Origin of the sequence: Brachyspira hampsonii (assembly GCF_001746205.1) — a bacterium.
Classification (GTDB): domain Bacteria; phylum Spirochaetota; class Brachyspiria; order Brachyspirales; family Brachyspiraceae; genus Brachyspira; species Brachyspira hampsonii_B.
Map to the genome: position 1 here is coordinate 288,356 of NZ_MDCO01000012.1, position 57,671 is coordinate 346,026.

The window sequence follows — 57,671 nt, forward strand, 5'->3', positions numbered from 1 at the left end:
ATAATTTTTAAGCACTAAAGAGCTAAATATAAAAATTATGAGCGTATAGCAATTCATTTACTATACATTTTTAGCGAACAATTTTTATTAGCAATAATAAAAAATAATAATTTTTAAGCACTAAAGAGCTAAATATAAAAATTATGAGCGTATAGCAATTCATTTACTATACATTTTTAGCGAACAATTTTTATTAGCAATAATAAATAATAATTGTTGCATAATATGAAAAAAAATAATATTATTAATATATGAAACATAATTTAAAATCTGATTTAGATAAATTAGCAAATAGAGGAATGGCATTAGAAGAAGATGTCGATGCTATTAAATATAAATCTTTGGAAGATATCATTGATTGTCTGAATAGTGATAATGCTGTAATAAGAACATCTGCTTCTATGAATTTGAAATATTATATATACGAAGATAATGTACAAAATAAATTATTATTGCAATTATCTAAAGAAAAAAGCCTTTATACTAAGATTGCAATATGTGAAACTTTGCAATGCGGAGATATTGATACTGCCCAAAAAATGAAGGAGTATCTTGGAGTCATAGGAAATAATCAATATAAGAAATTACCAAAAAAAGTATCATCAAAAAAGTCATATCCTTTGCCTAGAGATATAATAGCAAGAACTTTAGCAAAGATGAACGATGATATTTTTCCTGTATTAATAGAAGTTTTACAAAGCAATGATTTGATAAAAATTTATGAGGCACTAGATTCTTTTGGATATATTGTATTTCATAACAAAAGTCTTCAGAGTGAAAAAAATCTTGAGTATATAATTAATATAATGAACAAATATAAAGATGATAAACTTCTTATATGGAAATGCTTAACTTGTTTATCAGCATTTAATTTAGAAAAAAGCAGAGATATACTGAATACTTTTATAAATGAAGATGATGAAGATATTTTGTCATTAGAGGCTAAAAGGTCTTTATCCATATTAAATAAAAAATTATCTGATATATAAACACTTGATAGATTAATAATTTCAATGTATTATCTTATATTAAAAATCTTATTTTGTTATAAAAATAATTAATAAATTTTTAAGGAAAATATATGACTTATCCAGAATTTTTCACGCCTTATGTGTTTTCTCCTAATATACCAATACTAGGTGCAGTAAGATGGTACGGACTTATGTATATAGTAGGTATTTTAGTATCATGCATAATATTGTATTTTGTTCAAAAGAGAGGGTGGATAAAATTAAATCTTAATGAAAAAAACGGCGGTATATATGATATGGTATTTTATGCTGCTGTTGGTGCTATAGTTGGAGCTAGAATAGGTTATTTTCTTTTTTATTCCCCTCAGAGCTTTTTAACTCCTTGGGAAATAATAGGTATTAATCTTGATAACGGATTTAGTTTTACAGGTTTTGCAGGAATGTCATTTCATGGCGGACTTATAGGTATGTTTATTGCTGAATTCATATTTAGTAAAAGATATAAATATGATTTCTATACCATAGCAGATAATGCCACACTTCCTTCTAGTTTCTGTTTATTTTTCGGAAGGATTGGTAACTTCATGAATGCTGAGCTTTACGGACGAGTTACGGATTCTTTTATGGCAATGAAATTTCCTTTGTATGATGCAGTAGGCGGTTATGAGAGATGGGCTGCAATGTTTCCAGCGATAAGACCTTATACTGAACCTAGACACCCTTCTCAGTTATACGAATCATTTCTTGAAGGTATTGTTCTTGCATTTGTTTCTTTTTTAATAGGATATTTAAGCGAGAAAAATAAAAAGATAAGACCAGGTACAAGACTTTGGGTATGGATTTTACTTTACGGGCTTTTCAGAACTTTAATAGAACAGTTCGCAAGAGATATTACAGAATGGACTTTAGGACCAATTACTGCAGGAGCAATTTATTCTATGTTAATGTTTGTAATAGCTCTTATAATGCTTATATACACTTACACTAGAAAAGATAATACCTCACTTGAAGTTAATACAAAAGAAGCAAAAAAGAATAAAAAGAAATAAATTTATGATAGATTAAGAAAAATAATAAAGCCTAGTATGGTAAAACATATTAGGCTTTTATTATTTAAATACTATTTATATTTTCTCCTATTGTTTATACTTCCTATTCCATAATTCAAAAATGTATGCTGTTTCTACCTCTTTTCCTGATTCTATATCTTTTATGTTTTCTTTTGCTTCATTATTATCTTTATCTATTTCTAAAATCCTTTTATATGTTTTTAAAGCATTATCTTTTTGATTTAATTTTATATAAAGCTCTGCAATGGATTCTAAATAAATTATATTATCTTCTTTATCTGGCATATTTTCCTTATATATTTTTATAAGCTCTTCATAAATATGTATGCTTTTATCTGGTTTTGAAATTTTTTGATAGAAAAATGCTAAATATGATAAACCTTCCATATAAGAATCTCTTTTATTTTTATAATCATTATATGAAATCGATATTTTTTTATTTTCAAAACTTTTTATATTTTTAATGCATACTTCTATAGCTTTATTGTATGTTTCTAATGCCCTTTCTTTATCATCAATTTTCAAATATAAATCTGCCTGTATTTCCAAAAGCTCATAATCATTTTTATTTCTTGATATTTCTTTATTATACTTTTCTATTAAGTCATTATATATTTCAAATGCTTTTTCTTTATTTCCTATTTTTATATAAATATCTGCTATTTCTTTTAAATATTCTTTTTTGTTTTTCCTATATTCTTTTATAAGTTCTCTGCATTTTTTTATGGCTTTTTCATAATATAAATTTCTATTTTCTATATCATTAAGTTTATCATATAGATAAGCAATCTTTTTTAATGTATCAAGTTTACTGCCTATTATATATATGAATAGTTCATCATCAGCTATTTTAAAATATTCTTTATATGCTTCTATAGCATTATTGTATTTTCCAAGCTTTTCATAACATTCTGCTAATTTTTCATGATATTTGCATGGTTTATTTAAAATTTCTATAGCTTTATTATAATAATTAACAGCTCCTTCATAGTTTTCTAATTTTTCATAAATTTCAGCATTATTAACATAATAGTCTGAATTTCCGCTGTCAATTTCTATAGCTTTATTGTAATAATTAACAGCTCCTTCATAGTTTTCTAATTTTTTATATATTTCAGCAATATTAACATAATAGTCTGAATTTCCGCTGTCAATTTCTATAGCTTTATTGTAATAATCAATAGCCCCATTATAATTTTCTGCATTTTCAAAAGTATTGGCAATATCAATATAATAATTCAATTCATTATCAGGATGCATTTTTATAATCATTTTATATGTATCTATTGCATTTTTATAATTTTTAGCTTCTATATATGTTTCAGCTATATTTTTATAATTTTCTATAGATATTTGATTATATAATTCTATAGCTTTATCATATTCTCCATATCTTTTATAAAAATCTGCAAGCATTTCTCTGCATGCTGCAGCTGACTTACGATAATCCCAAATAATATAATTATATGCCTCAATTATATCATTATAAGTTTCGCTTCCTTTAAAATCCTTATCATCATTGGGTATAATCATAAATGGTGCTGATATATCTTTTTCTATACTATTTGTCAAAGTATATATAGCATCATCATTTTTACCGAGTTTTTTATATAAATCATACAATGATTTTAATGCCTTTAAACAATTATAAAAATTATCATCTAACTCGCTTCTTACATTTATATTTAATGCCATTTTATAACTTTTCAAAGCTTCATCATACTGTCCGTTTTTTTCATAGCTTAATCCTAAATAATGCCAATAATTAGACACTTCATAAAAATCATTAAAATAATCTATTGAATCTTTTATAGCTTTTTTAAAATTTTCTATAGCCTCTTGGCTTTTTCCTAAATATAAATTTATTTTCCCCAATGTATAATAATAATATTCTTTATTGTTACAAATTGTTTCTTTATAATTTATTTCAGCTGCTTTTTTATGAAACTCTATAGCTTTATCATAATCTTTTATAACAAAGAAATGTGCTGTTCCAAGTAAATACCAATATTCAGAATCTTTATTATTTAATTCAATAGCATTTTCTAATAATTCAATAATTTGTTTTTGTATTTTTTTATTATCATAATTTCTGTCATAATAATATGATACTGCTAAATAGTATAATACTTTATCTTTTTTATAATTAAGATTTAAAAGTTTTTTCAATGTTGCTATTACTTTTTTATATTCATCATCAATATATGAATTATCATACTGCACCAAAGCTAATAAAAATAATAATTCTTTATTATTAGGATCATTTTTTAAATGCTTCTTTAATATTTCTTGAGCTTCTTTATCGTAAAGTACATCATCATCTTCAAGTTTTTCATTATTTATGCTTTTATTTATTCTTTTATTTATTAATTCTTTTATTTCTTCTATTGTGTAATTTTTTTATTATCTTGCATTTTATTCTCCTATTTTTTCTAAAAAATTAATTTATAACTTTATTATTCATCAAAATTATTTGTATTAATTCCTATGTCTTTTGCTATGTTCAATATTTCTTTTGCCAAATCATCTTTATTTAATTTTTTATAACAGCTGTAAAGTCTATGATAAATGCCTATTTTTTCATTATAAGAATATTTATTTAGAACATCAAAATATATAAATAAAGCTTCTTCATACATTTCTAATTCTTCAAATATTTCTCCAATTTCAATAGAAGTTATCTTATCATTATTATAATGAAATTCATTCATATATATTTTCATATATTTACTTTCAAAAAAATATATATCTTTTTTATTATTATCTTTTTCTCTGTATATGTAATCATTAAAAACTTCTTTTATTTTTTGATATTCTTCTAAATCTTTATAGCTTAATAATGTGTATAATAATTCTTCTTTACTAAGTCTTTCATATTTCCAATCTGTATTATGAAAATTTTCTTTTTCTTCTTCTGTTTTACAGTACTTATACAGATTTTTATAATAAAAGTTTTTATATATTTCCGATCTGTTTTCAAAATTACTTATTAATTTATTGTATATTTTATAAGCCTTTTTATCTTTTCCCTGTTTTTTATAACTTGCTGCAAGATAATATAAAGGAACTCTATAGCCTTTATCTATTTCTAATGCTTCTTTTGCTGCTTCTATTGCTCTGTCATAATCATTAGATAAAAATCTGTATTTTGATAAATAAGACCAGTTTATTTCTTCATCAGGATCAATATTAGCCATTTTTTCTCTCATATATGCTCTTTGGAATATTTTTTAGAAGCCTCATAAATTTTAGCTAATCTTTCCATATAAGCTAGCATATAAAAATGTTTATCATTATCTTTAGCCAACTTCAGTATTTTTATTGCTTTTTTACTGTATCCTAGAAATAAATATATATCAGCTAATTTATATCCGTAATCGTAATAATCCATATATATATTTTTTCTGCAAATTTTTGCTGCTTCTATTAATTGATTTGTTGAGTATAGATATATATGTAAAAGTGATTTTTCATCATCTAATAATTTATATAACTCTAAAGCATTATCATAACTATGTACTGTTTCATAAATATATGCTAATTGTTCAGTTAAAGATTTTGAATAACAGTTTTTGTAAAAATTTTCAAGCAGATTAATAGCTTCATCATATTTGTTTATCAAACATAGAATATTTGATATTTCTATTGTCATTTTTTCATCGCTGCTTTTTAATTCAATAGCTTTTTGTATAGTTTTATAGGCATTATCTTTATCATCTAATTTAATATAAGTTCTTGCTAAATTAGCAAATACTCTTATATCTTTATCATTAATTTCAAGAGCCTTCAAATATGCTTTTTCAGCTTCTTTAAAATTATTATCATCATTATTCAAGTAATTACCTAATATTTTCCAAGCATTATAATCGTTTTTTTCTAGCTTTAAATATTTCTCTAAATATATTTTTGATTTTTTATAATCTTCAATTTGCATATATGATGTGTATAATGTTTTTAATGCTTCTTTATTTTCTGCTTCATTTGATAATATTTCTTTTGCTTCTTTAATTTTTTCTTTTATAGTTTTATACATTATCAGTCACTCCTATTAACGATTTATTAATAGTGTATAATAAGTATATGACAGAAAATGTCGCAAAAACTGCTTGTTTTTATATATCTAAAAAAATATAAATTTGTTAATAAGACTTTATCCAACGCACGGTAAACTAAATCTTTTATATAATCATTATGCTATTATTAATTGATTCATATTGATAAACTTTATTCTGCGTGCGGTGAATATGCACTACATTTAAAAAAATCTTGGGTGGGCAGTTAAAACAACAGATAAAACTAAAAAGAAAAACTATACAAAAATGACAGTGAGTTTAGAAAGCCTAGAGGGTGGGAACAAAAATAAAGCAAAAAATTTAATTTTCATTCCCCGCCCTTTATTTCTTATTGTATTACTTTTATATTTTAGTTTTAATTTATTTTATTGCTTAAATTAGAATTTTTAGTACCCGCCCAAGTTTTTATTAGGTTGAGAATGTTATTTAACGCACGGTTAATTTATTTTTGTTTATTAAAAAAATATGAATGTTAATTGACTAATATTTATTATTTTGCTCTGCGTGCGAATAATTTTATAATTTGAAAAAAATACCAAGTTATACTAAAATATAATAAATAAATTTTAGGAATCATTTTATGAAAGATATAAAAAAATTAACTGACATAAAAAAAAGAAGAGAAATATTAAAAGATAGATATTTTAAAGACAGCATATACTGTGTAACAGCAGAAGATTTTTCTAACGGAAGAAATAATGTTGAAGTTGTAAAATCTATGCTAGAAGCCGGAATAAAAATTATACAGTACAGAGAAAAAGATAATCCTAATAAATATATGCGTGAAAAATATGAAGAATGCTTAAAAATTAGAGAGCTTACAAAAGAATATGATGCTTTATTTATAATAGATGATTATGCTGATTTGGCTATTGCTGTTGATGCTGACGGAGTACATATAGGTCAAAAAGACATGCCTATTGAAGTTGTGAGAAAAATTGTAGGATTTGATAAGATTATAGGACTTTCTACTACTAATGAAAAACAGGCTAAAGAGGCAGTTAATACTTCTGCTGATTATATAGGAATAGGTCCTATTTTTTCAACCAATACAAAACCTGATGCTAATGAAGCTACAGGCATTGATTATCTCGATTATGTAGTTAATAATTTGGATATTCCTTTCGTATGTATAGGCGGTATAAAATTAAATAATATGGATATGCTTATAGAACATAAAGCTATGAGCTTATGCATGCTTACTGAGATAGTATCTTCTGAGGATATAAAAGCTAAATGCGAACTTCTAATAAAAAAAGTGAAAAAATTATAAAGACTTTTATTTATACTATAATAATAATATTTGTTTTGATTTTTATTATAAAAACTTCTAAACTTAAAGAAAGCAAAGATCTAATTATAGACTCTAAATCGATAATAAGCATGATAGAAAATAATAAAACTTCTATTATTTATGATTATATAAAAAACAGGGATAGAGTTTATGTATTGTATGATGAAAATGATGAAGATAAAAAATATATAAGCAAATATTTTCCAAGTATAAAATTTATTGGTAAGTTTAAACTAATTTTTTATAGTTTATTTTTTAAGAATAATATTATTGTTTATGTTAGTGATGATAAGCTAATTGATAAATTTAGATTTTTTAAAATTCATTATATACATGTGGTTTTGGATATTAATGATATAAATAGCGAAGAATATTTAACTCTAAAAGATAGTAATAATATAAAACTCTTTCTCTCTATCACAAATAAAGACTTTAGAGAAATAGATACTAATAATATTAATCCAAAGTATTTAGTTTCTTTGGACAAGTATTTTATAAAAGTATCAGACGGAGATACTATAAGATATAAAGATAATTATTATAGATTTATAGGAGTTGATGCCCCAGAATTAAAGCAGAATTATGGAAGCAATGTTAAAGCATATATTGAAAAGAAAATTAATAATGCTTCAAATGTTAGTATGCTCGTAGGCTCTTATGATTCTTTTGATCGTATATTATGTCATTTGTTTATAGATGAAGTACCATTAGCATATTATATGATTAAAGATAAGCAGGCAAAAGAAACTATAATGAAATACGGAGATAACGGCTTTGTAAATATAGCAAGCAATATAGTTTATTTATCAAAGTTTCAAGGCAGGCGTCCATTTACAGATCCTGCTAGATTTAGAGCTGAAAATAGATAATTATTTGAAATATTTTAGTATATGGCTAAATAACTATATTTTATTTTTAATATATTAGTATTTTATATAACAATCTTTTAAAATATTTAAAATTCAAAAAATCATTTTTAAGAAAATTTAATTGTTTTTAGTATACATTGTATATATTTATATCTTTATCATTCTCAATAAAAATATTTTCTCCCAAAGGATAAACAGTAAATGAACATGATTTTTCACCTTTATTAATGAATATTTCTAAAACAGATACATCAGCTATTATTCTAATATCAGATGATAAATCTATTTTTATCTCTATTTTTTCAGCTCCTGATATTCCTTCAAATTTTACATCTTTTCTATCTATGGTTAATATAGTGTTATTCTTATCATAATTTAAATAAAGTCCTTTTTTACTGCTGTCAGCAAATAATGTCATATTAAAATTATCTTTTATTTTAAACTCAATATCATAAAGATTTTTAGTATTTTTTAAATCTTTTAATCTTCCTTTTCTTTTGCTGTTAAATTCTTCTATAGGATAAGTTTTAAATATTCCATTTTCCATAAAGCATTCTCTAGGTATAGTCATCATTCCGCAGAAATTATTATTATCAAAAGGCTTTGACATTCTTATCCAGCCTATCATAATTCTTCTCTCTCTTTGTTTTTTTTCATCATAATAATTAAAAGTTTGCGGTGCATACATTTCAAATGCTTCGTCCAGTAATCCGCTAGCTGTTATATTAAAATTAAAATTACTAAAATCCATTTGTCCCATCAAATACATTGCAATATTAGGATATTCTTTACTTCCAGCACCCATAGGCGAGAAGATTAAAACATCATTTTTATTTAAGTCAAAAAAATCAGGACATTCCCATCCCCAGCCGAATTTATCACTAGTCCATTTTCCTTCAAATTCCCATTTATTAATATCCTCACTTTTATAAAATAAAATACTTCCGTTTTTATAATCTTCACTATTTCCAATAACCATTCTATAAAAACCTTCTTTAGTCTTAAAAACTTTAGGATCTCTCATTTGATTATTATCAGCAGAGGTTATTAAAGGAGGAAGTATTTTTTTAAATGAATATCCGCCATCTTCTGAAACAGCATGTATTTGAGAAGGAGTAAATCCGTTAGGGTCTTCCTGAATAGGAATATTATATTCATTATATTTTATTTTATGATATTGAACTCCTGTATAAAATATATGAAGCTTACCATCTTTTTCTATTGCACTTCCGGAGAAACATCCGTCCTTATCATATTCATTATCATATTTTAATGCTATATCTTCATACTTCCAATTTAACATATCCTTACTTGTAGCATGTCCCCAATGTATAGCACCCCAGCAAGGAGCAAAAGGATTATATTGATAATATAAATGAAATGAGCCGTTATAATAGCATAGCCCGTTAGGATCATTAAGCCAGTTTGACTCTGGTGTGAAATGGTATTTTGGTCTTAGGTCTGCATTAAAATTTTTTTTATTAAACATTTTATTATTATAAATTAAAATACCGGTTACAATTATTGCCAATACTATAAAAATAACTGATATTATTTTTTTGCTGATTGATTTCATATTATATCCTATTTATTTTATTTGTTTTTAAGGTCTATTAATAATTTGTTAATAGAAAATTAATTTTAGTTATTAGAGAATTATTAAAAAGAATTATTTTTTAATTATATTTAAATTATATTATATATAATAAACTCCTAAAGAATATTTGATGACACTATTGTATATGATAATATAGTATATAATAATGCTATGAATGTCAACAATAATATTTTTATTTTAAAAACTTTTAAGTTTGTAAGAATTTGTATTTTTTGTTTTAATTATTTTTTTATTATTTTATAGTTATTCATTATATTTTAAATCATAGAAATACATCTAATATAATTCTTTATACACATGATAAATTTTAAAAAATTTTGTTGTTAATACAGAATAACAGTTAAAGCCAAAATATAAAAAATCATTTATAAATAACAAATAGAACCCCAAAATTTAAAGAGTGGGAGTGAAAATAAGTATAAAATTATACTTTGACATTATAAAGTATTTCATTATATATATATTATGGAAAAGAAATCAAATACTAAACAAATAAAATACTTTAATCCTTTGAATGATTATTTTATAAAATATCTATTTACTGATAAAGGCAGCAGTGAGTCTATACTTTTAGACTTTATTAATTAAATAATAATTAATGTTAATAATGAAAACTTTTTGTTCTGTATAGATATTTACACCTTCTCGAAGGCGGCACGCAAACTAGACAATATAATTTATAAAGGATTTGATATAATAAAAAAGAGCCTAACTTAGAAAAGTTAAGCTCTTTTAGTATTGGAGTATTATGCTATCAAGTTGAATTTTTTCAAATCTTCATCAACATTTCCTATTCCAGAGATTCCGAATTTTGAAACTAATATATTAACTACATTAGGTGATAAGAATCCAGGAACTGTAGGTCCAAGATGAATATTTTTTACACCTAAATATAGAAGAGAAAGTAAAACTATAACAGCTTTCTGTTCATACCAAGCTATATTATAAACTATAGGCAAGTCATTAATATCATCTAAACCGAACAAATCTTTAAGTCCCAAAGCAATAACAGCTAATGAGTAAGAGTCATTACATTGTCCTGCATCTAATACTCTAGGTATGCCGTTAATATCTCCTAAATCTAATTTATTGTATCTGTATTTAGCACATCCTGCAGTTAATATTACAGTATCTTTAGGAAGTTTTTGAGCGAATTCAGTATAGTATTCTCTCTCTTTATGTCTTCCGTCGCATCCGCCCATTACAATAAATCTTTTTATAGCACCAGATTTTACAGCTTCAGCAATTTTATCTTTAAGTGATAATACCTGATTATGAGCAAATCCTCCAACTATAAAACCGCTTTCTATTTCTTTAGGAGCTTCGCATTTTTTAGCATGCTCTATTATAGGAGTAAAATCTTTATCGCTTTCTTTATCTGTATGGCTTTCTATATGTTTTAAGCCCTCAAAACCTGCTGCTCCTGTTGTATATACTCTGTCTTTATAACTTGCTAAAGGAGTTACTATACAGTTTGTAGTCATTAGTATAGGTCCGTTGAAACTTTCAAAATCTTTTCTTTGATCCCACCAAGCTCCGCCGTAATTGCCTACAAAATGTTTATATTTTTTTAATTCTGGGTAGTAGTGAGCAGGAAGCATTTCAGAGTGAGTATATACATCTACTCCTGTACCTTCTGTTTGTTTTAATAATATTTCTATATCTTTTAAATCATGACCAGATACTAATATTCCCGGATTTTTTCCTACACCTATATTAACTTTTGTCATTTCTGGGTTACCATAAGTAGCAGTATTAGCTTTATCAAGAAGAGCCATTCCGTCAACACCGTTTTTACCTGTTTCAAGCACCAATGCTAAAAGTTCATCAGAATTTATATCATCTCTTAATGTTTCATTTAAAGCTCTCTGTATAAAAGCATCAACTTCTTCATTCTCATAATCAAGCATATTAGCATGTCTCATATAAGCACTTAATCCCTTAACTCCGTATATAACAGTTTCTTTAAGGCTTCTTATATCTTCATTTTTCTCTTCTAATACGCCTACTGTTTTTGATTTAGCGTCCATATCCTCTTTGCTTTTAGGAGTCCATAAAGATTCTTCAAGTATAAGTGATTTATCTTTTACCTGATTTGCTAATTCATTACAAAGTTTTGCAGTGTATTCTATTCTCTTATAAAAAACTTCTTTATCAAAGTTGGCATTTGTTATAGTAGTAAATAAATTGAATGTTACATCATGATTAACTTTTTTATCTACTTTTCCGCCCTCTTTTCTTATAGCAGTTGTTATATTAGAAAGCCCTTTAGTTACATGAACTAGTAAGTCTTCTAAATATGCTAAATCTGGTTTTTTACCGCATACTCCTGAAGTAACACAGCCTGTGTTATTCATTGTTTCCTGACATTGATAACAAAACATTTTATTGTCCATTTAATCCTCCATTTATTTTTTTTGTTTTGATTTTTTATCATCTGTTTTTATTTATCTTGAAATCCTTATCCAATAAATAATGATCTTTGATTGTATGGCTTTCCATATAGTTTTTGAACTTTCTGTTTATATCATTAACTAAATCACCCATTATGCAGCTTGAGCAGTATTTACCGCATTTAGAATGAAACAAACAGCTTCTCTGCCAATTTTTACCCTCTATAGTTTCGTATATCTCCAAAAAAGAAGCATTTTCTTTACCATCAGCAATTTTAAATCCGCCTGCAGGTCCTTTTAATGAAGTAAGATACCCTGCCTTTACAAGTGCCTGAAGAACTTTCGACAAATGATTAGACGAAACATCAAATCTTTCTGCTATATCTTTAAGAGATGCAAACTCTTTAATAGATATATATACTGCAGAGTGCAGAGCTATAGCTGATGCTTCTGATATTGGAATCATTTTTTATTCCTGTCATTACTAATTTAGTATATTGGTACTATAATACTAAATTAGTTTTTTGTCAATAGTTTTAAGAAAATATTTTTCAATTTTTATTTTTCTTATTTTTTATTTTTTAAGACAGTTTTTGTCATTAAAATGTGTTATACTATATAGCTATATTTATTTTTAAGGACTATTATATGGCAGAAACAAATAATCAAGATAATAAATCTGTAGAAATGCGCAGCATAGAAGAGTTAAGGGGGTACAATTTCCTCATACCTAGCTATCAAATGTGTATAGATGGAGAGGTGAAAATGGAGAAGTTCAGGCTTTATTGGAATATATAAAAGAATTTATAGAAAATAAAAAAGGAGATGAAAAGTATTGTCTTAACCCTATAGCTGTAAAAAAAGATGATAATAAAGAACAATATAATTTAGTAGACGGACAGCAAAGATTAACTACCATTTATTTGATATTAAAATATTTAAATAATATTAAACTTAATAATGGAAATCCTGAACAATTTAAATTTACTTTAAAATATGAAACAAAATCAAATGAAAGCTTTTTAGATGAAATTAAAGAAAATTGTTATAAACAAAACATAGACTATTATTATATTTTTGAAGCTTATAAATATATAGATATTTGGTTTAAAAAAAATGAAAATAATCAAATAGAGAAAAAAAACTTTAAAGAAAACTTTAAGAAAAACTTATTAAAGAATGTAAATATAATATGGTATAATATAGGAGGCGATGATGAAAATGAAACTTTTCAAAGGCTTAATGCTGGTAAAATATCTTTGACTAATTCTGAATTAATAAAGGCTATAATTTTAAGATATTCTCATCAAAATAACTTATCAGAAGATATAAGAAAATTGGAACAGATTAATATGGCTAATCAATGGGAAAATATAGAAATAGAACTTGATAATAATGATTTTTGGTATTTTATTTGCAAAGATAAAAAATTATCATATAAATATAATGTTAGAATAGACTTTTTATTCCATATCATATATGAATCCGAAATAGTCCGTATTGATGATAATGAAGAGTATAAAATATTTAGGCATTTTTATGAAAAAATTAATAATCCTAATGGTTATAACTTAAAAAGTATATGGGAATATATAGTTTCATATTTTTATATTTTAAAAGAATGGTATGAAGATAATCAAATTTATAATGATTTAGGTTTTTTAATTACAGAAAGTAATAGAACTATTAGTGATTTTCTAAAAAAATATAAAAATTCAGAAAGTAGATATAGTTTTAAAATAGAAATAAAGAATATGATAAAAAATATAATATGTGGAAAAAATATTGATGATAAAGAAAAACTAGATAATATAGGCTCTATAATAATAAAATTAAATTATAGTGATAAAGATAAAGTAAAGAAATTATTATTATTATTTAATATAATAGAGAGTTCTAAAGAAAATATTAGATTTAGTTTTGAAAAATATAAAAATATATCCAAGTGGAGCATAGAGCATATTTATGCAAGAAACTCTGAAGATTTAAGCGATAATCAAAAAATAGTATTTGTTAAAGACCATATAGAATATCTTAAAAATAATGCAGAGAAGTATTTTGAAGAATACAAACAAGAACAATCAAATGAAAATGAAATAAAAATATCTTTGGAATTAATAAAAAATATGAAATCAGAAAATGAGTATAAAACATATTTTGAAGATATATGCAGTTTAGTTTATTTTATAGAAAGGAAATTAAGTGAACAATATATAGATAAAGAACAAGAATATGTAGATAATAATGATTTAGATAATATTCAGAATTTAGCTTTACTTGATTCTGATTCAAATTCTTCTTTAAATAATTCTATATTTCAAATAAAAATAAAAAAAATAAAAGAATTTTTAAAAGATCCAAAAAAATATATTCCTATAGCAACAAAAAATGTATTTTTAAAATATTATACAAAGGAAGCAAAACAGATATTATTTTGGTCTAATACTGACATGAATAATTATATTGAATATATAGTAAATAGTGTTCAAGAATATTTAAATACAAATGGAGAAATATATGAATAATAATATAAATATTGATAATAACTTGGTAAACTTAAAAGATATTTTATATAATAATAAAAAAGTAATAGTTCCAATTATACAAAGAGGATATGCCTAAGGCAGAATTGATGCAGAAGCAACTAATATAAGAAACAATTTTTTGGATTCTATAATCAAATATTTATTTAATGAAAAATATAATAATGATTTTATATTAGATATTATATACGGAGTTAATGATGATAATATATTTTATCCTATAGACGGTCAGCAAAGATTAACAACATTATTTTTATTTCATTGGTATATTTACAATTGCTTAAAAGAAGATAGAACATTTTTATCAAATTTTTCGTATGAAACTAGAATAACATCTGCAAATTTTTTATCATTGATAAATAGCAATAAAATAAATATAGATTTTGATAAAGATATAATATCAAATCAAATAACAAGTAATATATCATTTTTAAATTATTATAGAAAAGATCCAACTGTTAATGGAATTTTATTAGTATTAGATGAAATTCATAAAAAAATACAACCTTATATTAAAGCAGTCAACAATAAAGAAGATATAATTATAAGATTAAATAATATTAAATTTTTTAAACTTGATATAAAAGGTGATTATGATGATTTGTATATAAAAATGAACTCAAGAGGAAAGCAATTAACAGATTTTGAAATATTTAAATCAAAAATAGAAAAATTCTTATCAGAAAATAATAATGGATTTGATGAAAAAATAGATATAGATTGGACAAACTTTATATGGGATTTTATAAAAGAAGATATAAATAATAAAGATGAAGGTTATAGAGTTGATGATTTATTTATGAAGCTATTTCAATTTATTTTTGAAATGCTTTATTATTCTCAAATAGAAATTGTTGGTAAGGTTGAGGATATTAAAAAATTAGAAATAGAAGAATCAAGTTTAGATTTTTTTGAATTGTTTTTCATTCATATATACGATAATGAAAAAAAAGAATATTTAAATAAATTAAAAGTAAATTCTATAAAAAATGAAAAAGATCAAAAAACAACACTAAACAAAAATATAAATTTTATTATTAATATATTTGATATACTTTCATCACTTGGAAAATGTAAATTGGAAACTTTATTTAATGACATATTTTATTATAATAATGAATCAGAAAACGATGAAGATAAATATAATAAAATTTGTACATTTGATGATAATTTAAATGTATTTAATAATGATAATAATTTATTTGAATTTACTACTATAAGAAAACGTATTTTAATATTTTCTGTATTCAAAATACTCAATTATGAATACTTAAAAAATAAGGAAAATATAATAGATATAAATAATATAAAAAATACGTGCTTTAATCAACTAAGACTTATAATAAATTTATTATATAATACCAATAACTTATCAAATAATATATATTATCAAATGAAGCTGATTGATAGAATCATTAAAGAAGATGAAATTACAGTGATAAAAGATCAGCTTGATAAAGAAAAGAAAATAGAAAATACTTTATTTACAAATGATTTGATAGAGTCTGAAAAAAGAAAATTAGATATATTAAAATATAGTACAGATTATATAAAACAAAGAATTTACGCTTGTGAGAATAATGTATTTTTACAAGGTAATATTGATTTCTTATTAGACAATAGAGGTAATTAAAATATAGTTAATGTAGTAAATTATATTTTTACTAAAAATGGCTTTAATAATGAAAATGGAAATTATTTAATACATAGGGCTATATTAGTATTTATTGATAAAATAGAAAGTTTTAGACCTTATTATACTACAACAATATCTATATTTAGAAATAATAAAGATAATGATAATAAAAAATTATTGATAAAATATCCAAATAAATTAAAAGAGTTTATCAATACTATATTTAATGATAAAGTAAATAAAACTATATTGGATAAATGAGGAATATAATAGATAATTATAAAGATGATAGCCATTGGAAATATTTGATAATAAAAGATGCTAAAGATGCAAATGGCAATGATGTAAATTTATGCAATAAAAAATATTCATCTTCAGGCGAATTAAAAAAACATCAATATAGCGGTTATTATTTATATTCTAAGTCTAGAAGTAGTACTCATTTGGATATACCATTGTCAACTAAAGTGCATACAATGTTTGCTCAGTTCTTGCAAGTGCCAGAACATACAGACTTTAAATTATACTATTATGATGGAACTAATAATCCTGAAATTACTGATAAATCAAGAATATTAATATATAAAAATCCAAATCAAAATAATGATGAAATTTTATATTGTTATAGTTGGGTTACTTTAGCTAAAGAAATAGAAATAGCAGACGAAAAAGTTTTAGTGGGTTTTACTACTGCTGGCTATATAATTCAGTGCGGATTAAGAAAATAAAAATCTTTCAACGATCCTGAAATATCTAAAAAAGTTTTTGAATTATTAGAAGATAAGGAACTTAATTTTTATGTATATAAGCAACATTACGAACATCCTGATTGGTATTATATGAAAGATTTGGATAATTATTATGAAATGTTAGAAGAATATAATAAAATATTAAAACCTGTTATAGACGCTTTTCTACAAAATAAATAATAATTAATTTGTTGTTAAAATAAAGGAGTTTAACTTAAATTAAAAGCTAAGCTCCTTTTTATATATAGAGTTATAGTATTTGCACTTTTTATAACTTTTAGCAGTTGGAAAAAGAACAACAAAAATTGTATATATAGAGAGTTATAGTATATGGAATTTTTCTCTGTCATCAAGTTTTACAAAGTGCTTGGAAAATTTTAAGAAATTCACGAAAATATTTTATAAATAAAAATAGTTTAACTTTTTAAAAGTTAGACTTTTTTATAAAACAATTTTAATTATATACACCGCCCTTTATATTTAGTAATTTATTTTTAAAATCTAACTTCAATTATTTTGTTAATCAAATTATAAATTAAAGTACCCACCCTAGTTTTATTTAAATTTATAATGCATTAACACGCACGCATAGTAGTTAAAGAAATATAATTTAGTTATTAATTCAATTTAAATTTATTATATAAATCTGTTTAGCGTGCGTTAAATGAAATGTTAATTTAAATAAGATTTTGCTTTAAATTTTATTATTGAATATTAGACTTATTGTTTTAACTCGAATATTTAATTATCTTAATTATAATTCAAGTTTTATTTAAAATTATTGTAATACTTAACAAAATAAAACTAATTACTGTTGACAATAATTTTATATTGCTGTATAATCTATAATTAATTATTAATAACTATTTTAGGAAATATTGTAAATGAAAACAATCATCGTTATGAACAAAATGTTTTGCCTCATGCAAATGTGTATGTTTAATAATGATGGCTGTCAATAATAATTTATTTTTTATTTTGTACTTTAAAGCCGTCAAATTTATTTGGCGGCTTTTTTTATTCTATTATTAAGGAGTATTATAAAGATGTCAAGAGAATTAAAATTTGAAACATTAGCAGCACATGCAGGACAGGATTCTAATGATATATTCGGAAGCAGAGGGGTTCCGGTATACAAAACTACTTCATATCTATTTAGAGATTCAAAACATGCTGCTGATTTATTTGGTTTAAAAGAACTTGGGTATATTTATACAAGACTTGGAGATCCTACAGCAGATGTATTAGAAAAAAGAATTACTGCTATGGAAGGCGGTAAGGCATCTATTGCGGTATCATCTGGAACAAATGCAATATTTTATACTATAATCACTATATGTGAGGCAGGTGATGAAATAGTTTCAGCATTTAATGTATATGGAGGTACATATTCACAATTTGCAGCAATACTTCCTAAACTTGGAATTAATACAAAATTTGTAGATGCTAAAGATCCTGCTAATTTTGCTAAGGCTATCACTGATAAAACTAAATTAATATTTATAGAAACAATTTCAAACCCTTCATTAGATTTTACAGATATTGAAGCAGTTGCAAAAATAGCACATGATGCGGGAATACCTCTAGTTATAGATGCTACTTTTACAACACCTTATCTTTTGCAGACTATCAAACATGGTGCAGATATTGTAATCAACTCACTTACAAAATGGATAGGCGGACATGGAAGTGCTATAGGAGGAATAATCACTGATAGCGGTAATTTTAATTGGCAAAGTGATAAATTCCCTCTATTTTCACAACCTGATTCAAATTATCATGGATTAAGATGGGCTTATGATTTACCAGATGAGCTTAAAAATATAGCATTTACTTTGAGAGTAAGAACTGTACCGCTTAGAAATTTGGGTGCTTGTCTTTCACCTGATAACTCTTGGGTATTCATTCAGGGAACCGAGTCTTTAGCAGTAAGAATGGACAGACATTGTTCTAATGCTTTAAAAGTTGCTGAGTTTTTAGAAAAAGATGATAGAGTTGAATGGGTAAGATATCCTGGTCTTAAAAATGATCCTTCATATAATACAGCAAGTAAATATTTAAAAGATAAATTCGGAGGAATGGTTGTATTCGGTATAAAAGGCGGATATGAAGCTGCAGTTAAATTTATAGATAATATAAAATTATTCTCTCATTTGGTAAATGTCGGAGATGTTAAGAGTTTAGTTGCACATCCTGCTTCTACTACACATTCTCAATTATCTGAAGAAGAATTGAAAAAAGGAGGAATAAGCAAAAACTTTATCAGGCTTTCAATAGGCATAGAACATATTGATGATATACTTTATTATTTAGATGAGGCTTTAACTATAGCAAATAAATAATTTAAACTATAAAAAACAGGGGTATAAATATTTACTCCTGTTTTAATAAGAGGGTTATTTTATGAAGAATATAAAAAACAGAAAAGAACATAAAAACAATGAACAGGAAAACAATGAAATTAAATATCTTAATTATGATAAGGCTTTCAAATTTGAAAATGGAGCTTCAATAAATGAATTAACTATAGCATATACAGTAAACGGACATTTAAATGTTAATAAAGATAATGCTATTCTAGTATGTCATGCTTTCACAGGAGATGCTGATGTTCTCTCTTGGTGGGAGAATTTCGTTGGTAAGAAAAAGGCAATAGATACAGATAAATATTTTGTAATATGTTCTAATGTTTTAGGTGGCTGCAGCGGAACAACAGGACCTTCTTCTAAAAAGCCAAATAGTAATTCATATTATGGTACGGATTTTCCTACTTTCACGATTAAAGATATAGTAAAAGTACAAAAAATATTAGTTGATAGTTTAGGAATAAATAAACTTTATTGTGTTGCAGGCGGCTCCATGGGAGGCATGCAGGTATTACAATGGACGGCTTCTTATCCTCAGATGATGGAAAAAGCAATAGTAATAGCAAGCTCTATGAGTCATTCTCCTATGCAGATAGCTTTAAATGAAATAGCAAGACAGGCAATAACCGAAGATACTGAATGGTACGGAGGAAAATATTATGGTATGTCTACTCCTGACAGAGGACTTGCTTTGGCCAGAATGCTCGGACATATTACATACATGAGTGAAGAGTATATGAGAAAAAAATTCGGAAGAAAGAGAAAAAGAGCTGTTAAATATTTCACACCTTCTTTTGAAGTAGAAAATTATCTTCATTATAACGGAGAAAAATTTACTGCAAGATTCGATGCAAATAGTTTTTTATATCTTACCAAAGCTATGGATTTCTTTGATGTTAAAGATGAAATAAAAAAAATAAAATATAAAAAGAATATTAGTTTAGAAAAAGTTCTTGTTATATCTTTTATATCAGATTGGCTTTATCCAAGCACACAGTCAGCAGAGATAGTTTCTGCCTATCAGCATTCTAGTATAGATACTATATTTTATGAAATAGAATCTAATTACGGACATGATGCTTTTTTACTTAAGAATACAGAACAGACTAAATATATAAAAAATTTTTTAAATAATTAATAGCCTTGTTTCAAAAGACTTAATAAGATTATATATAAAAAATAGTAATTTGTTAATTATAAAAATAATGTTTTAAACTCTATTTTAGTATATGAATATGCCATCTTGACTGCAAAGTGTATGCAAAATAAGTGTCGGTTTGAACTGTGAGCAAAGCCCCAAACTAATAAAAAAATACTAAACTAAAAAACTATAAATGTTAATAAATTAAGTTTTGAAATAAGTCTGATATAAACTTTGTAATTTTTATCAAATAAAAAGGCCTACTAAATTTAATTAGTAAGCCTAAAATAGTTATTATTTATAGATCTGGATGTAAATTATTTATTAGTCTAAGCAATTCAGCTCTCCATTTTTTTCCATCCCAGCAAATATATTCTATACAATCAACCTCTCTGGATTTAGATAGATCCCCATTCGGAGATATAAATATTTTATCTCCTTTTATATCTAATCTAAAATTATTAAAATTTACATCTTTGTAGTATAAATAATCTTCGGTATGACAATTATTTTTGTCGCCATTTCTATAATGGACAAAATATCCATCATGAAAAATAGCAGTCCAATTAGTATTATCCCAAGTAATATAATCTAGACAATATGATGCTGTTTTAATTTCTTTATGTTCTATTCCAGAAAATAAAAACCATTGATTATTATTCATAAATATGCACTCCTTTTTAAGTTTTATGATATTTTATTTGAATATAAAATAAACAATATATAATCAATTTTATTTTTTAAAAATCAATATAATAAAAAAGGCTTACTAATTTAATAGCAAGCCTTTTTATAAAAATTTTATTTTTTACTGTACATTATTCATAGAAGCCAAGTACTGCATTATCTGAAGTCTTCTGCTTTCAACATCTTTATCCAAATTAGCTATCACATCATTACTAACAGCTAAAGGCGACATTACTCTTTTGAAGTCATTATATATATTTAAAGCCTCTATTACTTTGTTTTGTTCTATATATATATGACCTATAGCATACAAAGCAAATGCTCCGTCTTGAGTAAGCTCATTAGTATATTTTGAATATGTACTTACAGCTTCATCATACATTTTATTATTAAGATAAATATTAGCTAAATCAAATTCTAAGTCTCTTCTTTCATCTCTAGTCAAGTCAGACATTTTTAAGGTATCATTTAATATTCTGATAGAACTTGCTGTATCCCCTAAATTAGCATAAAGTATTGATATATCTTTATTAACACCTATCAAATGTTCTTTGCTTCTTGCTCTTTTTTTAGCTTCTAATTTTGCCCATAAAGTTTCTTCTATATCCTGTCTGTTTTGATATATATAATTAGCATAGGAAGAATAGCTTTCAAAAGTATCTTCTTTCATAGCCTGAGCTTTTAAATTATCAGCCTGTTGTCTTGTAGTTTTAAGCTGTGCATCTATTCTAGCAATAAATTGTTTTATCTGCTGATAAGTTTGATTCTGCTCTCTTGCAGCATCTCCCATATCTTTTCCTCTGTGGAAAGTTCTTTCTGCTCTAGTAAGCACATCTTTAGCTTTATTTAAATACTCTGCCTCTTTATCATAAGGAGTATCTTTTGAACGTGCCAAATATTCATAAGAAGCAGCCAAATTAAAGTAAGCAGGATAAATAAGTTTTTCTAGTTTTATAAGCTCTTCAAACATTAAAGCAGCTCTTTCATAATTACCATCCATAATAGCCTGATTGCCTACAGCAAAGTATACATTAGACATATCAAAGCCTATAGTAAGCATTCTTTCTTCTTCCTGTTTTTTTAAGTCCTGAAACTCTGCTATTTTTTGATTAGCTTCATCTTTTGTAATGCCATTTTTAGCAATGTCTCCATTACCCATAAAGCCTAAAAGTTTCTGATATGTTTTTATTCTTCTATTGTATAAATCTATTTTGGCAAGAGAATATGAACTTACAAATATCTCTCTAGTTAAGAAATCATAATGCGAAATCTCTTCGGCTGTTCCCTGCATAGTGTAGCTATTCCAATAATCCTCTTCTGTTTTAAACTCTGGGAAAGGAAGCTCATACATTTTTACAAAAGTTATCTCTTCGTTACCGTCATAAATATTTTTTCTTGCTACAGAAATCAAGCCTTCATCTAATAATGCATTTAAGTCAGAAGCTATTTTTTCATTTTCATAATCTCTTTTTAAATGCTCTTTGGCAATATCTTTATAGTCATTAACAGTAAGCACTTTAAAGAACTCTAATTCATCAACCAAAGCATATTTTATAGGCTGTACTTTGAATACAAGTCCGTAAGCCTTGAAGTAGTAATCACCAAGCCTATAAAGTCCGTCTCGTCTCCAAGCCATATAATAAGGTCTGCCAGACTCTATAAAGTCTTTATCAACAGCATCGCTTATATCCCCGAGCCATCTGCCGTCAGTTTTCATAAGGTTTCCGTATATTCTTTCAAATACATTACCCTTTTGGTCATATATTTTTAAATCTGGTCTTCTTCTTTCAACCATAGTGTAATATACAAGCCCGAATACTTGGTTGTCTCCTCCCTCTGTGGCAAATATCGCATTGTCTGGAAGAGAGTTCATCATATTGTATGAATAGTCATGATTACTAAAATCTTTTGAGTTATTATTACGGCTTAGATTCATTACAAATATAGGTATCATTATTGCAAATATTGCTATAAGTGATATTGCATGATAAGGTTTTAATTGAGTATCAGCACTTTCTTCTTTAGCAGGTTTTAATACATTTTTTATATTAGTATTAAAATATTCCATATACCACTGAATACCAAAGCCTATTATTACAAGCATATATAAAGTTGCTGGAAGGAAGAATACTTCTACAAATGATAAAGTTCTAACACTTGGAGGGGGATTAGTATATGCCATAAGTGACACAGCAAAACTTAAAAGCCCGAATACTGAGAATATCCCTATAAATTTATTTTTCTTAAATATTTGAAATAGTCCAGGTATTAAGAATAATAATCCTAAAGCTGTTAATTGGGTTTTAAATATATTTATCAAAGCAGATACTTGTTCTGGGTGAAGTATGAATGCGGCAGAAACATCGTTTCCAGAAGTACCGTACTGCTTTCTATGTATCATACTAAATAAATAGCTTAAATTCTCCCAACCTGAAGGTTCATTTAATTGTCCCCAGTTTAGTGGAGGCAAAGCTCTTGCTCTTATAGGCATGTAGGCGTATATCATAACTCCTACTGCAAGCATTAAAAGCATTTTATAATATGATATTGATATTCCTGTTATAAAGTCATTATCATTATTAAATTTATCTATTTTGCATAAGAAATATCTGTACACTAAGCACCAAACAACTACTAAAAATAAAGGCCAGAATACTAAGAACATTCCTTTATATAGAGTAGGGTAGAATGGAGCTTTCAGATTCTGTATCATATCTGGTCTTAAATAAGAACCATTTGCAAGTGCTGTAAATATATCGCTCATTATATTCATATCAGCGAAAGGCTTAAATATTATAGAGAATATTGAATCATTAGAAGCTACTCCCGGAGGGAAATATAAATAAGCCTCATAATTCATAATAAATCTGTAGTACCCAAATCCTCCTATAAATAATAATACTAAAAATACGAATATTGATATAAAAGAAGTTTCTATATGATTAATATATCTGTCTTTATGCACCAAAAATAAAACTACAGCTACAAATAAAAGCGGAGCAAAAGCGAAAGGCAAAGTTACATGGTGATTTGCAAGTGCTACCCCATAGAGAAATCCAAAAGCCATTAAATATTTATTTCCATAATAAGGCACTTCATCATCAGCATGTTTCCATACATTTTCAAACCAATAAACAAGTATCAAAAGCATAGAAGCTATTTGAAGTATATTCAAACTGTAAACTTCAGCCATAGTAGCCTGTGCCCACATATTATCAGATATAGCGAATGCAATACTTGCAAAAAGTGCTGGTATTTGTACTATTGGAGAAAATCCTCTTTCAACTCTGTTTTGTCCAAGCACTTTTACCATAATAAGATAGAAGAAAATCATAGCAAATGCTGCACAAGTACCTGAAAATAAATTGGTTCTCCAAGCTATATTTCCTACTGGTATATAAGTAAATAATTTGGACATTAAAGTATAGAAAGGATATCCAGGAGCATGCCCTACACCCAAGAAGTAAGCAGCCGTTGTAAGCTCTCCGTTATCTCCTGCTGAAAGTGAAGGAGTGAGTGTAAACAGATACAAAAATAATGTGAAAAGAAAAGCTATAGCAGCAAATATTGCATCTATTTTTGAAAGATGATATGGTTTTATTTCATACCTTTTAAAAATAGGCTCCTCATTATCTTTTTTTGAGAATAGTTTTGAAAGTATATTTCCGCTGTTTTCTTTATTAGCTTTTTCTTTTTTGCTATTATTTTTTGTACTAGTTTTTTGACTGTTTTGCAGATTATTAATATATTCTTCTATTAACTCTCTGTCTTTTTCTAGCTTTTTTGTAAGCTCATCAATGCTTTTATTTTTATAATTAGCTTTGATATATTCTTTTTCCAGATGTGAAAGTTTTGCCATTAATTATTTACCTCTTATTTCATTATATATTCAATAGTTTTCGATTGTTATTGTATTTTGGATATATGCGGCAATGAAGTTATTTTGTACTTTTTCCCGCCGCAAAAAGTACCAAAAAGTGCAAATACCTATTATCTATTAGTTTATATAACTTTACATAATAATATAATTTTTTAAATAATTCAACTATAGAAATTACTATTATATAATAAAATCGCTTATTATTCAAGAATTTAAAACCTATTTTATATTGAAATAAAATAAGTTTTAAATTATAGTATAATTATATTTAGAAGTCATATTTAGGAAATAAAATGAAATTCTTAAAAAAAATAGATATTATATTAATATTCATTATAATTTCTTACATATTTTATAATGATTTGATAAAAAATAATAATAAAAACTTAGAAAACAATATTCATAAATTAAACTATATAGAAAATAACTACATTATAGAAAATAATTATAATACAGACTCTGAAATTGAATATCAAAATATAAGAAGAAGAAGATACAGACATGATCTTGACCTTGAAGGGGACAGAGTATTTATTATGTTCACAGGCTCTCTTATTATAGGTTTTTTACTTAGTCTTATATTATTATCAAAAAATAAATTCTATAAAAAAGAATTAATTCCTGCCAAAATAATACTCATTTTATCTGTTATAATTACAGGGATAATTATATTTATAAATTATGAGAATATAAAAAACATATTGGAGTATTTATCTTTACCTATAGGCTTTATAGTAGGCTTTGTATTGGCAAGATTAATAATTAAATAAAAATAATATATTTACTTAAACTTTATTTTCATTCCCGCCCTTTAAGATTTTTAGGCCTATTTTTATTAATAAACTTCATCTACATTTAAAAGTATAATTTATGTTTTTTAGCCCCCGCCCAAGTTTTTATTAAGCCTGCAATCTATTCAACGCACGTTAAATGCATTACTAAAAAACAGCTAAATTATAAATTACAAAATGTATTTATTTTTTTAGTTTCTCTCTGCGTGCGTAAATGGGACTTAAAATTTAAATAACACTTTGGGTGGGTGCTAATGGATGTTAATTAAACATTGAAAAAAGAAAAAATCAGAAATTTAGAATAAAGTAAAAAAAGATAGAGGGTGGGGATTATAGTAAAATTCATTGAAATAAAAACTATTTAAATTTATAATAAATGAAGGATTATTATAAAGGTAGGTATTATGAAAATTAGTGTATTAGCAGTTATATTAATTATTATTTCTTTTATATTTTATAATGAAATGACAAAACATCATTCTAATATATCTAGTATAATAGAAGAAAGTAACAATGAAGAAAATAACATCTATAATGGAAACTATATAGTAAGTGATAATGATATTATTTTAGAAAATAGTTATTATTTTGATAACAGTATAGAAACTAAAGAAATTAGACGCCGTTGGAATAGAGATAGATATCATTATGATGCAGATTTTGGAGAGGATTCAGAAGATTTATTTTCGAGATTAGTAATAATATTTTTTATAGGATGTGCTATCATAGGCATTTTGGCAGAGATGCTTTTTTTTAAGAATTACTCTTATAAATTTTATCTTATTGCATTTGCTGTAATTCTTATAGTGAGTTTGGCTGTTATTTATAAAATACATGGAAACATGGCTATTTTTAATATGAACGGAAGTATTGAAAGCATGATAGAGTTATTAGCTTTCTTTTCTGGCGGTATACTATCATTTATAGCATTAAGAATTAGTAAATACCTTAGGGATAATGATAAAAAGAACGAATAATTTTGTTTTTAATTATTGATTTAGATACTTAAAAAAATTTATTTAATCAGTAAAATTTTTCAGCTGTATTACAAATAGCGTCTGAATTTGTCATGGATATAGTTTATAATTTGTATTATACTAAAATTATATAAAACTATAAGGACAAAAATATGAACAGATTAGGACTTGTTCTTGCAGGAGGCGGAGGAAAAGGCTCTTATCAAATAGGAGTATGGAAAGCATTTAGAGAATTTGGTTTTGACAAATATATTTATGCTATTTCTGGTACTTCTGTAGGGGCTTTGAATGCATGCTTAATATATCAAAATGATTATGAGAAAGCTGAGAAAATTTGGCTTAATGAAGTGCAGGATAAAATACTTTCTTTTGATGCAGAGAGTATAGTAAAAAGCATTTCAAGGATTTTAATACCATTAGGCATACCTATGACTAGAATTATAGCTTTAGCTGGAGTAATTGCCTCAAGCGGTATATTTTCTAGGGACGGACTTTTAAGCATTATTGATAAATATTTAGATTTTGATTATTTACTTAATACAGATGATCCGCTTTATGCTGCATGCTTAGCTGTAGAAAATTTTAATGTGCATTATTTTTCTATAAATAAAAGCGAAAGAGATAGAATAAGAAAAATACTTCTTGCCACAAGTGCCATTCCTTTTGTATTTGATAAAGAAGTGATTGACGGTACAACATATATAGACGGAGGCATTCCTATTGTAGGAGATAATATACCTATAAGACCGCTTTATAATTTAGGATGCAATATGGTTGTAGTTGTGCATTTAAGCAAGGAGTCTATTATAAAAAGAGAGGAGTTTCCTAATTTAAAAATAATAGAAATAGTGCCTCAGGAGGATTTGGGCGGACTTATAAAAGGTACTTTGAATTTTTCTTCATCAGCTATGAGTTCGCATATTGAACAAGGCTATAATGATGCTAAAAGAATATTAAAGCCTGTATTTGATATGGCAGCTACACAATTTGAACTTTTACGGTCTATTAAAAAAATGTATATTGATGAACAGGAATATAAACATAAGATGAAATTAATCAAAGAAGAAAGGCATAATATAAAAAATGATATACAAAAAATAGCTATTGAAAATAATATTAAAATTAACTATACTGATGATATAAAAAAATTAAATAACAATAATAATAAAAACATAAAATAAAGGCGGTTTTTTATGGAATTTAATTTAATACTTCCTTATGAAAATGAAATAGAAGCTTCAGATAAAACTGAGATAGACAGATATATTGAAAGCACTATAGAACTTCATAAAAATAATGCAAATAAATTAACAGAGCTTACATTAGAGGCTGCATCTTGTTTGGCGGCTGGAGAGGCAAGAGCAAAGCAGCTGTCAAGTCAGGGATTTTTCAAAAATTTATGGGGTGCTATAACAGGAAAAAACAGAAAAATAAGAGGCGAAATAGATTATAATTTTGCAGTAGCTCAAAAGGCTTCTCAAAGAATGATACAGGTGCTTGCAGAACAAAATAAACTTACTTTTGAGGCTGTTGTTGCTGTTAATAATAAATTAAATACAATGTCTGTAGATATTAATAATCAAATCAATGAAATTTATTCGGTGATGAAGCAGATGTTTCAGGGGCTTTTGGGACAGATTGTACAGAATTCTTTGAAGATAGAAAAACTTGAGCAGAATGTGAAACTATTAAATTGGAATGCCACTATAGAATATTTAACCTATGATAACAGAACATATTCAAGCCTTGATACATTTAAAAAATAATATGCTTGTCTAATGACTTTTATCGTATGGCAGGAGAAAACCGCACTACACAGGATATGCTTTTATTAAAAACTACTATGGCAAACTGCGGTATTGATATAAACTCAAAAATAAAAGCTATAGATTTTTACCGTTTATTAAGCAGCAGAGAAGACTTGATTAAAAGACTTTTTGAAGACACAAAAATTGAAAATCTTGAAAAAGCATTATCATATACTATACCTATATCGTCTGGATTTAGAAAATTGAATCTGCTTGCAGGAGAGGAAAATTATATAGTAAAATCAATAACAAGTTTAAGCGAGGCTTCTGAGGAAGATATAAAAGTAACACTCACTAAAGAGTATGTAAAGCAGCATTCCGATTTTGATATAGAAAAAGAGATAAATATATATGAATTTGCCGTTATGCTTGTAGATGATTTAGGAGTTATTGATTCATTTGTAGATGAAAGCGAAGTTATTGAGGAAGAAAAAACAGTTCCTCTTTTAGCAGAGTCAAATACAATAGAAACTTTATTTGAAGAGGGCAAATATTATAAAGTTATAGAAGAATGCAATAAAATAATAGAGTTTAATGAAAACAATGAAGAAGCAAATAAAGAAGATTTGATTAAAGCCTATAAATACAGAGCTAAATGCTATACTCGTTTGGATAGTGCTAATATATTAGATGACATTAAAAAGATACAGAGCATAAATAAAAATGATATTGAAAGCTATTTGATAGAAAGCGATATTTTAATAAAAGATAATGAGCTTGATAAAGCATTAGAAATTATTGAAAACGGTTTAAAGGAAAATAATAACAATTTTGAACTTTATAAAAAGAAATTGGAAATTTTATATGAGCAAGGTCTAAATCAAAAATATGCTGGAGATGCAAAACTTTCTTTTAATGGAATATTAAATGATATAAATGAGTATACAAAAATAAATGGAGAAAAATATGAATTACTTAGAACTAAAGTAGAATATACTGATAAGTTTATTGTAAAAAATATACTTGGAACTGAGAAAACTAATGTAATATCAATTTTTCATCCATCATCTGAAAATGAAATAACTATATTTCATAAATATTTTTTTGCTAGGACAATAGATAGAAAAGAATGTAATGATTATAATATATTTGTTTTTATAGAAATGGTAAACAAATGTATTTTATTAAATGATAAAGATGCCGAACTTCATTATTTATTGGCAAAATATGCTACATCTATTAGGTATAGTCCATATTATAAAAATAAATTGCAAAGTAGTGTAGCATCATATTTAGAAATAAGACCTATTCATAGTTATGCTACTAAACATCATCTTCAAGGTTCTCCTTTATACGACATACATATAGAATATAATCAGAAATTCTATGGAGGTAGTAGTGAACGGGATTCAAATATTAGTATATCAACTATATTAAAACACTTAGATGATGCATTAGCAATAAAACCTTATTATGAGGAAGCTTTGCTTTTGAAAGGTCTTATTTACAAGATAGAGGAAGATAATCAATCTTTACTTACTTTAAGAGATGAGTATATTAAACAGGGGTTCGATCCCAATAAAATATTTAACAATCTATTTATAATGAGTAACTAAATTCCATTTTTTAATATAAGGGCGAAATATATTTTTTGTCCTTATATTTTTTTATTTGTGCTGTTTCAATACTAATCCATAATTAATTGAAATTGGTTTATTTATACTAAAAATTTTTAAGTTTGTCAATTTTTTTATTCAACTTTTGGCGAAGCCCGCCGCAAAAAGTTGCAAAAAGTGCAATTGCAAAATTAGTACTAAACCATACTAAAATAGTATTGCATGTGAGATAGATTATTAGTTTAAGCTAAAATATAGCCCTTCGCGAATCGTATCCGAGCCTGTCGAGGATATAGCTTCTTTGTGCCAATGCCACAGGCACTTCCTTCGGTCGCAAAAGAAACGGGGTTGACGAAGGCACGCAGAGCGGGGGCAAAGCCCCAAATATAAAAACAAAACATAAATTTATTTTGACAAAATACAGTTGTTTAGGTATATACTCAATTCAGTTATATTTAATACATTGATAAGATGTGAGAGGGTTTGGCTCGTACAAAAAATTCAATATTTAAAAAATTTTTTTAATTCGTTGGCTTATTTTGTTAAAAATGTTTGTTTAACTTTAAAGGGCGGGTTTGGGTGGGCTATAATGTAAATTTTTAAAAATAAAGAGTTTAATAAACTTAAAATATTAAGTACCAAGAAATTATATTTTTGTCATTATATTTATTTTGATTTTCTATTTTCAATTCTTTTAATTATATAAATAATTACGATTGTAGATAAAATAAAAATTAATGATATAATTATATAATCTTTTAATGTAATATCTCCTAATAAAACTGAAGTAAAAAGATTGTTGTATCCTAATAATAAGTCAGCAATACTTTTTTGAGTTGATAAAGTTGATTTCAAATCATTAGTATAATTATTTGTAATATTTTGATTATTTATAGCTGTATTATCTATAGTTGAAGGGGAATTAAAAAATGCTGCATATAAAAGAATAAGAAAAAATATCAAAGCAATAAAAAATGTTTTTTTTATATTGTTATCTTTTATATTAAATAATGCCGTTATAATACCAATTGCTATAAATATATATTCATAAATGTTTTCAATGTATTTTATTATAAAAAATTCTGATACTCCAAAAAATGCTATTACTAATATTATCATTATTCCCAAACCTATACCATCACTATCACCTAAAAAATCATCAAGACTTAAATCCCCTTTAATCAATACTAATATTAAAAACACTATTATAAAAGAGCATAAAAATAATGCAGACATTCTAAATAAATCATTTTCTGGAATATTGATTTTGTATATTAAATTAAAAATTATATCTTTCACAAATATTTTTTATTCTCCTTATTAATTCTTGGATTTATAATTTGCAAGCAATAAACCTAATATAATGCCAGCTGCTATACTTAAATATTCTTTGGCAGTTATAATATTATCTTTTAGCATAAAGAAAGCAAATATAGTAATTGCAATACACACTAATGGAAGAAAATTAATTATTGCCTCCTTCTTATTTTTTAATCCTTCTTTTTTTATTTTACGAATTGCTAAAATACCAAATAGTGCTGATGAAAAGCTAAGAATAAACATGATTGTAACCCTAAAAAATAAACTCTCTGGTATCCATTCAAATCTCCCGTAATGAAGTCGTCTAGGATATAGGGAATGTATAACTAAATTAAGTAAATCATGTTTGTTATTTTCATTAGTAAAATCATATTTTTGATAATATTTAGCAATCATTTCTGATTTATTATTTACTACATCATACTTATTTAATATTGCAGGGGCATTAATAACAAACAATATCAATCCTATAAGTATTGCCATAGTAGGTACAATAACAAGAATAGCTCTTATATAAATATTTTCTTCTCTATCTTTTCTTTCTTTTCTTTTTCTCATAATAACTTTATTATTTTTATTTTATAATCGTCTGTATTTATGAATATATTTTTATTAAAATAAAATGATTAAGAAAAACAATACTTTTTTATTTATGATGATATAGACTTTTATAATAGAAAATAAAACTGTATTGTATAAATTAATAAATGCATAATTAAATTGCATTTTACTTTTTTCATAATCCTAAACTATATTTTATTATATATGCTTTTTTTGTCAATACAGCATACTTGTTTCAAAACTTATTAATACTTGCAGTTTTTTGCTTTAATATTTTTTTAATTAAGAAGTTATTTTCCTAATGATAACATCGGCTATAAAACAGAAAATCACTCCGCTGAAAGCTAAATATTCTCTATTACTTTCCATATTTATTACTGTTACTATTAAAACGAATGCCATTAATGCCAGAGTAATCAACCCTACTAATATTGTTTCTATAGTCTCTCTAATATCTTCTTTTAGTTTTATCTCTTCATGATAATATTTTTTGGTCTATAATTGCGGTAATTGCAAGCGATAATATATAAGTCAGTACATATACAATTAATACTCTCACACCAAGAATTTTCAAATCCGCTTCTGAGCTGCTATATTTAGATAATAAAGTTCCTTTTAATAATATTGTTATTATTTTTTGAAGTGTTTCTTCTTTGTCAAAATTGTCAAAATTTGCTGCATTAGTTTGTTTATTATTATCTATTATTTCTTTTTTTTCTTGTATATTTTTATCAGCCATAGCAAAAATTGTTATTGCAGTAGAAGGTATAATTAAAGACAAGAATAGATATAGTATAAAAACTATTACATTATCTTTGCTATCATTTTTTTTATTTTTAATTTTCATTTTTATTTTTATTTTTATTTTTATTTTTATTTTTATTTAATTACTCTTTAATTAAAATTATTTTATCATATATAGTTTTTCAATTTTAATGAATATACTTTTTTTGTCAATACATACGGTATATATGTTTATTCAATTACGCACGGTGTGAAGATTATTATACATAATAAAAATTATCATTTTAAATAAGCAGATATTTATAATTTTATTATTCGTGCGGTAAATATATTTTTAAACTTGAATAAATCTAGGGTGGGTGCTGCAATAACAGTTTGAAACTAAAAAGAAAAATAATATAAATATGACTGATAAATATAAAAAGCCTAGAGGGCGGGAATATGTAATTTCATTTTTTTAAAATTTTATTTAAACTTTTTGTATAATTAGAAGTTTAAGTCACAGATTTGATTTTGAATTTACTTACGAATTTTGTATACAATTTGAATTGAGTTTATAATTGATGAAAATATATAATCTTATACTTATCTTAAAATTAATAAAATAAAAATGCAATCACTCAAAATTAAAGCGATTGCATTTTTATTTACTCTTTTTCATATATCTTCTTAGTTTTCTATTATTTTATTATATAATAGTTTTTTGTCAATACCCTATATACCTTTATTTTTATTTTTTTAATAAAAGATCTGAATATATTCAAGCCTTTATTTATATTTAGGAGATACAAAATAATAAAAGTTATGCCATTATTAATTGTCCGTTATTTCTTATGCGTATTTCTAAAGAATTAGTTAATCTTATTTTGTAGAATTCTATTCTTTTACTTACTTCAAAAATATAAGCATTATTATATTTTTTCATTATGTTTTTTATTTTGCTTGCTATATTTTTTGGAAGTATGTTTTCAGATAATTTATCATCACTGCTTATATAATTCCAAGTTCCATTTTTGTCGAAATTGATATAAATTCCATTATTTAATTTTATCTCATATTGTTCTTTTCTTATGTCAATATAAACTATTTTAGCTTTGCTGTAATTAGAAGCAATAAATCTTCTAATATTTTCAGGTAATTTACTAGGAGTAATTTTAATAAAAAGGTTTAAGTTGTTAGTCATAATATATCTCCTTATGTTCAGTATTGTAAAATCTCTTTATATTCATAATTATAGCAGAATGTAAAAATTAAGCAATATTTATTTACAAATAATTTACACTAAATTTACAAAACATATAATGACATTATCATCACTATTATTAAAATAAGTAAAAGAAGTAAAAAATACATTTTCTTATTAATAAAATTCTTTTTCATGGTACAATCCCTAAATAATTTTTTTTATTATTGCTGATTATAAAATTAGCCGTTTATTTATAGATTTAAAAATTATTCTATTATTTAAAATTATATACTTATTAATTTTATATGCATTCTTGATGTGATATAATATTTTGAATAAAATTAGGCAAATTTTTTTTGATGCTTGGTACTTATATAACGAGTTCATATTATTGGCTTGGCTTGGCTTGGCTTGGCTTGGCTTGGCTTGGCTTGGCTTGGCTTGTGATACCTAAGCGAGAATTAAAAAATAACAAATCAAACATATTTACATTCTATAATATAAATATGATTTTTTCAATAAAAAATTATTCATATTGAAAATATTTTCATTAAATTTTATTATTACATACAAAAAAATTATATTGGATATATTTATGTCAAATAATAATAAATCTATTTTGCTAGCTTTAGCTGCATATATAATATGGGGGCTTCTTCCTTTATATTGGAAATCTGTTCAGAATTTTGATTCAGCATTTGTATTGGGTGTAAGAGTTATTACTACTTTTATATTTACTTTAATAATCATTATATACAAAAGAGCCAATTTATACAGAGGTGTTAAGCCTTTAATATCTATAATAATAGCGGGTATCTTTTTAGGAATTAATTGGTATTTATATATTTATACTGTTAATTCAGGGCATGTTCTTGAGGCAGGACTTGCTTATTATATAGCACCTATTTTGAGTATATTAATAGGAATAATATTTTTTAGAGAGAGAAAGACAAAATTAGAATATGCTGCTATTATTTTAATGTTTATAGGTATGCTTTATCAAACAATTACATTGGGAAAACCTCCTATTATGGCATTTTTTATAGGGCTTACTTTTGCTATATATGGTATTTTCAAAAAACTTACTATATATTCAAGTTGGGAGAGTTTATTTTTGGAAACAGCTGCTATAATTATACCGTCTATAATTTTAAGTAAAATATACTTTCCTTCTTCAAGAGAGCCTATTCATACTTGGGTATCATTAATGTTTGCCGGTGTTGCTACGGGAATACCTTTATATTTATATGCTAAGGCTGCTAAAGGACTTGAAGTTTCTACACTTGGTTTTTTACAATTTTTACTTCCTCTGTTTGCTACTTTGCTTGCAATTTTTGTTTATAAAGAAGAAGTTAATTTGAATAGAGCTATTACTTTGATTATAATAATGCTTGCTGCTGTTCTTTATGCTGTGTCTATATTTAGAAATTCTAGAAATAAAAATAATTAAATATTATAGTATTTTATAGCTGCTTTATAAAATTATAATTTTGTATTTTGTTTTTATTGATACGCACGGTAAAGAGATTTTTATTTTAATATAGTTAATTATTCAGTTTAAATTATTAACTAGTTTTTTATTATTCGTGCGGTTTATATTCTAAAAATTTAAATAACACTTGGGTGGGCATGTTTTTCTGTTTAAAGTAATTAAGAAAAATAAAGTTAAAATATGAAAATAAATCAATAAGGCTATAGGGTGGGGAGTTAGAATAAAATTAAAAAAATTATTTACAATTCCCGCCCCATTAAATTAATTATTTTTATTTTGAGATTTTTACTTTAAATAAATTCAAGGCTTAATTATGAAATGCACTCCCGCCCAAATTTTTATTAACCTTATAAAATTATTTTACTATTCTACGCACGTTTAACCGATTATTTTTTATAATATAGATTATAATTTATAACGTCTTGTATATCATCATTTTTTTCTGCGTGCGGTTTGCTAATTATTTTTCTATTCTTTTTCTGAAATATCTTGATAAATCTACAGGTGTTTCTTCAAGCCAAGATGACATAATGCATTCATATTTACCTTTACTTTTACTTAATTTGTAAATTTGATATTCCACTCTTTCATTACTTCCGCCTACTATCTCTCTTGATTCTACAAGCATTTCATATATTCCGTCTCCGTCAATATCTTCAAAAATATTATCCATTTGAGTGATAACAGAGCTTTTCATAGAATTAATTTCTTTATAAAAAACTACATCTGCAATGAATTTTATACTAGCACCATCTATCCTAAACATATACATATATATGTCTCTATCCTGTCCGTCATCATTTATGATATAGTATTTTATTATTCCGATTTCATTTTTTTTATCATAAAAATTTTCTAAATCTATAGCTGCATTTTTTCCTATTCTATCTGTCTTATAAGAAAATTCTTCATTATCTTTATTGTATATAGATATTTTATCTCCCTGAGCAGAAGACATTAATGCTATAAATTCATTACCTTCTTTAGGAAGAACATCGGCAATAACTATAGAATACACTTCATATCCTTTGGCTTGAAGCTCAGATTTTAATTTTTCAGCCTGACCATACTCAGCATTATTTATGTTATCGCTTTTATAATAAACAATTTCTCCATTGTTTGAAAGATTGAATAAACTCTGCACATCAATAGAGTAAAGCGGCATAGTTAATATTAGTAAATTGATAATTGATAATATTTTTTTCATAATTTTCTATCCATTTATTATTTATAAGTTTTTATATCAACAAATTCTATTTCAGAATTAACTTTTCCGTCAGAACTTTTATATTTAATTATTTTAGGCAAAGTATAATCATCTATTTCCTGATAAGAAATATTTACATCATATATTCTAGAGTTCTTATTATAATATTCTGCTCTTTCTATTATATAATTATCTTTGTTTACTGTGTAAGTTACACTATAGTTCTCATTTTCTCCTTTTGCTCTAAGTGTTATTTTGTATTCATCTTTTTTGTCTTCTATATTTTCAAATGTAAATTTTTTGGATATAGAACTATAATTATTATCATTTCCAACTAAAGTATAAAACCCAATAGTTTCCAAAGCTCCTTCAAATACAGAAAACATGTTTCTATAAAAACTATCAACATTTTCAAGTATTATTGTTGGCTTATATCCCTTCTCAAAAGTAAATCTTAATTTTATATCATCTTTAGTTTTCGCATAACTTTTTGCAGGAATAGTATCTATTTGTCTTTGTACTATTTTACCATCTATATATGCCTCAAATTTTCTAGGGTACATTTCTGAATATTTTTCTTTTATTTTTTCGTATATATCCTGAAAATTGGCCTCTTGTGAATATATGTAACTATATGCACTGCATATTATAATTATTATTAATATTATTTTTTTCATACTTTTATTATTCTCGTAATATTTTTAATTAGCAGTAATAAAAAATAATTTTATGTTTTTTATAAAAACTGAAATTTTCCTATTAATATTACCGAGATTATCTTATATTTATATTACCACTATTCATACATTATAATCTTGACTTTAATTTTAAAGTTTGTTATACTCTTAGTATAAAAAATATAATTTATGGTAAGTATTTATGAGCGAAGAACAAAATGAACAATTGTCAGAAACAGGTATATATTGTGCCAATTGCAGATATTGTGTTTTATTCAGAAAAGTAAGCGGTATAGATGGTAATCAATATTTGCTAAGAGTAAAATGTGCACAAGAGCAATGGCGTAAAAAACTTGGCGAAGAAAAAATGTACAAGTATTTTACAGTAGCAAGGCGAACTGTAGAAAAATGCGATGACTATAAGGAAATGGGTGATTTAAGAAGTTTCCTTAAGACTTTGCGTAAAAGTTTACCTGTACGAGATGAAGTTTATACTATAAAGAAATAATGGATTTTTAGTGAAAAAAGATTTTATTTTTTTAGCGGCGGTTGTTTTTTTATTGATTTCATGTGCTTCAGCTGTTAAAATTTCTGTAGAGGAAGAACAGTATCCTAAAATAATAGCTGAAAAAGGGTATACTGAATTCGGTAATAAAAATTATAAAACTGCTATAGCCTATTATCAGTACATAATAGATAATTTTGATAGAGAAAATTATGCTAAAGATGTTGCTTGGGCTTATTATGAAATAGGGTTTTGCTATTATTATCAGAAAAAGTATGAGGAAGCTTTAGAATATTTTGATATAGTTTTGAATAATTTTACGGTTTTGCCGCCTAAAATTTTAGCTCAAAAGGTTATTCAGGATATTTATGAAGAAAAACCTAAATTAAAACCTCCGGAAATTATAGAAGAGGAAATAGAAGTTATTGAAGAAAATATAGACTCATGAAAAAAGAAAGTAGTATTACTAAGAGTATTATATTAAGTTTTCTATTACTTAGTATTTTAAGTATATTTGTTATACTTTTTGTATATATCTTGTATAGAAGAGGAGAAGGAGAGGATTATGCTCTTTCTACTTATATTTTGTACAGTTTGGTATTTTTTAAAAGCTATATACCCTATGTAATAGCATTATCAGTTTATTTTTCATTTTTTAGAGCTAAATATTTACATCAGGAAAGTATATCAAAGGTTATAGCTTATCCTATAGGATTAATTGTTTTACTTGTTTGTTTTTATGCAGTATATGATTATTCTTTCACCAATATATTTATTTCTAAGCTGAAAGAATATAATAGCATTAGAGAAGCAAAACTATATTATGAATATGAATTAAAGCTAAAAAATGAGGCGTATGAAGCAGCAAGAGTAGAATTGATGGCAGGAAATTTGGATGCTGCATCTAGTTTAGCAGAAGAAGCTTTATTTTACGATAAAAATGATGGAAATACTCTTTTGCTCATTAAATCCATACAAAAAGAAAAAATGCTTAAAGAGGCTGAACTTCATAAAGAAAAATTTAATAACATAACTAATTTAATGAGTTTAGGTACTAGAGAGTTCAGTTTATCTAATTATAATTCAGCAAGTAAATATTTTAGTCAGGTATTGGAATTGGATAATAATAATCCTATGGCATTGTACTATATGAATAGGATTAATATAGCTATGAATAAAAAGCCTTTGTATTATGGTAATCTTACCCCTCAGGAGGCATCTATATATGCTAAATTATCAGAAGCTATTGATATGTATGAAAGCGGATATTTATGGAAGGCTTATGATAATATTTCTAAGCTTTATTTGAATTATCCTAATATAGCTGAAATAAATAATTATTATTCTATTATAAGAGATGCTATAAGCAGATATGATTTCTTTATTAAAGAGGCACAAGAGGTTAGAGATGCGTATATTGATAATCCTGATTTATTGAAATATTCTTCTGATTTTAGTCATAATGGTATAAATTTGATGTTAAGTAAGAATGTTTTGCTGTCTTCAGCAACTAGTGCCGTATTTAAAAATGGTTTGTATATATTTGATATTTCACTTATAGAGTTTGATGATGAATTGAAAATTGTAAGATGTGATAATTTTTTATATGGAAAAATAGCTGACTCTTTTAATTCTACAAATAATGTTAAAAATATAATATTGAAGGCTTATTTTGATACTAATAAAAATGAATACATATATAATGACGCTGTTAGCATGGTTATTCCTATTAATATATCATACAGTACATTAGATATTATTAAGAATTATACTTCTATAAATTTAAAATATGTTAATTTATTAGAACTATTTACATTAAGAAATGAAATCAAAAAGATTGGATATTCAGATAAAGATATTAATTTTGAACTTTTAGTTAAGAATATAGAACCTATAGCTTATTTATTTTTATTTATGATAATAGCATATTATTCATTCAGATTTAGACTTGCAGCCTCTACTGATAAATTTCATTTCTACAATAGAATTACAGGTGTTTTAGGTACCTTATTATTTGTTATAGTTTATAAAGTTTTAATAAATTATCTTGTAATGTTAATGTTAATGGCATCCCATATAACTATTAGTGTTATTATTGTTGTTATTATATTTGCATTCCTTATACTATATGTTATATTCCAAATGGCCAGAATTCCTAGAGATGTTAGATAATTTATATTCAAAAAGAGAAGTTACAGAATATTTGAAATGCAAGTCTATATTTCCTAATAAAAATAGAGGTCAGAATTTTTTATGCGATAAGAATATAGCATATAATATTGCAAATACAGTTCCAAATAATTTGCTGAGATCTGAATATGCATTAGAGATAGGAGGAGGGCTTGGTTCTTTAAGTAATATGCTTTATTCTATATATAAAAATAATCTTACTATAGTAGAATATGATAATGCTTTATATAACCATTTAATAGAAAAGTTTAATAATATTAATATAATACATAAAGATATACTAACATTTAATATTCCAGATTCAGAAAGAAAATATGATATATATGGAAATATACCATACAATATAGCAAGTCCTATAATAGAATGGCTTTTATATGAATCTTATGATAAATGGAACTATGCTGTATTTATGGTTCAAAGTGATTTTGCCCAGAGACTTATAGCAAAAGAAAATACGGAGAACTATTCTTCTTTAACTTTATTTGCGAATTTTATGTCTGATATTAAATTGGAATTTAATGTTTCAAAAGATGTGTTTTATCCTATTCCAAAGGTTACTTCATCAGTTATAAGTATTATACCTAAAAAGGCTGATATTAATATAATTGAAGTATTTAAATCTGTTTCAAAGACTCTATTTCATAATAGAAGAAAAACTATACGAAATAATTTTATTAATTCCCCATATTTGAATATAGATAAAGCATATATTGATGAAATATTTAATAAGGCTAATATTGACGGAAATATAAGAGGAGAAACTTTGCCTATAGATAAAGTTATAGAACTTTCCAATATAGTAAAGGAATATATTTAATTATTAGTATTAGAAGAATCTACAATTCTAACAGATTTAATAATATTTTCTATTTCTTTATCATCTTTTTTGCTATTAGCATTGTACATACATATTATTTGAAGCAGTCCGTTTTCATGAACCATTGAAAAAGATTTATGATAAGTTTTATTAGGACCATAGTAAAAACTAAGTAAAATTTTATAAGAATCGCTTGGTCCTTCTACAAGTCCTTCATTAACTATTTCAAATTCTTTAATAAATTGATTGTTTTTTAATCCATTTACTATATCGTTTCTTGCTTTTTCTAAAGTTATAGCTCCATTATATATAGGCTTATATTTTGTATATGCAACAGTGTATATAGCTGTATTTCTTTCTACTCCATAAGATTCATTGAATGCCACTGTATTATCAATGGCAACTGTACCATCTAAGAATCCTACTTTAAAATCTTCCGGCACATCTACTGCTATATTTGTAAGAGTTATAGTTTTAGTTCTTTGACCGCATGAAGAGAATAATAATATAATTGAAATTATTATCAGAGTATTAATTAAATTTTTCAATATTTTATCCATACTAATATTATATACCATATTATATATTTTTAAAGTAAAAATTATAATATATTTATTTTTTTTATAAAAATAAAAAATTATTTTTAATTATTGAATTATTTTTTTATATTTAAATATATATTTGATTTTAATTTTGAATGAAAATAAGAATTGAAAGGATACTTTATAATGAGAAAAACAAAAATAATAGCAACTTTAGGACCAAGATGGTCCAATGAAGATATGATAAGAAAGATTATAGAAAATGGTGCAGATGTATGCAGGTTAAATTTTTCTTTTGGAACTTATGATGAGCATTTAGAGAGAATAAACATAATAAGAAAAGTATCGAATGAGTTAAAAAAACCTGTTGCAATATTAGCAGATTTGCAAGGACCTAAAATAAGAATAGGTAAATTGAAAGAGCCTATTACTGTAAAAGAAGGCGACATAGTAAAACTTAGCGGATATAAAGAAACTAATGATGAAAGTATAATACCTACAACACATTCTAATATAGCCCATGATGTAAAATCTGGTTCTATGCTATTAATATCTGACGGTACTATACAGCTTATAGTAGAATCAAGTGATGAGGCTTCAAAACTTGTTGTATGTAAGGTTATAACAGGAGGTACTATATTAAGCAGTAAGGGTATTAATCTTCCTGGGGCACATGTTACAACAGAAGTTCTTACTGAAAAAGATGTTAATGATGCTTTATTCGCTGCTAAGAATGGGGTTAATTATTTAGGAATGAGTTTTGTAAGAAAGGCTGAAGATGTTATTAGGCTTAGAAGGATATTAGATGATAATAATCTTAATGATGTTGGTATTGTTTCAAAAATAGAAAATACTGAATCGCTTGAGAATTTAGAAGATATAATAAAGCATTCTGACGGCGTAATGGTGGCTAGAGGAGATTTAGGAGTAGAAATACCATTTGGAGAAGTACCTGTTTGGCAGAAAAAGATATTAAAAATGGCAAATGATATAGGAAAAATCACTATTATAGCAACCCAAATGCTTGAAAGTATGACAAAAAGTCCTGTGCCTTCAAGAGCTGAGGCTAGTGATGTTGCTAATGCTGTTTTAGATGGTACTGATGTTGTTATGATGTCTGCAGAAACTGCTTCTGGAGATTATCCTATAGAATCTGTTAAAGCTATGGTTTCTATAGTAGAGGCGGCGGAAAGATCTGTTATAAGAGATTTGCATGAAAATATGTCTTATTTAGACAGGGGAGTTAATGATGCATTGACTGACAGTGCTTCTTATTTATCATATTGTTTAGATAATAAAGTTATTATTGCTCTTTCAAGATCAGGACATACTGTTAAAAATTTATCTAAAAAAAGACCTAAAACGCCTATAGTTTTTATGTCTGCTGATACTGATTTATGTAACAGGCTTTCTATATGTCATAATGTTTATACTATACTCATGCCTGAAGATTTGAATTTCAGTGCCGGTATAAGTCATGGCGGACAGATTGATATACTCGAAGATACATTAATCAAACATAATTTAGCTAATCATGGAGATATTGCTATAGTTGTCAGCGGAAGCAAATGGCAGGGAAGATGGCAGGAAAACAGTGTTCGTGTAGTTGTAATACATTAATTTATATATTATATGGTTTTCAAGGATTACTATTAATTATAGTAATCCTTTTTTTAATCTTTTATTAATTATATGTTTATATAATTGTATTATATAACAAAAAATTAAATAAAAAATTAATATTTTATAAATTACTGCTTGAAGTAATTTTGAAATTTTGTATAATATTATGATTAATAAAAACTTTATGGAGTGGTTTTATATGGATAATGAAAAAAGAGAGAGGTTATCTAATAGAATTGGTTTTATTATTGTATCGGCCGGATGTGCTATAGGGCTTGGCAATATATGGCGATTTCCTTATATAACAGGAAAATACGGAGGAGCTCTTTTTGTCATTATATATTTAATATGTTTAGCTATTGTAGGGCTTCCTATACTTATAATGGAATTTAGTATAGGAAGGGCAGGACAAAAAGATATTGCAGGTTCATATAAGGTAATAGAGAAAAAAGGTTCCAAATGGCATTTAATCGGCTATGTGCAAATGCTAGGCTGTTTAATACTTATGATGTTTTATACTAGTGTTACAGGCTGGACTATCACTTATGCCTATTATATGGCTTCAGGAGTTACTTTGGGACTTACACCTGATGGTATAGCTGAGTTTTTTGGTAAGATGCTTTCAAATCCTGCGATAATGGTTTTCAGTTTATTCATTGCTGTATTTTTAGGAATATTGATATGCTTTAAAGGACTGCAAAAAGGCGTTGAAAGGGCATCTAAAATTATGATGTCGTCATTATTTGTTATAGTAATAGTATTAATAATTAGATCTGTTACTTTAGAAGGTGCTGTAGAGGGTATAAAATTCTATTTGCTTCCTGATTTATCAAAAATGGTTGATGGAGGAATAGAGAAGTTTTTTGAGGTTATATATGCAGCTTTAGGGCAGGCATTTTTTACATTGGGAATTGGTGTAGGCAGTATGACTATATTTGGAAGCTATATAGGAAAGGAAAGATCCTTAACTAATGAATCTATAATAATAGTGATATTAGATACTTTGATAGCATTTCTTGCTGGGCTTGTTATATTTCCGGCTTGTTTTGCATTTGGAGTTAATCCTGGGGAGGGAGCTGGTTTAGCTTTTGTAACATTGCCTAATATATTTAATTCAATGCCTATGCCTAGATTATGGGGGACATTGTTCTTTTTATTTTTAGCTATGGCTGCATTAACTACTGTTATTACTGTATTTGAAAATTTAATAGCTTTTACTATGTCTGAATTTAATATGCCTAGAAATAAGGCTTCTATATTAGTGGGAATAGTAGTATTTATATGTTCGCTTCCTACTGCTTTGGGTTTCAATGTATTGTCATTCATACAGCCTATGGGACAAAATACTAGCTTTTTAGATTTATTTGATTTTATAGTAAGTTATAATTTGGTTGAGCTTGGAGGTATATATATAATAATATTCTGTGTATCAAAATATGGCTGGGGCTGGGATAATTTTATTAATGAAGTAGATTCTGGTTTAGGAATAAAATTTCCTAAATTTTCCAGATTTTATGTAACTTATTTTCTGCCTGTAATATTATTTGCTATGTTTATTATTAATTATATATATAAATTTTTTATTTAGAGTATTGAATTAAATATTATAGCCAAGTATAGTTTTATACTTGGCTTTACTTATTGTTTTTATAGTTTTTATTCGTTTATATAGTCAGAATAGTAAATATTGTCTTTAATATTTTTTTATGTTATACTTATAATCATCAAATATTTTCTATAGATAATTTAATAATAAAAAATTAATTAAATTTCTAATTACAAAATATATTTATTTAATATCAGGTTCAGTTACTATAATATTAATTGAATTTTTAAATAATAAAAGCAGATTTATAATAGTTATATAGGTTAAGTGATATGTTAATCAAATTTTGTAAGATTGATAAAAATATAAATTGAGTATTTTATAAAATAAATTATTTCTTAAAATTATATTAGGAGTTATTAAGATGGGAGAAAAAGAAATTTTTGAAAGAATAAAAAAAAGATTTGAATCTCAGGATTTTTTATCTTTTGTTGGAATGAAGCTTGAACATGTAGAAAAGGGAAAAGCCGTAATATCATGTGAGAATAAAAAAGAGTTTTCACAATATTTGGGATATATGCATGGAGGTATGGTTTCAGCTATTGCCGATACCGCAGGAGGTCATGCTGCTGCTACTATGCTTGAGGAGGGATATAAAACAGTAACTTCTGAATTGAAAATACACTTTTTAAAGCCCGTTGTTTCTAAAAAAGTAATAGCTACAGGAGAGGTTATAAGTGCCGGTAAAAAATTAATCATAGTAGAAGCTGTTCTAAGAGATGAAGAAGATAATATGCTTGCTAAAATGATAGCTACTATGTTCGTAATAGAACCTTCTTAAAAATTATTTTTATAGTGCAGATATTGTAATAAGGTTTTAAAATATATTTTCATTCCCCGCCCATTTTTATTTATTGCATTTATTTATATTTTAATGCTTATTATTTTATCAATTAAATATAATTTTTAAAGCACCCACCCTAGCTTTATTTAAATTTTTTGTTATTTATACCGCACGATAAATAGGAATTAGTTTACAATTATTCACTGAATTATTAATTAGTTTAAATTTAAAATCTATTTACCGTGCGTATGTATCATAATATTAATTTCATAAAGAAATATAATATTTATATCTAATATTTGTTTTAAGTATTATGATTTTTAGTTTGATATGTCATAAAAATAAATCTATATATAATTAAATTATTGACTTAATAATTTTTATTTATATACTAATACAAAATAATTATTAAGGCAGATAAAATGGATTACAAAAAATTAAATGATATTATAGTTTCGATGAGAAGAGATCTGCATCAAATTCCTGAAGTTGGAACAGATCTTCCTCAGACAAAAAATTATGTTACAAATAAATTAAAAGAATTAGGACTTTCCTATAAAGAATCTTCACTTGACAGCGGATTAGTCTGCGATATAGGAAGCGGAGATAATGTGGTTGCTATAAGAGCAGATATGGATGCTTTACCTATACAGGAAGAAACAGGATTCGAATATGCTTCTAAAAACGGAAATATGCATGCGTGCGGACATGATGTACATACTGCTTGTCTTTTAGGTGCGGCACATTACTTGAAGGAAAATGAATCAAGGTTGAAAGGTACTGTAAGACTTGTATTTCAGGCAGCAGAAGAATTGGCAGTAGGGGCACATAATATGCTTAATTCAGGTTTACTGAATGGAGTTAAAGCTATAGTTGGCACACATATAGGTACTTTGTCTGCAGATACACCAAGCGGAGAGTTTATATTAAAAGAAGGTCCTTTAATGGCTTCTAATGACAGGATATTTATTAAAGTTATAGGAAAAGGTTCACATGGAGCATATCCTCATCTTTCTGTTGATCCTATTCTTACAGCAAGTCAAATAGTACAGGGTATTTATAATATAAAAAGCAGAGAAATACTTGCCACAGAGCCTGTTATAATATCTATATGTATGATACATGGCGGAACTCAATATAATGTAATACCTACAGAAGTAAATATTGAAGGTACTTTCAGAACTTTCAGCGAGGAGAATAGAGCATTCATAACAGAAAGAATAAAAGAGGTGGCAGAATCTATTGCAGTAGCCAACAGAGCCAAAGCTGAAGTTGTGATAAAAAGAAGAGGAGCACCTGTTGTTAATAATGCGAAAATATACGAGCAGTTAAATGAAGTTTGTAATGAACTTGGATTTAAAAAAGCATCTCATTATAGTTTATCTATGGCTGGTGAAGATTTTGCTGATTATTTGGAGAAGATTGAGGGAGCTTTTATATTATTTTCTACTATGACAGAAAAGAATATAGCTCATCATAATAGTAAATTTGAAGTAGATGAGTCAAAATTATATCAGCCTCCTGTTTTGATGAGTGAATGGGCTATTAAATATTTAGAAAATAATAAATGATTATAATTAAAAAAATTAATATATTGATTAAAAATTATTGGGATATGCTGTGAACTATAATGAAAAACATTTAAAAAAAATAGATGAAGCCCTAGAAAAAGCAGAACTTCTTTATGATAAATGTATTTGCTGCGGACATATATGCAATGTTAATCGCAATGAAAATAAAATAGGCAGATGCAAAATTTGTGAAGATACCAATCATATAAAAACTGCATCTCATACTTTGCATTTCGGAGAGGAACCTATGATTGTAGGCGAAGGCGGAAGCGGTACAGTATTTTTTTCTAGCTGTAATTTGAGTTGCGTATTCTGTCAGAATTATCAAATAAGTTCTGAAGGATTGGGTGATATAATTGATGTTGAAACTTTGTCAGATTATTTTTTGGATTTAGAAAGACAAGGTGCAGAAAATATTAATCTGGTGAGTGCGACGCATGTTATTTATCCTGTGTTAAAAGGTTTAAAAATAGCTTTAGAAAAAGGGCTTAATCTTTCTATAGTTTATAATACCAATGGTTATGATACTAAAGAGTTATTGGATTGTTTAGACGGTATTGTAGATATATATTTACCTGATTTAAAATATGTATTTGATGATAAGGCTTTTAAATATTCTAGGGCTGAAAATTATTTTAGCATTGCAATAAATGCAATAGAGATAATGAAAAAGCAAATCGGTGATTTAGTTGTTAATGAAAAAGGCATTGCTGAAAGCGGGATAATAATAAGGCATTTAATACTTCCGAATAATGAGTCTGATTCTTATGATGTATTAATAGAACTTAAGGAGAGAGGTTTTTTAAATACGGCTATATCTTTGATGTCGCAGTATAATCCCAAATTTAAAGCTTGTAATTTTGAAAATATAAACAGAAAGCTGTATAAAAAAGAGTATGATGATTTAGTTGATTATGCTTTGGATTTAGGATTTGAAAATTTATTTATTCAGGAAATTGAAAGCTCTGATAATTATAATCCTGATTTCACTAAAGAAAAACCTTTTCAGATGCAGTGATATATATTTATATTTTAAATTTAATTAAATGGTTTTATTTTGACAAAAATATTATATGATGTATAATATATAATGAGTATAGTGTTATTTATTAGATTTTAAGGAAGAAACTATGAATAAAATTTTTTCACTTTTAGAAAGCGAAGAAGTTGAAAAAAGACTAGAAGCTCTTGAAGAGTTGGCAAAAAATGTAGAAAATTCCGATAAAACTACTGTAATTAAAGCTTTAAAGCCGCATATATTAGATTGGGATGAGAATGTTCGTCTAAAAGTGGCTCAAGTATTAAAATTGTATACGGGACAATAATTATGGGAAGAATAATATCTTTTTCTAGCGGAAAAGGCGGTGCAGGCAAAACTTTATGTTCAGTTAATTTCTCAGCGGAATTAGCTTCAAGAGGATATAAAGTTTTAGTTTTTGATATAGATATTAACTGTTCAAATGTATTTATTTTACTCCATGTAAAACCGCAGTCTAAACTGCAGGAATATTTTGAAGGCAGTCTCACATTAAAAGATTGTGTTATAAAAAGTGAGTATGGTATAGATGTTATTAGTGCCGGAGTTAATATACAGAGATTTGTTCAGTTTGAGAATGATTTTAATTTGTCAAACCTTGCTAAAGATTTAAAGGTTTTAGCTGAAGATTATGATTATGTTATAATAGATTATGCAGCTGGTATTACTCAGCCTATGATGCGTTTCTATGAAATGTCAGATGATATAATACTTGTTGCCAATCCGGAAATTACAGCTTTGACAGATCTTTATAGACTTATGAAGATGATTTATGTCAATAATATGACTGATAAGATGTATTTGATAGTAAATAAAGTAAAAAATATAGATTGGGCTATCAATTTATACAGAGAAATAAAAAAGGTAACGGCAAAATTTTCTCTTGATATTAATTTGGTTCTTTTGGGACCTGTACTATTTGATGAAGAAAAGGTTATGATATCTGTTCAAAAGAGAGTGCCTATAATAATATTATATCCTAAAACTCCTATAAAAGGCGGTTTTTCATTGGCAGTTACTAGATATTTATATGATATAGGTGTAATGAAAGATGAAAATGCAAGAGAAAAAACTTTCTCAGATTTTTTCTGATTGCATAACTTATATATTTTGCTTGATTTTTATTTTATAATATAATATATTACTGAAATGAGTTTATTTTTTGAAATTAAAAATATTATGGTGATCGCATCGCATCGCATCGCATCGCATCGCATCGCATCGCATCGCATCGCATCGCATCGCATCGAATTCTATAAAAAAAATTATTTTCATAAATTATGGAGCTATTTTTATGATATATAGTTCCATAGTATATTTGTGCATTTTATTCTGCTTTAAATTTCTTTTTTTAAGTAAAAGTATTCAAGCATCTTTTAATATCATTATAAAAAATTATTTGGATTTTTATTATGTTTTATAATAATTATGAGCAGTTTATCAATAAAATAGTATGGTTTATACCTTCAAAAAAACATAGGGATGATTTTAGGAAAATCTTGTATGATATAGTTAACTCTATGTATAAATTGGAATACATAGCAGATAAACTCAATGTAAAAGATGATAAAAAAGGTATGATTATTATAGAGTCCTCCGGAGGTTTGGCAGATCAATTTGGAAAATATATTCTTGGTGAATCAATAAAAAGGAGTTATAGTTTTGATATAAAGTATGATCTTACATGGTTTAGAACTCATCATAAAGATGTTGATGGTAAGCATGAAAGACCATTTGAATTATTAAAATTGTGTCCTGATATTAGTTATGATATAGCTACAGAAGAAGAAGTATTTTTTTATAAAGCATGTTTTGGTAATATGGTAAAAGAATATAATGATTATGATATAAATAATATTTTGCAGACAAAGAAAAATATATATCTTGATTGTTATCCTAAACTTCTTGATATAAGTGTTGATGATGTTATTAAAGATATAGATTTAGATAAATACCATTTTAAAAGTCTTGAAGGAGAGAATTTATCACTGTATAATGAATTAAAGAATAATTTTTCTATTTCTGTTCATGCTAGACTTGGAGATAGTCATGTTATGACAGAGTTTAAAACTATATTTAATTCAGATTACAGCGAATATTCTAATTATTTGATAAAATCAATTAATTATTTTTATAACAAATTTAGAGATAAAAGTCCTAAATTTTTCTTTTTTTCAGATGATATGAATTGGGTTAATGATAATGTAATATCTAAATTAGATAAAAATATTTCATATAAAATAAATAAAGAGAAAAATCCTCCTCATTTGGATATTTATTTAATATCAAGTGCTAAGCATCAGATTATATCTTTGGGAGGATTTGGCAATTTAGCAAGTTTATTTAATAAAAATAAAGATAAAATAATAATTAGACCAAGCGATTTTCAGTCATTAAAAAATAATTAGAATTATATTAGTCTTCTGTACATTAATAAAAAGAAGTAGTTTAAATTTGACAAATACAGATAATATTGGTAAACTATTAGCAGAATATAATGGAGGTATATGGTTATATGAGTAAAAATATTGTTATAACTATAAGCAGAGAATTCGGAAGCGGCGGAAGATATATTGGAGAAATGGTTGCCAAGGATTTAAATATACCTTTTTATGATAAAGCTATAATAGAAATGGCGTCAGATAAAACAGGATTTTCTCCGGAATATATTAAAGAAAATGAACAGAAATTAACAGGGGCTTCTCTTTTTAATTTTGCTATAGCAGGCTCTTATGCTGGTAATATGGTATTTGGTAATGGTGAATCTTTGCAAGACACTATGTTTTTTGCACAGAGTAATGTTATAAAAGAAGTAGCCTCTAAACATTCATGCGTTATAGTAGGAAGATGTGCAAATCATATATTGGAAGGTATGGATAATTGTATTAATGTCTTTATTTATTCTGATATGGAGAGTAAAATTAAAAGGGCAGTTAATGAATATAAATTAGACAGTACAAATATAGAGAAGATCTTAAAAGAAAGAGATAAACTAAGGGCTAAACATTATAATTATTATACCGGAAAAAATTGGGGAGATGCTAGAAATTATCATATCTGTTTGAATAGTGATTTTATAGGTATTGATAATACTATAGAATTAATAGAAAAAATAGCTAAGTCAAAGTTATAATAGGTATTTATTATGAATATAATAGCTGATTTACATACTCATACTTTAGTAAGCGAGCATGCTTATAGCACAGTTGATGAAATGTTAAATTCAGCTAAAGATAAAGGATTTTTAGCTTTAGCTATTACAGATCATGGACCTGCTTCCAGTGACGGTGCCAAATTAGTTCATTTTAAAGCTATGCATAGTTTGCCTAATTATATTAATGGTGTAAGACTTCTTAGGGGATGCGAGGCTAACATACTAGATTACAGCGGAAAAGTAGATTTAAGTGAGAATGTTTTAGAATACTTAGATTTTGTCATAGCTTCCTATCATGAGGATTCTATACAGCCTTTGAATAAAAAAGAACATACTAATGGATACGCTGAAATTATAAAAAATCCTTATATTGATTGTTTAGGTCATATTGGAAATCCTAAATTTGAATTTGATATTGAATATATAGTGAAATTATGCAAAGAATATAATAAATTAATAGAGATTAATTCATCATCTTTTACAGTTAGGAAAGGAAGCAGTCCTATATGCCGTGAAATTGCTTTAACCTGTAAAAAATATGAAGCTAATATTGTAGTAACTTCTGATGCTCATTCAAAGTATAAAGTAGGAGATTTTAAAGATTCCATTGAATTACTGATGTCAATAGATTTTCCAAAGCATCTTATACTTAATACAGATTATGATAAATTGACAGAATATCTTGGTATAGAAAAATGATAGTGTTTTTTTTGATTGTAAGTTTATCAGCATCTGTAATAGGTGCTGTTTGCGGAATAGGCGGCGGTATTATAATAAAGCCTGTTCTTGATTCTTTGAATGTACTTGAAGTAAGCAAGATAAGTTTTTTATCATCTTGTACTGTTTTATCTATGAGTTTATATACATTTGTTGTATCTAAGATAAAACAGGATAGTCTTGTTGATTCTAAGGTAGCAACTCCTTTGGCTTTGGGAGGAATTATAGGCGGCATACTCGGAAAGATGCTTTTTTCATATCTTATAGCATTTTTTAATAGTGAAAATATAGCTGGTGTTTTTCAATCATCTATTTTGATAATATTAACATTTTTTACTTTAGCATTTACAGTAAAAAATATGGGTGATAAAAAAATAAAATCTATGCATATACAAAATATATTTTTATGTGTGATAATAGGATTAGTTCTTGGTCTTTTATCATCATTTTTAGGTATAGGGGGTGGACCTTTTAATATAGCTTTTCTTTATTTTTTCTTCAGTATGGATTCTAAAATCGCCGCTCAAAATTCTCTTTATATTATATTGTTTTCTCAAATTTCAAATGTGTTTATAAGTGTTGCTGACGGAGATGCTTCAAAGGTTAATTTGCATTATTTATTAGTAATGATTATAGGAGGAATATGCGGGGGTATATTTGGAAGATTCATAAATAAAAAAATTGATTCTAAAATAGTTGATAAGCTATTTATCATTTTATTAATAATTATTATGTTAATAACATCTTACAATCTATACAACTTTTCTGTTAATATATAGTAAGATTAAAATGTGAGTATATTATGTTAGATATCATTATAAAAAATATAGGCTCTATTGTAACCGCTCAAGGCAATACTCCTTTATACGGAAAGGAACAAGGAAAGATAAAGGTATATAATAATGTTTCTATAGGCATAAAGAATGGTATAATAGAGTATGTTGGAGATTCTATTAAAGAAAAAGCTAAAAAAACATTTAATGCTAATGGATCATTAGTTACTTCTGGTCTGATTGATTGTCATACCCATTTTGTATACGGCGGTTCAAGAGAAGATGAGAGGTATAATATAGTTATAGATCATATGAGTTATTCTGATATAATAAAATCAGGTTATGGAATATTATCGACTGTTAGAGACACTAGAAATCAGACAGAAAATTCACTTTATAAGAAATCAATACCAATATTAGATAAAATGCTGCAATATGGAACTACAACAGTAGAAGGAAAAAGCGGATATGGTTTAACAGTTAAAGATGAGATAAAGATATTAAAAGTTATGAAAAAACTTAATGATAATCATAAAATAGATATAGTAAGTACATTTATGGGCGGGCATGTAATACCTGATGAATATAAAAATGACAGGTCTTCTTATATAAATTTGATATGTAATGAGATGATTCCTAAAATATCTAAGCTTGGCATAGCGGAATTCTGCGATGTGTTTTGTGAAAATTGCGGGCTTGATATGGAGGAAACAGATAGAGTTCTCGATACTGCCAAGTCATATAATTTAGGTATCAAAGTTCATTCGGATCAATTAGAAACTAGCGGTGGTTCGTATTTAGCAGCAAGATTCAATGCGATAAGTGCTGAACATTTGATTATGTCTGATGACAGATCCATAGATGTTATAAAAAATCAGGATGTAATAGCTGTTCTTTTGCCAAATGCTTCTTTTTATTTGAATATGCCTTATGCAAGAGCTAGATATATGATAGATAAAGGAGTTCCTATAGCATTGGCTACAGATTATAATCCGGGTTCTAGTCCTTCTTTTAATATGCAGTTTATAATGAAGCTGGCATATATTATATATAGGCTTAAACCTGAAGAGATATTGAATGCTGTTACTATAAATGCTGCATGTGCTATTAATAGGGGTAAAGAAATAGGAAGTATAGAAGCTGGTAAAAAAGCGGATATTATAGTATGGAATTGTAATAATCTTAATTTTTTACTTTATAGTATGGATAATAATTTATGCAGCATGGTTTTTAAATCCGGAGAACTTGTATATCATAATTAATATATTTTTATAATTTTTTACTTTGAATAGTATTATTTCCTCTTGACAATTTTAGTTTATTTTATTATATTATAGTGTATAATAATTTCATTCATCATAGTTTTTAAATCTGTAAAACTTTTATAACATAATTAATGTATTTTTATAATTTTTTACTTTGAATAGTATTATTTTCTCTTGACAATTTGGGTTTATTTGATTATATTATAGTAACATGCGTATATATCTCTGTACGTTTTTTAGCTTTAAGGGAGTAGTATATTTTAAATATAATGGAAGAGGAATTATTTTCTAGAAAAGAGTCTGTTAAAGATATTTTCAACATTATAGAAACTAAATTAAAGCAGGGTTTATTTGAAGAGTCTATGGAAGACTTTGATAGGATTATGTCAAAAGATTTTGAATGTGCAAATCTATATGAAAATATATCCTGTGTAAAATTTTGGATTAATAGACTTGATAAGCTTAAAACCGCTCAGAGAAACAGTATAGAATACTGCAAACTTTTAGATTCTACTTATAAGAAGTTCAATGTATTTATACATGGAAAATCTTATGATGAAAATTTAATATCGATTAACGCTATTCATTATTATGTATATAATAAGATTATAGATCTGATAATGCAGCGAAGCACTAATGATATTGAAGGCACGGAGGAATTGCGTTTACTTTCTAATGCTTTTATAGAATTAAAGGATTATTCTAGGGCATTAAAATCTTATGAATATTTGAATGTTATAGAGCCGTATAATTCAAGAACATTAAGTTACATTGCTATGATTTATGATAAATTGGGCGATGAAAAAAAGTGTAAGATGTATATAAGAGAAGCGTTATTTTATGATCCTTTAAGTATAGAATTTGAGAATATAAGCATAGAAATACTGAGAGAAATCAGAGATATAATAATAAAAAGAGGTGTTCATAACAATAGCCAAGAAGAGATAATATTATGGATGAGTGCTTATGGAGAACTTATGAACATATTGGATGTTAAAAGACCATTAAATGAACAGGAGGAATTTGATCTTAGAAGAAACATATCCAGATTGGAGGCAGATTACAGAAAGGTAAAACTTAGAGAAATTACAGCACCTAAACTTTTATCTTCGTACGCATTTTTAACTACTTATCTCATTATGAGACAGAATGATTCTGATATTGAAGAAGTTAAGGTATGGGGCAGAAAGATGGCTGTAATAGATAAAGAATTGCTGCAATACTACATAAAAATATTAGATAAGGAGTGATAATATGTCAGAAGCTCTACAAAAATTAGAAAAAGTGTTTTCAGAAGAAACATTTACGAGAAAACCGCTTCTTAATTATACTGCTAAGTATTTTGTTGATTTATCAGGTATTCTCAATGATATAAATGACAATGATGATATAAATTCCGCTATAGAAACTGCTAAGATGCAATTAGATAAAAATCCAAATCATATATCAGCTTTATATGCAAATGGATTTTTAAATTTAAAAATTGAAAATTATTCAGAGATGAGTCTGGAAAAACTTTTAGGTATTTTTAAAAATGCTAAAAAATGGAATATAGTAGAGTTTATATCCCAAAAAATTTTAGATGAATATTATGAGAGTGATTATGCTTTAAGATATTTGGCTAACTATTATCAAAGCACTAATAGGGATTCTGAGGCATTAGAAATTTGGGAAAGACTCATACGATTTGATGTTTCAAATCCTGAGCTTCCTGAAAAAATAGCTCATACTAAAGAAATGGCAGGCGATATAAATAGTGCGGTGCATTATTATAAGATTGCTTTTGAAAGAAATCTTATGAGAGAAAGAAATAATGCTGAGAGCGATATTAAAAAAGTATTGGAATATGAACCTGATAATTATAATTATCTGCTTAAACATGAAAATTCTTTAAGATCTCTTGTAGATTCTAACATAATGATAGATGTATGGAAGATAATATTTTTCTATTATTTTAAAAATAATAGATATAATGATGCTTTAAAAACTATTAAAAATTTGCTTAATTATGAGCAGGATATAGTAGCACAGAATAATAAAAAGGCGAAATTTTTCAGACATAGACTTGTAGATGTTTATAAGGCTTTATATCCTAATCATACGCTTTTTGAAAAGATAGAAGAGATATCTTATATTACAAATGTCAATAAAAAGCCTAAAGATTGTATAGAAATATTTGAAAAGTATATACAATATGATGTTAATAAATATGTTATACATAGAAATTTCGGAGTAGGCAGGATTAAATCTATAGATATAAATAATGTTAATATCAAATTTGTATCTCAGGAAGAAGTAAGAAAAATGACATTTGATATGGCTATACAGTCTCTTACTACATTACCTGATGATGATATTAATGTTTATAAGGCTTATAAACTTAATGAAATAAAAAAAATAGCAGAAGAAAATCCTACTGAACTTTTAACTATTATTTTAAAATATAAAAAGACAATAACTACAAAAGATTTAAAGCAGGAATTAACTTCAAAGCCTTATATTGTAGTTGCTGAATCAGCTTATACTAAATGGCTTGAAAGTGCAAAAAAATCTGTAAGAGCTTCTACTACAGTTAAATTTGATAAAAATACTTTCCTTTATAATGATGAAGCTGAAACTTATGATGCTGAAAGTTTATCTAAATTTGATAAGACTGATAATTTCTTTGAGCGATATCAGATATATATGGAGTATTTAACCTATACTCCAAATTTAAACTCTGAAGAAGCGAAAGAGATGAATGATTATTTTGTTCGTATTTCTAAAGATAAAAAGGCTCATAATGATGAGAGAATAATAAGTACAATATATTTGAGAAGCCAGTCTAATGCAGATAGCAGCATACCTTTGCTTTCAGATATTGTTAAAGATATTGATGATTATACTCATATTTATGAGGTACTTCCTTCTTCAAATTATAGGGAGAAATTTATAAAAGCTATTTGGGACGGCAGAAGAGATGATTATTATAATATAATACTTAAAATGCTTTATTCTCCTCAGGTTAAAAATAATTATCTTATAGTCAATAAATTATTTGAAGACGGAAAAACTGATATGCTTGCTAAAACAATAGATGATATATTTCTTCATTATAGGGAATATCCTGAATCATTTGTTTATTTTGCTCAGAAGATACTTGATGGTGAGTATTATGATGAGAGTGCAGGAGATATAAATATAAATAAAAATTCTCTTATGATAGGTTTGCTTAGTATAATACCGCATCTTTCAAAAATGCTTGATAAAAAAGAAACTTCTGCACAGGCTAGGAAACTTTTGAAAGTTGTATATGATTTAGTATTTGATAAGGCGTATCTGCTCAAATTTATAGAGAATGAGTCTGAAGAAGATGTTAAAATAATATTTGGTGAATTCCAAAAATTAGTGAATTTAGAACAGCATTATAAAACTGATATTATTTCTGCTGTTATAAAACGTTTCCCTGATTGGAAGATATAATAATATTGTACTTTGAT

At 25.9% G+C, this 57,671-nt stretch carries 49 protein-coding genes and 2 pseudogenes; 36 read left to right on the forward strand and 15 right to left on the reverse strand.

The window, feature by feature from the left end; all coding sequences use genetic code 11:
• The first annotated feature begins 251 nt into the window (after positions 1-251).
• The gene (locus BFL38_RS10370; protein ID WP_069726972.1) at positions 252-989 is read left to right on the forward strand and encodes a hypothetical protein; all 738 of its coding nucleotides are present in this window, start codon (positions 252-254) and stop codon (positions 987-989) included.
• A gap of 92 nt (positions 990-1,081) precedes the next feature.
• On the forward strand, positions 1,082-2,020 hold the full coding sequence (gene lgt / locus BFL38_RS10375) for a prolipoprotein diacylglyceryl transferase (protein WP_069726973.1): 939 nt from the start codon (positions 1,082-1,084) through the stop codon (positions 2,018-2,020).
• A gap of 87 nt (positions 2,021-2,107) precedes the next feature.
• On the opposite strand, the gene BFL38_RS10380 is transcribed toward lgt, so the two are convergent.
• The 3 genes from BFL38_RS10380 to BFL38_RS15555 form a co-directional block, all read right to left on the reverse strand.
• Positions 2,108-4,264 carry a tetratricopeptide repeat protein gene (locus BFL38_RS10380; protein ID WP_256097248.1) on the reverse strand — a complete coding sequence of 719 codons (2,157 nt, stop codon included), beginning with the start codon at positions 4,262-4,264 and terminating at the stop codon, positions 2,108-2,110.
• 233 nt (positions 4,265-4,497) lie between these two features.
• A complete protein-coding gene (locus BFL38_RS15550) occupies positions 4,498-5,250 on the reverse strand; it encodes a tetratricopeptide repeat protein (protein ID WP_256097249.1) in 753 nt (250 codons plus the stop codon).
• Positions 5,247-6,074, reverse strand: a complete 828-nt coding sequence (locus BFL38_RS15555) for a tetratricopeptide repeat protein (RefSeq protein ID WP_256097250.1) — start codon at positions 6,072-6,074, stop codon at positions 5,247-5,249. The genes BFL38_RS15550 and BFL38_RS15555 overlap by 4 nt, the downstream gene beginning before the upstream one ends.
• A gap of 620 nt (positions 6,075-6,694) precedes the next feature.
• Here BFL38_RS15555 and thiE point away from each other — a divergent pair.
• Positions 6,695-7,387, forward strand: a complete 693-nt coding sequence (gene thiE / locus BFL38_RS10390) for a thiamine phosphate synthase (protein ID WP_069726975.1) — start codon at positions 6,695-6,697, stop codon at positions 7,385-7,387.
• Complete coding sequence (locus BFL38_RS10395; RefSeq protein WP_069726976.1) at positions 7,351-8,277, forward strand: thermonuclease family protein; 927 nt, start codon at positions 7,351-7,353, stop codon at positions 8,275-8,277. Before thiE ends, BFL38_RS10395 begins: the two co-directional genes overlap by 37 nt.
• Before the next feature lie 127 nt (positions 8,278-8,404).
• Here BFL38_RS10395 and BFL38_RS10400 read toward each other — a convergent pair whose 3' ends face one another.
• Positions 8,405-9,853 carry a glycoside hydrolase family 32 protein gene (locus BFL38_RS10400; RefSeq protein WP_069726977.1) on the reverse strand — a complete coding sequence of 483 codons (1,449 nt, stop codon included), beginning with the start codon at positions 9,851-9,853 and terminating at the stop codon, positions 8,405-8,407.
• A gap of 507 nt (positions 9,854-10,360) precedes the next feature.
• On the opposite strand from BFL38_RS10400, the pseudogene BFL38_RS15860 reads away from it, so the two are divergent.
• Positions 10,361-10,480: pseudogene (locus tag BFL38_RS15860) on the forward strand (Rpn family recombination-promoting nuclease/putative transposase); the annotation flags it as partial.
• 161 nt (positions 10,481-10,641) lie between these two features.
• Here BFL38_RS15860 and hcp read toward each other — a convergent pair.
• Positions 10,642-12,291 (reverse strand): hydroxylamine reductase, encoded by a 1,650-nt coding sequence (gene hcp, locus BFL38_RS10405; protein WP_069726978.1) that lies wholly within the window; start codon positions 12,289-12,291, stop codon positions 10,642-10,644.
• 37 nt (positions 12,292-12,328) lie between these two features.
• Positions 12,329-12,754 carry an RrF2 family transcriptional regulator gene (locus tag BFL38_RS10410; protein WP_256097251.1) on the reverse strand — a complete coding sequence of 142 codons (426 nt, stop codon included), beginning with the start codon at positions 12,752-12,754 and terminating at the stop codon, positions 12,329-12,331.
• Between the two features lie 182 nt (positions 12,755-12,936).
• Between BFL38_RS10410 and BFL38_RS15190 the strand changes: the two genes are divergently transcribed.
• From BFL38_RS15190 to metX, 6 genes are all read left to right on the forward strand, one after another.
• Complete coding sequence (locus BFL38_RS15190; protein WP_176720572.1) at positions 12,937-13,086, forward strand: hypothetical protein; 150 nt, start codon at positions 12,937-12,939, stop codon at positions 13,084-13,086.
• Entirely contained in the window at positions 13,032-14,813 is a 1,782-nt protein-coding gene (locus BFL38_RS10415) for a DUF262 domain-containing protein (protein ID WP_069726979.1), read from the forward strand. Before BFL38_RS15190 ends, BFL38_RS10415 begins: the two co-directional genes overlap by 55 nt.
• A gap of 139 nt (positions 14,814-14,952) precedes the next feature.
• Complete coding sequence (locus tag BFL38_RS10420) at positions 14,953-16,464, forward strand: DUF262 domain-containing protein (RefSeq protein ID WP_069726980.1); 1,512 nt, start codon at positions 14,953-14,955, stop codon at positions 16,462-16,464.
• 260 nt (positions 16,465-16,724) lie between these two features.
• Positions 16,725-17,195, forward strand: a complete 471-nt coding sequence (locus tag BFL38_RS10425; protein ID WP_069726981.1) for a hypothetical protein — start codon at positions 16,725-16,727, stop codon at positions 17,193-17,195.
• A 1,067-nt stretch (positions 17,196-18,262) separates the two neighbouring features.
• Complete coding sequence (locus BFL38_RS10430) at positions 18,263-19,558, forward strand: O-acetylhomoserine aminocarboxypropyltransferase/cysteine synthase family protein (protein WP_069726982.1); 1,296 nt, start codon at positions 18,263-18,265, stop codon at positions 19,556-19,558.
• 61 nt (positions 19,559-19,619) lie between these two features.
• Positions 19,620-20,720, forward strand: a complete 1,101-nt coding sequence (metX, locus tag BFL38_RS10435) for a homoserine O-acetyltransferase MetX (RefSeq protein WP_069726983.1) — start codon at positions 19,620-19,622, stop codon at positions 20,718-20,720.
• A gap of 301 nt (positions 20,721-21,021) precedes the next feature.
• On the opposite strand, the gene BFL38_RS10440 is transcribed toward metX, so the two are convergent.
• Both BFL38_RS10440 and BFL38_RS10445 read right to left on the reverse strand, forming a co-directional pair.
• A complete protein-coding gene (locus tag BFL38_RS10440; protein ID WP_069726984.1) occupies positions 21,022-21,387 on the reverse strand; it encodes a hypothetical protein in 366 nt (121 codons plus the stop codon).
• Positions 21,388-21,531: 144 nt separating this feature from the next.
• Positions 21,532-25,269: a DUF2723 domain-containing protein gene (locus tag BFL38_RS10445; RefSeq protein ID WP_069726985.1), complete on the reverse strand. Its 3,738-nt coding sequence runs from the start codon at positions 25,267-25,269 to the stop codon at positions 21,532-21,534.
• Positions 25,270-25,583: 314 nt separating this feature from the next.
• Here BFL38_RS10445 and BFL38_RS10450 point away from each other — a divergent pair, with 314 nt between their 5' ends.
• The 5 genes from BFL38_RS10450 (at position 25,584) to BFL38_RS10470 (ending at position 30,422) form a co-directional block, all read left to right on the forward strand.
• Complete coding sequence (locus BFL38_RS10450) at positions 25,584-26,060, forward strand: hypothetical protein (RefSeq protein WP_069726986.1); 477 nt, start codon at positions 25,584-25,586, stop codon at positions 26,058-26,060.
• A gap of 425 nt (positions 26,061-26,485) precedes the next feature.
• On the forward strand, positions 26,486-27,058 hold the full coding sequence (locus BFL38_RS10455; protein ID WP_069726987.1) for a hypothetical protein: 573 nt from the start codon (positions 26,486-26,488) through the stop codon (positions 27,056-27,058).
• A 152-nt stretch (positions 27,059-27,210) separates the two neighbouring features.
• Complete coding sequence (locus tag BFL38_RS10460) at positions 27,211-28,239, forward strand: patatin-like phospholipase family protein (protein WP_069726988.1); 1,029 nt, start codon at positions 27,211-27,213, stop codon at positions 28,237-28,239.
• Between the two features lie 12 nt (positions 28,240-28,251).
• Positions 28,252-28,824, forward strand: coding sequence for a diguanylate cyclase regulator RdcB family protein (locus tag BFL38_RS10465; RefSeq protein WP_069726989.1), 573 nt, complete (start codon positions 28,252-28,254; stop codon positions 28,822-28,824).
• Positions 28,825-28,850: 26 nt separating this feature from the next.
• On the forward strand, positions 28,851-30,422 hold the full coding sequence (locus BFL38_RS10470) for a tetratricopeptide repeat protein (protein WP_069726990.1): 1,572 nt from the start codon (positions 28,851-28,853) through the stop codon (positions 30,420-30,422).
• A gap of 666 nt (positions 30,423-31,088) precedes the next feature.
• Here the strand turns inward: BFL38_RS10470 and BFL38_RS10475 are convergent.
• From BFL38_RS10475 to BFL38_RS10490, 4 genes and pseudogenes are all read right to left on the reverse strand, one after another.
• Entirely contained in the window at positions 31,089-31,721 is a 633-nt protein-coding gene (locus tag BFL38_RS10475) for a hypothetical protein (RefSeq protein ID WP_069726991.1), read from the reverse strand.
• Between the two features lie 21 nt (positions 31,722-31,742).
• Positions 31,743-32,300, reverse strand: coding sequence for a hypothetical protein (locus tag BFL38_RS10480; RefSeq protein WP_069726992.1), 558 nt, complete (start codon positions 32,298-32,300; stop codon positions 31,743-31,745).
• Between the two features lie 285 nt (positions 32,301-32,585).
• Positions 32,586-33,150, reverse strand: a pseudogene (locus tag BFL38_RS10485) (hypothetical protein).
• Between the two features lie 699 nt (positions 33,151-33,849).
• Positions 33,850-34,230 (reverse strand): PepSY-like domain-containing protein, encoded by a 381-nt coding sequence (locus BFL38_RS10490; protein ID WP_069726993.1) that lies wholly within the window; start codon positions 34,228-34,230, stop codon positions 33,850-33,852.
• Positions 34,231-34,592: 362 nt separating this feature from the next.
• On the opposite strand from BFL38_RS10490, the gene BFL38_RS10495 reads away from it, so the two are divergent.
• The gene (locus BFL38_RS10495; protein WP_069726994.1) at positions 34,593-34,772 is read left to right on the forward strand and encodes a hypothetical protein; all 180 of its coding nucleotides are present in this window, start codon (positions 34,593-34,595) and stop codon (positions 34,770-34,772) included.
• 56 nt (positions 34,773-34,828) lie between these two features.
• Positions 34,829-35,683 (forward strand): EamA family transporter RarD, encoded by an 855-nt coding sequence (gene rarD / locus BFL38_RS10500; RefSeq protein WP_069726995.1) that lies wholly within the window; start codon positions 34,829-34,831, stop codon positions 35,681-35,683.
• 502 nt (positions 35,684-36,185) lie between these two features.
• On the opposite strand, the gene BFL38_RS10505 is transcribed toward rarD, so the two are convergent.
• Positions 36,186-36,932 carry a hypothetical protein gene (locus tag BFL38_RS10505; protein ID WP_069726996.1) on the reverse strand — a complete coding sequence of 249 codons (747 nt, stop codon included), beginning with the start codon at positions 36,930-36,932 and terminating at the stop codon, positions 36,186-36,188.
• Between the two features lie 17 nt (positions 36,933-36,949).
• Positions 36,950-37,609, reverse strand: coding sequence for a hypothetical protein (locus BFL38_RS10510; RefSeq protein WP_069726997.1), 660 nt, complete (start codon positions 37,607-37,609; stop codon positions 36,950-36,952).
• A 202-nt stretch (positions 37,610-37,811) separates the two neighbouring features.
• Here BFL38_RS10510 and BFL38_RS10515 point away from each other — a divergent pair, with 202 nt between their 5' ends.
• From BFL38_RS10515 to rsmA, 4 genes are read left to right on the forward strand one after another with little or no spacing between them, the layout of a single operon-like run.
• On the forward strand, positions 37,812-38,117 hold the full coding sequence (locus BFL38_RS10515) for a hypothetical protein (protein ID WP_008724720.1): 306 nt from the start codon (positions 37,812-37,814) through the stop codon (positions 38,115-38,117).
• Positions 38,118-38,127: 10 nt separating this feature from the next.
• Positions 38,128-38,562: a tetratricopeptide repeat protein gene (locus BFL38_RS10520; protein WP_069726998.1), complete on the forward strand. Its 435-nt coding sequence runs from the start codon at positions 38,128-38,130 to the stop codon at positions 38,560-38,562.
• A complete protein-coding gene (locus BFL38_RS10525) occupies positions 38,559-40,286 on the forward strand; it encodes a tetratricopeptide repeat protein (protein WP_069726999.1) in 1,728 nt (575 codons plus the stop codon). The genes BFL38_RS10520 and BFL38_RS10525 overlap by 4 nt, the downstream gene beginning before the upstream one ends.
• Positions 40,276-41,121: a 16S rRNA (adenine(1518)-N(6)/adenine(1519)-N(6))-dimethyltransferase RsmA gene (gene rsmA, locus BFL38_RS10530; protein WP_069727000.1), complete on the forward strand. Its 846-nt coding sequence runs from the start codon at positions 40,276-40,278 to the stop codon at positions 41,119-41,121. Before BFL38_RS10525 ends, rsmA begins: the two co-directional genes overlap by 11 nt.
• On the opposite strand, the gene BFL38_RS10535 is transcribed toward rsmA, so the two are convergent.
• Positions 41,118-41,669, reverse strand: coding sequence for a hypothetical protein (locus BFL38_RS10535; RefSeq protein WP_256097252.1), 552 nt, complete (start codon positions 41,667-41,669; stop codon positions 41,118-41,120). The two genes, rsmA and BFL38_RS10535, sit on opposite strands and share 4 nt — an antisense overlap.
• A gap of 180 nt (positions 41,670-41,849) precedes the next feature.
• Here BFL38_RS10535 and pyk point away from each other — a divergent pair, with 180 nt between their 5' ends.
• The 14 genes from pyk to BFL38_RS10605 all read left to right on the forward strand — a co-directional run bounded on the left by pyk (position 41,850) and on the right by BFL38_RS10605 (position 57,654).
• Positions 41,850-43,283: a pyruvate kinase gene (pyk, locus tag BFL38_RS10540; protein WP_069727002.1), complete on the forward strand. Its 1,434-nt coding sequence runs from the start codon at positions 41,850-41,852 to the stop codon at positions 43,281-43,283.
• A gap of 202 nt (positions 43,284-43,485) precedes the next feature.
• Positions 43,486-44,874: a sodium-dependent transporter gene (locus BFL38_RS10545; RefSeq protein ID WP_069727003.1), complete on the forward strand. Its 1,389-nt coding sequence runs from the start codon at positions 43,486-43,488 to the stop codon at positions 44,872-44,874.
• Positions 44,875-45,256: 382 nt separating this feature from the next.
• Positions 45,257-45,673, forward strand: a complete 417-nt coding sequence (locus tag BFL38_RS10550) for a PaaI family thioesterase (RefSeq protein WP_069727004.1) — start codon at positions 45,257-45,259, stop codon at positions 45,671-45,673.
• A gap of 425 nt (positions 45,674-46,098) precedes the next feature.
• On the forward strand, positions 46,099-47,247 hold the full coding sequence (locus tag BFL38_RS10555) for a M20 metallopeptidase family protein (protein WP_069727005.1): 1,149 nt from the start codon (positions 46,099-46,101) through the stop codon (positions 47,245-47,247).
• 49 nt (positions 47,248-47,296) lie between these two features.
• Positions 47,297-48,265, forward strand: a complete 969-nt coding sequence (locus BFL38_RS10560; RefSeq protein ID WP_069727463.1) for a radical SAM protein — start codon at positions 47,297-47,299, stop codon at positions 48,263-48,265.
• 112 nt (positions 48,266-48,377) lie between these two features.
• Entirely contained in the window at positions 48,378-48,572 is a 195-nt protein-coding gene (locus BFL38_RS10565) for a hypothetical protein (protein ID WP_008724735.1), read from the forward strand.
• Between the two features lie 2 nt (positions 48,573-48,574).
• Positions 48,575-49,375, forward strand: a complete 801-nt coding sequence (locus BFL38_RS10570) for an AAA family ATPase (protein ID WP_069727006.1) — start codon at positions 48,575-48,577, stop codon at positions 49,373-49,375.
• 320 nt (positions 49,376-49,695) lie between these two features.
• Positions 49,696-50,691: an alpha-1,2-fucosyltransferase gene (locus BFL38_RS15560; protein ID WP_256097253.1), complete on the forward strand. Its 996-nt coding sequence runs from the start codon at positions 49,696-49,698 to the stop codon at positions 50,689-50,691.
• Between the two features lie 107 nt (positions 50,692-50,798).
• Positions 50,799-51,416, forward strand: a complete 618-nt coding sequence (locus BFL38_RS10580; protein WP_069727465.1) for a cytidylate kinase-like family protein — start codon at positions 50,799-50,801, stop codon at positions 51,414-51,416.
• A 12-nt stretch (positions 51,417-51,428) separates the two neighbouring features.
• The gene (locus BFL38_RS10585; RefSeq protein ID WP_069727007.1) at positions 51,429-52,136 is read left to right on the forward strand and encodes a phosphatase; all 708 of its coding nucleotides are present in this window, start codon (positions 51,429-51,431) and stop codon (positions 52,134-52,136) included.
• Complete coding sequence (locus BFL38_RS10590; RefSeq protein WP_069727008.1) at positions 52,133-52,933, forward strand: sulfite exporter TauE/SafE family protein; 801 nt, start codon at positions 52,133-52,135, stop codon at positions 52,931-52,933. The genes BFL38_RS10585 and BFL38_RS10590 overlap by 4 nt, the downstream gene beginning before the upstream one ends.
• A gap of 23 nt (positions 52,934-52,956) precedes the next feature.
• A complete protein-coding gene (gene hutI / locus BFL38_RS10595; protein WP_069727009.1) occupies positions 52,957-54,189 on the forward strand; it encodes an imidazolonepropionase in 1,233 nt (410 codons plus the stop codon).
• A 272-nt stretch (positions 54,190-54,461) separates the two neighbouring features.
• Entirely contained in the window at positions 54,462-55,442 is a 981-nt protein-coding gene (locus BFL38_RS10600) for a hypothetical protein (protein WP_069727010.1), read from the forward strand.
• Positions 55,443-55,446: 4 nt separating this feature from the next.
• On the forward strand, positions 55,447-57,654 hold the full coding sequence (locus BFL38_RS10605; protein WP_069727011.1) for a transcript cleavage factor: 2,208 nt from the start codon (positions 55,447-55,449) through the stop codon (positions 57,652-57,654).
• The last annotated feature ends 17 nt before the right edge of the window (positions 57,655-57,671 follow it).

Coding starts and splice junctions, on each gene's coding strand:
- BFL38_RS10370 (WP_069726972.1), top strand. CDS start 252: ATGAAACATAATTTAAAATCTGATTTAGATAAATTAGCAAATAGAGGA.
- lgt (WP_069726973.1), top strand. CDS start 1,082: ATGACTTATCCAGAATTTTTCACGCCTTATGTGTTTTCTCCTAATATA.
- BFL38_RS15550 (WP_256097249.1), bottom strand. CDS start 5,250: ATGAGAGAAAAAATGGCTAATATTGATCCTGATGAAGAAATAAACTGG.
- BFL38_RS15555 (WP_256097250.1), bottom strand. CDS start 6,074: ATGTATAAAACTATAAAAGAAAAAATTAAAGAAGCAAAAGAAATATTA.
- thiE (WP_069726975.1), top strand. CDS start 6,695: ATGAAAGATATAAAAAAATTAACTGACATAAAAAAAAGAAGAGAAATA.
- BFL38_RS10395 (WP_069726976.1), top strand. CDS start 7,351: ATGCGAACTTCTAATAAAAAAAGTGAAAAAATTATAAAGACTTTTATT.
- BFL38_RS10400 (WP_069726977.1), bottom strand. CDS start 9,853: ATGAAATCAATCAGCAAAAAAATAATATCAGTTATTTTTATAGTATTG.
- hcp (WP_069726978.1), bottom strand. CDS start 12,291: ATGGACAATAAAATGTTTTGTTATCAATGTCAGGAAACAATGAATAAC.
- BFL38_RS10410 (WP_256097251.1), bottom strand. CDS start 12,754: ATGATTCCAATATCAGAAGCATCAGCTATAGCTCTGCACTCTGCAGTA.
- BFL38_RS15190 (WP_176720572.1), top strand. CDS start 12,937: ATGGCAGAAACAAATAATCAAGATAATAAATCTGTAGAAATGCGCAGC.
- BFL38_RS10425 (WP_069726981.1), top strand. CDS start 16,725: ATGAGGAATATAATAGATAATTATAAAGATGATAGCCATTGGAAATAT.
- BFL38_RS10430 (WP_069726982.1), top strand. CDS start 18,263: ATGTCAAGAGAATTAAAATTTGAAACATTAGCAGCACATGCAGGACAG.
- metX (WP_069726983.1), top strand. CDS start 19,620: ATGAAGAATATAAAAAACAGAAAAGAACATAAAAACAATGAACAGGAA.
- BFL38_RS10440 (WP_069726984.1), bottom strand. CDS start 21,387: ATGAATAATAATCAATGGTTTTTATTTTCTGGAATAGAACATAAAGAA.
- BFL38_RS10445 (WP_069726985.1), bottom strand. CDS start 25,269: ATGGCAAAACTTTCACATCTGGAAAAAGAATATATCAAAGCTAATTAT.
- BFL38_RS10450 (WP_069726986.1), top strand. CDS start 25,584: ATGAAATTCTTAAAAAAAATAGATATTATATTAATATTCATTATAATT.
- BFL38_RS10455 (WP_069726987.1), top strand. CDS start 26,486: ATGAAAATTAGTGTATTAGCAGTTATATTAATTATTATTTCTTTTATA.
- BFL38_RS10460 (WP_069726988.1), top strand. CDS start 27,211: ATGAACAGATTAGGACTTGTTCTTGCAGGAGGCGGAGGAAAAGGCTCT.
- BFL38_RS10465 (WP_069726989.1), top strand. CDS start 28,252: ATGGAATTTAATTTAATACTTCCTTATGAAAATGAAATAGAAGCTTCA.
- BFL38_RS10470 (WP_069726990.1), top strand. CDS start 28,851: ATGGCAGGAGAAAACCGCACTACACAGGATATGCTTTTATTAAAAACT.
- BFL38_RS10480 (WP_069726992.1), bottom strand. CDS start 32,300: ATGAGAAAAAGAAAAGAAAGAAAAGATAGAGAAGAAAATATTTATATA.
- BFL38_RS10490 (WP_069726993.1), bottom strand. CDS start 34,230: ATGACTAACAACTTAAACCTTTTTATTAAAATTACTCCTAGTAAATTA.
- BFL38_RS10495 (WP_069726994.1), top strand. CDS start 34,593: ATGCTTGGTACTTATATAACGAGTTCATATTATTGGCTTGGCTTGGCT.
- rarD (WP_069726995.1), top strand. CDS start 34,829: ATGTCAAATAATAATAAATCTATTTTGCTAGCTTTAGCTGCATATATA.
- BFL38_RS10505 (WP_069726996.1), bottom strand. CDS start 36,932: ATGAAAAAAATATTATCAATTATCAATTTACTAATATTAACTATGCCG.
- BFL38_RS10510 (WP_069726997.1), bottom strand. CDS start 37,609: ATGAAAAAAATAATATTAATAATAATTATAATATGCAGTGCATATAGT.
- BFL38_RS10515 (WP_008724720.1), top strand. CDS start 37,812: ATGAGCGAAGAACAAAATGAACAATTGTCAGAAACAGGTATATATTGT.
- BFL38_RS10525 (WP_069726999.1), top strand. CDS start 38,559: ATGAAAAAAGAAAGTAGTATTACTAAGAGTATTATATTAAGTTTTCTA.
- rsmA (WP_069727000.1), top strand. CDS start 40,276: ATGTTAGATAATTTATATTCAAAAAGAGAAGTTACAGAATATTTGAAA.
- pyk (WP_069727002.1), top strand. CDS start 41,850: ATGAGAAAAACAAAAATAATAGCAACTTTAGGACCAAGATGGTCCAAT.
- BFL38_RS10545 (WP_069727003.1), top strand. CDS start 43,486: ATGGATAATGAAAAAAGAGAGAGGTTATCTAATAGAATTGGTTTTATT.
- BFL38_RS10550 (WP_069727004.1), top strand. CDS start 45,257: ATGGGAGAAAAAGAAATTTTTGAAAGAATAAAAAAAAGATTTGAATCT.
- BFL38_RS10555 (WP_069727005.1), top strand. CDS start 46,099: ATGGATTACAAAAAATTAAATGATATTATAGTTTCGATGAGAAGAGAT.
- BFL38_RS10565 (WP_008724735.1), top strand. CDS start 48,378: ATGAATAAAATTTTTTCACTTTTAGAAAGCGAAGAAGTTGAAAAAAGA.
- BFL38_RS10570 (WP_069727006.1), top strand. CDS start 48,575: ATGGGAAGAATAATATCTTTTTCTAGCGGAAAAGGCGGTGCAGGCAAA.
- BFL38_RS15560 (WP_256097253.1), top strand. CDS start 49,696: ATGTTTTATAATAATTATGAGCAGTTTATCAATAAAATAGTATGGTTT.
- BFL38_RS10580 (WP_069727465.1), top strand. CDS start 50,799: ATGAGTAAAAATATTGTTATAACTATAAGCAGAGAATTCGGAAGCGGC.
- BFL38_RS10585 (WP_069727007.1), top strand. CDS start 51,429: ATGAATATAATAGCTGATTTACATACTCATACTTTAGTAAGCGAGCAT.
- BFL38_RS10590 (WP_069727008.1), top strand. CDS start 52,133: ATGATAGTGTTTTTTTTGATTGTAAGTTTATCAGCATCTGTAATAGGT.
- hutI (WP_069727009.1), top strand. CDS start 52,957: ATGTTAGATATCATTATAAAAAATATAGGCTCTATTGTAACCGCTCAA.
- BFL38_RS10600 (WP_069727010.1), top strand. CDS start 54,462: ATGGAAGAGGAATTATTTTCTAGAAAAGAGTCTGTTAAAGATATTTTC.
- BFL38_RS10605 (WP_069727011.1), top strand. CDS start 55,447: ATGTCAGAAGCTCTACAAAAATTAGAAAAAGTGTTTTCAGAAGAAACA.